Raw genomic sequence first — 57,346 nt, 5'->3', positions numbered from 1 at the left:
TGCTTGCGTCGCTTTTCGGTTTGCAGGCCGGCCTCAATCAGCACGATGGCGATCGCAAACAGGATGCAGACCGTGATGATCGTGGCGATGAGGGTCGGGGCCAATGCGTCGCGGCCAAGCGCCACCAGCGCCAGCGGAAAACCGACAAAGCCAACATTCGCGTAGCCTGCATTCAGGCCGTCGATCGCGGCGTCGGCCAGGTGCCGCGGGCGGCGCAGACGAACGGCAATTGTCAGGCAGAAAACCAGCGCCGCGCCGATGCCGAATGCCGCGATGAAGCCCGGCTGCCAGACGTCGGTCCATTGCGCGTGCGCGATGACGTCAAAGAGCAGGGCCGGGAGCGCAAGAGACACCACGAAGCGGTTCAGTTCCGCCGACGCGTGGGAGCCGAGGACGCCGAGCCGGCGAGTGAGCCAGCCTGCGAAGATGAGCGCAAAAATGGGGAGGACGGTGGTGAGGGTCGAGAGCATCGGAGAGCCTGACTTCAAAATTGCCGGTTAGCTCTATCCGGCCGTTCTGATATCATCCAATACCGATTGACGCCCCCATCCATACCTTTTCGGCATCATGATCGACATCAGGCAGATGCGTTACTTCGTGGCCTTGGCCGAGACGCTCCACTTCGGGCGCGCAGCCGAGCGCCTCCACATCAGCCAACCGCCGCTGAGCCGGCAGATCGCAGCCCTGGAAAAGGAACTCGGCGTCCGCCTGTTCGAGCGTCACTCACGGCGCGCGACGCTGACCCATGCCGGCCGGCGCTTCCTGGAAGACGCACGCGCGGTGCTGATCAGCTTCGACCAGGCCTGTCGTAACGCGCGTCTGGCCGAGCGCGGCGAATTGGGCGAGCTTTCCATCGGCTTCATGATGCACGCGGCCTACACCGTCCTGCCGGGGCTGGCGCGGCGTTACATGGCCAATCACCCGGGAGTGCGCGTCGAATTGCGGGAGGTCGTTCCCGCCACTTTGGTCGATGCTGTGCTGGCCGGGCAGTTCGATGCAGCCATCATGTTCAACCCGGGCCCCATTCGCGGCCTCGAGACGCAGACGATTTATCGCGAGCGGCTGTGCTTGGCGGTGCACGTCAGCCACCCTCTCGCCGACCATGAGGTCGTCCGGGCCAAGCAACTCAATGGCGAGCCCCTGATAGCTGTCCCCACCGACGTCGCACCGAAGCTGCGCGAGGCGATCGTCGCCTATTGTCGTTCCGGCGGGTTTGAGCCCACGTTCAGGCTCGAAGTCGCACTTCAGCAGACAATCGTGAATCTCGTAGCGGAGAACCTTGGCATTGCCCTGGTGCCGCAATCCATGGGGCAGTTCGGCATTGCGAATTTGGTCCACCGCAAGCTTGAAAAAGCACCGACCATCGAGCACGTGGTCGCTTGGCGGCCAAGCAATCTCAATCCGGCACTCCAGCCATTCCTTGCGGAAGCGCGGGCCGTTGCCCCGTAACAGGTGAGTGCGTTGCTGCCGTTTCCCGCGCTTCGATTAACTACAATCCAATTTGTATTTGTCTGAAAGCGCGGCGTTCTGCCGCCCGCCAACCTGACGAAATCGCTTGCCGCGTCGGCAGCGCGTTGCATCCGGGCAACAGTTCCAGGAAAAAGTGTCAACCTGCACTTTCCGCCATTGTGCGTCCACAACTTGATCCGAAAGATCAACACCGTCGCATGCTTGGCTGTGTAACTCGGCTCAAGTGGAGCCCTTTGGAGGCTACGGGATGAACCCGCGGCAATTTGCGACAGTGGCGCCGGCGCTGTGCGGAACGATCGTTCTCGCAGGTTGGGTCGTTGCATCGCTCGGCGGCTTAGGTTCGGCCAGCATCGAGCATTCCGGCGCGCTGCCGATTGAGGACCACCCCGCACCATCTCTTTCCACCAACGTCGATCTTCCCACCAACGCCGAGCTCGCGGATGTACCACAGGAAGCCGCAGTGGGAAGCGCCACTGTCGTCGCTTCCGCCGATGTGGCCGCGGCCGTCGAGTCGGTGAAGGGGATCGTTACCGATACGACGGCGGCCTCGGTTGAGGCGGAACCGATCGTCGAAGCTGCGCCGCCCGATGCGTCGCAGATGGTGCCGCCCGAAATACCGCCCATGCAGATGGCGACAGCGAACACGCCTGACCCGGTCCTGAACGACGACGGCAGGGAGGCCGCAAACCGCATCGAAATTCTCGACGAATGCCTGGTCGTGGACATCTGCGTCGACCGATACCTGTGGGCGCTCTACCAACGTACGCCCAAGGAAGACACCAACAAGGTGTATGAGCAGAGGAAAGTGACAGTCCGGAAGAAGCGCAAAATGGTGACTGTCACCAGGACCTTTACCCGGCTCGTCGATGCAGACTTTACCTGGAAGGATCCGAAGGCGGCGGAAAGAGCCGGCATGCCGATGATGGACTACGTGATCGGAGGCATGGACCGGGGCTTCAAGCTGAAACTGTTCCATGCGCTTTACGCAGCCGAGCAAGCCGGGCTGTCGCCCGGCATCACCAGCGCGTTCCGCGATGACTACCGTCAATCGATCGCAAGCGGCCTGAAGGCGGCAAGCAACAGGTCGTACCATGGCGGAAGCTTGCGCGGCGGCTATGGCCACGGGCTTGCGGCCGATATCGTGAGCGTCAAAGGCGCGACACGGGCGCAGCGATGGATTTCCACTGAAACCCTCTGGAAATGGGTCGACGCCCACGGGAAGGAGTTCGGCATCGGGCGACCGTATCTCGATCGAGATCCGCCGCATGTGGCGCCGATCGACGGCAAAGAATATGCTTCTCACCACGGCGGAACGAAAGTTCGCCACGCGCAAGCGGATGTGAAAAAGCGCACCCGGCTGGTTATGCGGTACGATCGCGGCGCAGCGAAACGCACAAAAAACGCAAGAGCGTCGAAGGGGAGAACGACCTAACCATATTTCAAGCATGCGCTCCCACGACGCGGGCAAGCTCTGCCAAATTCCTTAATTGCGCCGCTCGAATGTCCCAAGAACCATACGGGTTCGGATCGGGCCGGCTGGTGCTGCAGATGGAATGCGCATGATTCCCTGTTTTGTGAAACGGAAGCGCAACCAGACACGGCGGCAGCCAGCGTATCTTGTCATCGCCGTTCTCGCCGCGCTGATCGCGGCCGGAGACCCTGCGGACGCCAGGGGCGGCCGGAGTGAGCGCTCGGTCGAATCCATCCAGTCGCGCATCGCCGGCGAACCGATCATGGCCATCGTTGCGCTCCAGGACCAGCGGATCACCGTTTACGACGCCAATGGCTGGATCCTGCGCGCGCCAGTGTCGAGCGGCCAGAGAGGACGCGAAACGCCCGCCGGGATCTTCAGCGTTATCCAGAAGGAAGCGGAGCACTACTCCAACCTGTATGACGACGCCTACATGCCGCACATGCAACGCATCACCTGGTCGGGCATCGCACTCCATGGCGGCCCGTTGCCCGGCTATGCTGCATCCCATGGCTGCGTGCGGATGCCTTTCGATTTCGCAGCGCGTCTGTTCGACGACACGCGGATCGGCTTGCGCGTGATCGTGGCACCCACGGATGTGGCGCCGATCGAGATTGCCCATCCGGCTCTGCTCCAGCCGAAGCCGGGCGTCGTTGCTTTGGCCGCCACCCGTCGCGCAGAAGCCGATGAGGCGGCCAGAAAGGCGGATCAGGCGAGGCTCGCCTCCGCGAAGGCTTACCGGGAATCAACACAGGCATCGATGCCGGTGCGCGTTGCGGACAATCTGAAGCGCAGGGCCGAGATGCAATTGGCCAGCGCCGAGGCTGCGCTTGGCTCCGCCACTTCGCCTGAGGCAAAAGAACAGGCCGAGCGCACCAAGGCGCAGGCGGTCACCCGCATTGCCGAGTTGCAGGAACAATGGACTGCGGCAAAGGCGGAGTTGCAACCGAAGCTCGATGCCGTCACGGCGGCGCGCGAAGCCGCCGTCGCCGCGGAGAATGCGCGGATTGCGGCAGCCGAGGCCGCACGCCAGGCGGCGCGCGAGCTCGAGCCGGTATCGGTGCTGATCAGCCGCAAGACCCAGCGGCTTTACGTCCGGCGAGCATTTGAGCCCGTCCTGGACAGCCCGGTCACCATCCAGGACCCCGATCGTTCGATCGGCACACATGTCTTCACTGCCATGGAGCCGACCGACGGCGGCAACGGCGTGCGATGGAGTGTTGTTTCACTGGAGAGCAGCCGTCCGCACGACGGCACAGCTGAACCTCACGATCCGGCACGCGGCCGCAAAGCTCGCGAGGTTGAGCCAAAGAAGACGGAACCAGCCGGCGCAACGGCCGCGCTCGACCGGATTGTCATTCCGCAGGACGTACTGGATCGCATCGCCGGGATAACGCCGCGTTCGTCTTTGATCATCACCGACGAGGGGCCGAGCTCCGAAACCAGCAAAGGAACGGAATTCGTGGTCCTCATGAGCGGCGAGCCGCAGGGAGGAATCAAGATGCGACGACGCGCTCCGGCGAGCGAGTATCCCTCCGCGCGCGTACGCGATCGCCAGCTTTTCTGGGGCCGGCCGTTCGCGGGACCGTTTTCCACGTGGTGAGGCGGTGCTTCTCGCACTGGTAACGACACACATGCGCAGTGCCAAACCGGACGTATCGCGGCGAAATCTGATGATGCGACAGCAGGCCGCGCCGCGCTGGCGTTCTTGATATCCGGAGCGTATAGTTGAGGGTCACTTGGCGGTAGTGCGGAATGTCAGTTTTCTCAGGCAGATTAGGTCTCGCGGTCACTTTAGCAACGCTCTGTCTGGGCGGACAAACGGCCCACGGCCAAGTTGCCCCCATGACATATTGGACTCCAGGCTGGCCCCTCGGCTTTGACAATGTGACGGTCGACCAGAGTGCGAACGCATACGGCAACTTTCCGAGCTTTGACGCCAGTGACGCTCGCGGCGGCCGCTTTTCCTATGCACGCTACAATTTCCCGAACGGGTGGTTCGTCGGCAGCGAACGCGGCGCCCTGGGCTTGAGCGGCATCAGCCAGTATGCATCCTTTGGCAATTTCGGCTCGCTCTATACGGAGGGCGTGCAGTTCGGCTACAGCTTCAAGAATGCGGGCGGGCTGCCGCTCACGGTCTATGCCGGTTTCGATACATTGAAATACAATACCGGCATCGGCAGCCCCTTCGCTCCCTTCGACTCCGTGTCCGGCACGTTGCCCGGCTATAGCGCGCATGCGGGCATCGAAATCCAGCCGGCGTCGAATCTCAGCCTGTCATTTGGCGTGGGCTACACCCAACAGTCGGGGCGCATCGACAGCGACATCAATTCGTCCTTGCTGCCCGGCGCTTCTCCGTTTGCCTTCGGCGCTCGTCGCTAACGCGCACGCTTCAAGGGCGTCGGGACAACCGGGACGCAGTCTCACAGCGTCGGCTCGAGCGAGATCATGCTTGAGCTGGCCGCTCAAATCGCGCATCAATGCTTTTTATTGCGCACCATAAAAAACAAAGGGGAGGCAATCATGAGGACGCTCACAGCCGCGCTGTGCGCCCTGGCGCTGTTCGCAACCGGCGCGCAGGCGCAAACCGTCAAGGATTTCCTGGCGCAGGTCACCAAGAAATGGACCACGCCGTTCGAGCCGTTTCAACTGATCGGCAACATCTACTACGTCGGCACCGACGGCATCGCCGTCTACATTATCAAGACGTCGCAGGGCCTGATCCTCATGGACACCGCACTTCCGCAGTCCACCGGCATGATCAAGGACAACATCGCCAAACTCGGCTTCAAGCTCGGCAACATCAAATACATCCTGAACACGCACGCGCATTTCGATCACACCGGCGGCTTTGCCGAGATCAAGAAGGAGACTGGCGCGCAGCTCATTGCGGGCGAACGCGACAAGCCCTTGCTGGAAGGTGGATACTATCCCGGTGATGAGAAGAACACCGACATCGGCTTCCCGCCTGTGAAGGTGGACCGCGCCGTCAAGGAAGGCGACAAGGTCACGCTCGGCGACACCACGCTGACGGCGCACGCGACGCCCGGCCATTCACCCGGCTGCACGAGCTGGGAGATGACCGTCAAGGACGGCAATCAGGACCGCGATGTGCTGTTCTTCTGCAGCGGGACCGTCGCGCTCAACAGGCTGGTCGGCAACCCGACGCATCCCGGTATCATCGACGACTACCGGTCGACATTCGCCAGGGCCAAGGCGATGAAGATCGACGTGCTGCTCGGCCCGCATCCGGAAGTCTACGGCATGCAACAGAAGCGCGCGCAAATGAAGGACGGCGCGCCGAACCCATTCGTCAAGCCCGGCGAGCTCGCAACCTACGCGGCGGGCCTCGAACAGGATTTCGACAAACAGCTCGCCAAGCAGACGGCCGCGCTCCAGAAGAGCAACTAGACGCCGTGAACCAGTGGCTATTTATAGCGCCGTGCCGCCGCCAAACTTGGACGGATCGTTGTAGCTCGGCGTGTCGTCGTAGTAGTGCACTGGCGGCCGAGGCGCTTCATAAGCCCAACCCGGAACGGCGTAGAACGGGCCAGGCGGAACCATGATATGTCGCGGTTCGAAGTGGTGATGCATCGTCGCCGCACTCGCCGATGCAGACAGGATGATCAACAGGCCCAAGGCCAAGAAAGCACGCATCGCGTTTACTCCAATTAACCTGTCGCCCTCTTTCATCTGATGAAGTGCGTTCGAGCCGCCATCGTCCCAAGGCGTGGCGGCTTCACGATCTGTCACATCGGCGGGATTATCGGGCACGCCGGCCGGTGCGCGGCGCCGGCCCAGCCTCCGACGGCTCACGCATCGGCCATCTTCTTGAAGGCCTCCCGGTCAACGACCTTGACATGGTGTCGGCCTCGCGTGGTTATGATCTTCTTTACGACGAGCGCCCGGAATGCGCGGCTAAGCGCCGGAAGGGTAATGCCGAGATAGTCGGCGATGCTCGAACGATCCATCGGCAGATATATTTCCGAGATCGGCTCGTTCCGCGCAATCTGCAGGTGCTCCTGGAGCTCCAGGAACATGGCGAGCCTCCTCACCGCTCTTTTCTGGACAAGGAGAACCGCATGATGCTGCGCCTGACGCAATTCGTCGCAGAGCTTCACAATGACCTGCACGTCGAGATTGGCGCTGCTGCTCAGAATCCGCTGCACCGACTGCAGCGGCATCTTGTAGGCGATGACCGGGGTCGTGGCCCTGGCCGTGTTGGTGTACCGTGCCTCCTCGGTCAAACCGAAGAGGTCGCCGGGATAGAGAAAGGACATGACGGGCGGTCCGTCCGCAAGCATCCGATATGCGGTGACGACCCCGCTTATGATGTTGAACACCGCATCGGCGCGGTCGCCTTGATTGTAGATCCGCTCACCTTTCTCGAGGCGAACGATCGCAGCGATCTTTGCAAGCTGTGCGCGCTCGTCGTTGCTCAACAATTGATGCCGGACACGCTTCTTCGGATTACCCGGCGTCCAGGGATCGGTCGCACGAATCGCGGGTCCCGCCATGCGAGTTGCGTTAGTCGGCATATGTCGTCCACCTCTTTCCATTGCTGATGATTAACCGATCTGCCGGGTTTCTTTTTTGATCGCCGTCAAAGAATACCTACGTTCGCCGGCGTTGGCGCAACCGGAACTGGCCGCGAACACGCGCCGCGCAAATTTGATCCTGATCAAACTTTCGCCCACCAAGGAGGCTGCCTTTTTTCAGTTGGTACGCGATAATTTTGGCGGTGATGGCGGAATGGGGAAAGCGGTCGATGTCGTCGGATTCAAGCGATCCCCGCCTGACCTATACGCAGAATATCGAACGATACCGCCGGCTCCTGAAGACCCAGTTGAGCGATGCCGAGCGAGAATTCATCGAGCGACGGATTTCCGAGGCGCATCGCGCTTACGAGACACCGACCGACAGATTCGTGGTCCGCGCCAATATCGATCACTTCCTGAAGGCTTTGTGGGACGACGACCTGACGCCGGAGAAGCGGTCCACCATCACCAAATTGCTGATCGAGGAGGCGAACAAGCTGAGCCACGACCTGGAGCAGCTTCAGTTCGCGGAGGATCGAGTACTGGCCGGCCGGAAACGTCTCGAGCAGCTCAGAAGCAAATTGAACGACCCACGATTCGATCCGGCCAATCGATCGCAGGCGAGCCGGCTGCTTGCGACAATGGAAGAAACCCAGCGGTTGCTGGAAGAGTTTTGCGAACAATTGCGCCGCAAGGTCATTGGCAGGGATGGCATCTAGAGCATGATGAGATGAGGTCGGATCGTATCCGCGATGAACGCTGTGCTCCCTCTCCCACTTGCGGGAGACGGCCGCGGTGAGGGTGTCTCCGCGATGGGACTATCCGTGGGGAGAGAGCCCTCACCCGCTGCGCCAAGAGCGCAGCGACCTCTCCCGCAAGCGGGAGAGGTGAAACCAAATCGCATCACGCCATAGCCCGCGATGGCTCGCGGGTCGGCGACCTCGCGCCTCAATAGGGCTGATCGCGTATGTGCAGCATGTACAGCACGCGGGAGATCATCAGCTCCCCTACCAGAAAAATGCCGGCACAAATGATGATGTCGACCCATGTCAGCGATAGCGCGGTCTGACAGACCACCAACGGCAGAAGCGATTCCGGAATCTGGTCGAGCCCAATCGCCTGGGCGCTGGACGGCAATTTGAGACGACGTTTGATGAAGCTGGAGATGATGTCGCCGAGCATGGCAAGGCATCCCACCAGAGCACCCGTGGCAACGCTCACGCCAAGCGCCGGCGCAGCCGCCGCAGTGACAGCGACGGAAAGGACGACACCCCTGATCGTCTTCGACTGGCCCAGCAAGGGGCGGCCATCAACGAAATGCACCCCGGCATCCAAAGGGAATGCCAAACGAGACCCGAATATTTTCTTTGCGATGACCGGCGTGCCGTTCGCGAAGGTCAAGAGCGCGAGCGATTGCAGGATTGGCCAAAGGTCCATCTGAGTATCCTGCGCCGGCGCACGGCAGGTCGGGTACAAAGGATAGACGCGCCGCCCCTGCCAATTCAACCTTCAGCGCCTCCACGATAGGACGCGACCGCCTTGCGAACAAGCACCGCGACGTCGAAGCGGCGGTCGACATACTGACGGCCTCTCGCGACATTGCGCCGCGCTTCGTCGCCGAGTTTGACCCGCATCAATGGAGTACCATCACAGAACGGCTAGGTTGGCGGTCTCAGCGAGGAGGTCTGCCATGAACGAAATTCCCCAAATTACCATTTCCTCCGCGAAGGTCGCGGCGATCCTCGCGAAGGCACGGCAGTTCGACGTCAAGGACGCGGTGACCGACCCGGAGCCCGCCTCCAACGCGAGCGACGATGCCATGCTTTCGGTGCTCGAGGATCATCGCGACGATCCCGTCAGCGGCGAACTGACGGCGATCATCCGCGGCCTGAACGAGGACGAACAGGTCGACCTGGTGACGCTTACGTGGCTCGGTCGCGGCGACGGCGAACTCGACGAGTGGGACGACCTTCGCGCGGAGGCCGCCCACGCGCACAACAGGCGCACGGCGGAATATCTTCTGGGAATGCCGTTACTCGGCGACTATCTGGAAGAAGCCTTGTCGCAGTTCGGGCATTCCGTGGAGGAGTTTGAGCAGCCGCTCTAGAGCGTGATGACTTTTCTTCGAATCGTCATCCCACTCTAGCTCTTTGTTTGAGCATGATCTTTTTCGGAAAACCGGTCTCCACTTTTCCGGATCATGCTCTAGTGGCGTCCAGCGGCGGTGGCCTTGCGCGGCGTTGCGGGCTTGCCGTGTGGGTTGTGATTGGGGCCGTGCCGGCCGTTCGCCGCCGTCGGCAACTCGACAGGCGTGTGGCGCTGCTCCTTGGCGTCGAACACGGTTACATGAAGCTTCGGATGTCGCTTCTTGATCTCGATCGCGGCTTTCTCGGCGGCCTCGTAGCTTTCGTGCTCGGACTTCAATTGCCGATCGACGGCGACATGAAAAGGCTTCGTGAGCGATGGCTTGACTGACTTTCGAGCCGAACCCGCGACGTTATTGGCCATCGACGTTCTTACCGGCCCGATTCGGGTCGAGAAACCTGCTTTCCGTGAGGGACCGCGTTGCTTGCTCCTGGGCATTGGTCGACCCTTCTCAAGAACATGCCGGCATCTACGGACGGACACCTTCGTTCAGCCCATTTTCCGCTGCCGGAGCGTTGAGCTTGGTCAATAACAACGCAAATCAGCTCCGGCGGTGCCTATCGGTCTGTCGGCATCAGGCGGACGGAACGTTTCGTTCCAGATCCTCCAACCATGCCGCAGCGCTGGCGTCGGAGGGAGCGCGCCAATCGCCGCGGGGCGACAGGGACCCTCCCGACGAAACCTTGGGGCCGTTTGGCATCGCGGAACGCTTGAACTGGCTGAACGCGAAAAACCGCCGCAGGAAGACCTCGAGCCAGCGCCTGATATCGGCAAGCTGATAGGCCTTGCGCCGGTCGGTTGGAAACGCAGCCGGCCATTCGCCCTTGGCGACGTCGTTCCAGGCATGCCAGGCGAGGAACGCGATCTTCGACGGCCGGAAGCCGAATCGAAGCGTATAGAACAGATTGAAGTCCTGCAGCTCATAGGGTCCGACGGCCGCTTCCGTGCTCTGCGGGGTCTCGCCGGCCTGAACAGGCACCAGTTCAGGCGAAATCTCCGAGGCTAGAATGGCGCGCAACGTCTTTGCGACTTCATCGTCGAATTGTCCTGTCGCGATGACCCAGCGGATCAAATGCTGGATCAACGTCTTCGGCACGCCGGCGTTGACGTTATAGTGCGCCATCTGGTCGCCGACACCATAGGTGCACCATCCGAGCGCCAGTTCGGAGAGGTCGCCGGTGCCGATGACGATCCCTCCGCAATAATTGGCGAGGCGGAAGAGATAGTCGGTGCGGAGCCCCGCCTGCACATTCTCGAAGGTGATGTCATAGACCGGCTCGCCGCGCCCCGCGGGATGATCGATATCGCGGAGCATCTGCGTGGCGGCCGGGCGAATATCGAGCTCACCGGCGCTCACCTGCAGCGCCTGCATCAAGGCCAGGGCATTGGCCTTGCTTTCGCTGCCGGTCGCAAAGCCCGGCAGCGTGTAGGCGAGAATGTTCGATCGCGGCAATCCGAGAAGATCGATCGCCTTGGCGGCAAGGATCAAAGCGTGCGTGGAATCGAGCCCGCCCGACACGCCGATTACCACGCGCTTCGTGCCGATGGCCCGCAGCCGCTGCACCAGGCCCGCGACCTGAATGTTGTAGGCCTCGTAGCAATCCTGATTCAGGCGGCTCTGGTCGCTGGGCACGAATGGGAAGCGTTCGACCTTCCTCGCAAATCCGATGTCCGTCATCGGAGGCCGTAGCGAGTAGCCGATCTTCCGATAGGCGCCGGCACTCTTCTGCCTTCGATTGTCGTCGAAGGTGCTCATCAGGGAGCGTTCCTGACGCAGCAGATCCAGATCGATGTCGGCGATCGTGATCTGTCCGTCCTGCCGGAAGCGCTCACCCTCCGCCAAAAGCACGCCGTTCTCGAAAATGGAGGTCTGGCCATCCCAGGCCAGATCGGTGGTCGATTCCCCGATTCCCGCCGCAGCATAGACATAGGCGGCAAGGCAGCGCGCGGAGCAGGATCGCGACAGAAGATCACGCGACAGCGCCCGGCCGATCGTGATCGGACTGCCCGAGAGATTTGCAAGCACGGTCGCCCCGGCCAACGCGAGTTCCGATCCCGGCGTCACCGGGATCCACATGTCCTCGCAGATCTCCACGCCGATGGTCAGTCCCGGAACATCGTCCGCCGCAAAGAGCAGGTCGACGCCGAAGGGTGCGCGAACGTCGCCAATCGTGATCTCCAACCCGGTCAGTCCCGCACCGGAGGCAAAGTGACGGGTTTCGTAAAACTCCCGGTAGGTCGGCAGGTACGTCTTGGGAACGACGCCGAGAATGCGGCCACGATGAATGACAACAGCGCAATTGTAGATCCGTGCCCCATGACGCAGCGGCGCGCCGACGATCAGGACCGTCATCAGCTCGGTCGATGCGGCCCGAATCCGCTCCAGCCCCCGCTCCACCGCATCCAGGAGCGGATCCTGCATGACCAGATCTTCGATCGCATAGCCGCACAGACACAGTTCGGGAAATACCGCTGTTGCCACCGACTGCCTGTGGCAGGCGTCGGCGGCCTCGATGATCGCGGTCGCGTTGGCAGCCGGATCGGCCACGCGGGACACCGTGACGCAGGCGGCGGCCCGGGCGAAGCCGTGGCGGTAGATCGAATGGAAACTCATGTGGCTCGGCTCCGTCCGGCAAGATCCGGTTGCAAGACAACTCCCCGGTCGATGCCGCGCCGTCAAGTCATCTCAATTGGGTCCAGTCTATTCGAACACGGGGCGGTGCCAAGCAGGTCTACCGATCGCCGCGAAACGTCGATTTGCCGTTTGGGTCAAGCCTCCCGGTAATCGAGCAGGATCAGCCCGACGAGGATGAATGCCACGGGCCAGATCCAGGAGGCGATCCGGCTTGCCCTGCCGTCGAGACGCAGCTCCAGCCAGCGGGCCCATCCGGCAAGGATGCCGCATAGCGCCAGCGGCGTGTGGCTCATCTCGATCAGGAGTTGGTCCTTGATATTGGCGATGGCATGGGAATGGGTGAGCAGCAGTGCGCCGCCGATCGCGGTGGTCAGCGGAAACACCAGCGCCGCTTTGCTCTTCCTGAGCCCGCCGACCTGCACGCGCCACTCGAACAGACCAAACACGACGATCAGCAGCACGAAGATGCGATGCTGTGCGATCTCCGGATCGCGCAGCGATTCGAAAAAGCCGAACTGTCCGAGCGGCCACGCCGCTTCGTCGGCACGGAAGAACAGAAACATGGCCATGGCAAGAAACAGCAGCGGCCAGTGCCTCGCCCACCGGCCCCAGCGAAAATGCTGGATCAGGGCGAGAAGGCCGATGAGGATGACGAAGATCCCCGCCCAATGGTGGTTGAATTCCGACCAGGCGACATCCGCCGCGTTGCGGGGCAGGATCGTGCCCTCGCCTGGGACATAGGCCAGCGGTGCCGTTGTCCGCTGCGCATCGGCCGCAGCAATTTTTCTCTGCAATTCCGCGACGGTGAGCTTGTCATAATCAGGGCTTGATAGGCGGATCGGGAATTGCGGCGTGAACCGCTCGACGATTTCGGACCAGCTCACCCGGTCCTGGGCCAGATCGACGCCCGGCGGCAGCGACGTCAGGGAGGCGGCGGCAAAGATCACAGCCGCACCGATCCCGATCTCCACTTCGGCGAACCGCTTCAGCCGGATGATCGGCGTTGAAGCGTCGCGGCGCAACCGGTCGACGGTGAAGAAGTTGAAGGCGCCGAGGGCGAGCAGCATCAGCAGCAGGCAGACCTTCGCGCTTGTCATGACGCCGTAGGCAGTGCCGTAGATCGCTTCGAAGGAGCCGATATAGCCGATCGACATCACGATGCCGCCAACGAGGATGACGCCCACCGAAGCCATAGACATCAGAGAATAGCGCCGCCCGATCAGCTTCCAGTCAACCGGATCTTGACAGAGGTTGAGCGCAATCAGGAAGCACGGCAGGCCTCCGATCCAGACCGCGGCACCGAGCATGTGCAGCCCCCCTGAGACGAGGTAGGGCCATCGCAGGTCGAGACGACTGGCTGCGTGAGTGACCGAAAGCTGCGCGATCAAGATCACGGCGGCGAGGCCGACAAGAAAGAGAAGCCGTGATGTTTTCCACGACGCTCTTGCGAGAAGAGCAATGAGGAAGGCGCAAGCGGCGATCACGAGGTCCGCTCGTACGAAACCGGCCCCGGCGGCCTCCGCCCACGAAAGCTCGAGCGTGCCGACAAGCGCGAGCGCGTTAAGTACGAGCGAGCAAAGCGTGAAGATGCCCAAGAGGAACGAGCTGATAAGAAGAAATGTCCGGCAACGGCTGCCAGTCTTGGCGCTCTCGACGGAAAGCCAGGGCTCGAGCGGTTGCAGCAGCACAAGCAGGAACGCAAGCGTGCCGAGCGTGAAAGTCTGGCTAGTGAGAATCAGCCCCCGCAGAACGACGGACAGGAAGCCGAAAATGTCGAGAAAGAGCGACACGGCTATCGCACGGTGAACGGAATATCGCCGCGCGTGATGTGCCCGTCGACGCTCAGCACCTGCCAGCGCAGACGCCAAGCACCAGGGCTGAGACCTTTTGCCTCGGCATCCAGGGCATCGGGCGGCGAGTCGGCCGCCGGTGTGAGCCGCTGCTCTGTCCCACCAGCGCCGATCAGCGTCACTTTTGAACGATCGTGATCGATCCGACTATTGAACTGCAGATGGATCGGCACATTGCCGGCAGGCATGACCGCGTCGGCCGCGGGCGACGACTTGATCACGATGGCGTGCGCCGTAGCCTCTTGGAAAGAAAGCAAGAGTAGGAGCAGTGCCGAAAACGGTAATGGAATTCTGGGTCTCATGCGCGGCGGACTATTCGTGTGGAGAAGGCATGTAGTCTTTTCGGCGGTTCTCATGACCAAGCTTACTGACGTGGCTGTACGAACCAGTCCCATATCGCGATTGACATGCGTTCGTTGAATTCGGCGTCAACTATCCACTGAATATCAGGTAAAGACCGCGTGAACTCAGCGAAAGAGCGCCGAGCCGATTGGACGCGAGATTGCGCTCATCACATCGAAATTCCAAAAAATGATACGGCATCGTTTTGTTATGTCAAGCGCATTCCGCCCGCTGCCTTGAAGCCGCCAGCGTGACGCTGCCGGCACGGGATACATGGCGCACCGTTTGACGGCTCAAACAACGGCACGCCAAACCACACTTCGGTTACGTATGTAGTCGCTCAGTCCGCGCGCGTCATGATGCGGTAGCAGAGCTAGCCAACATTTGAGGGCACAGGGATCGACGAGCGGCGCACCGCAAAGCTGACGGAGCGCCTCATGAAGAGCTCTATCTGAGATCGGACGAAAGCCGGGTGCACGGATGATGTTTTCGGATCTAGCGTACTACCTGTTCACGGTCTTCAACGCTCTGCGGGTCATTTCCTATCTGCCGCAGATCTACAGGATCGCGCACGATACCAATGGTGCCTCAGCCATTTCCTATTCGACCTGGTTTCTCTGGACTGCCGCGAACGGATCAACGGCCGTCTACTCGTTCTCCAATCTCGGGGACATCACGCTGGGCTTGACCAACGGGTTCAACGCGCTGTGCTGTGTGATCGTCGTCGCGCTGACGGCGTTCAAGCACCGCCAGTTTCAATCGCAGGTCAGGTAAGGCTGCGAGAGTTGACCACACTTGGCGTCCGCGAGTCCCAATGCGCGGTTCGATGTCGGACAGCTTGAGCGCCGAGCGGCAATCCATTCCGACAAGCGAGCCATTGAACCTGCATCACTCCGATCGCGTTTGTCTTTGTCGGGAGCTGGTTCCGTCGACCGCTGCAGCTAGCGAGGCAACAGACCCTATGGCGCGCCGCGACGAAAGCATTCGGTACATATTTTCTTTGAATCCCATCTCCCTACGTTACCATCCATAAGTTGTGCAGCCCGATTGTCCGCACGACTACCCGAAAGGGTAGTGGTCTTGAATCCGATATGATCTAAGGTTGTTCGCTGAATAGCGCCAACCGAAGCACTCAAGCGCAAAGACCTTACAAAGTTTTCCGGCTACCGGCGACGCAAGTCGCCGAACAGAAGGATTGTGCCGATGGCCTTCCGGTTTCTCGCAACTGGCGTCACGGCGTCGGAAGCCCTCGCGGCGACGGCGTTTTCCTAAATTGCAACAGATACGTCGCCTCGGCGTCTGAGGCTGGCACGCGACTGGAGACTGCGATGCAGAACGCGAACGGAATCAGCACAATAGTCGATCACCTCTTTTCACCTCTTGTCGCACCTCTCGGGATCCCCGAGCCGAAGAAGTCCGTCGGAATCCTGGTCGGCGCGACGGTCGCCGGCCAGCGCTATTATTTCCGGTTCGGACAAGTCGACCTGCATGAGGGCGGCACCGGTTCGATTGAGGACACCGTGGTCTTCATCGGCTCGAACACCAAGGTGTTCACGGCAACGCTTCTGGCGCTCGCGGCATCGCAGACCTCCACGAAGCAGGACACCCGCGTCACCGATCTGCTGCCGTCCGACATCATCCTGAAACAGCCCCACGGCGACATCCTGCTCTGGCACCTCGCCACCCACAGCGCCGGATTCCCGACCCCGGTATGCGGGCAGCGGCCGGCGTTCGGCGACTATCCGCTCTCGTCGCTGGGCGCATTCCTGAACGACTTCACGCCGCCTTATGCGCCCGGCAGACACTGGGTCTACAGCAATCCGGGCTTCGCGCTTCTCGGCGTGCTGCTGTCGCATGCCTATGCTGGCGGCAATAGCGCGTTCAACTGGGACGCGACGTACCAGAACTGGCCGGCGCTTGTGGTCGACCGCGTGACGGTGCCGCTCGGGATGACGTCGACGCAAGTCAATTACAGCGCCGTGAAGGCGAAGGTCGCGCAAGGCTACAATTACGTCCCGCCCACGAGCCTGCCGCCGTCCTACAAGACGGTCGAGCCGCCGGACTGGGTGCTGACTTCAGCGGGGCTCGGCGCCGGCGCGCTGTCGTCGACGCTCGCCGACATGCTGACGTTCCTGGAGGCCGAAATCAGTCCGCCGGAGGGACATCTTGGCCTGGCGATGAGACAGACCCAGAAGGTCCACCCGCCGTCCAACGTGCTGTCTATGGGGCTCGGCTGGCAACTGTCCAACGACTACTTCGACAAGAACGGCGGCTTTGACGGCTACGAGACCTACATGGCCTTCGATGCCACGCACAAGGTCGGCGTACTCGTGTTCGGCAACACCAGCGGCGGCGCGGGCGACACGATCACGACCAGCGGGCGCATCCTGCTCGGCGAGCTGCGCAGCATCCCGGCGATGCCGTCGACATTTCCGACTCCGCACACAGTCCCGCAATGCCCGTGAGGCCGGAGATCGCACCATCGCGATCCCGACACGGTTTCTCATCGAAACGGAGCCTGACACATGACGGATCATCGAGACCTATCGCTTCTTCAAGACAGCGCGTTGCCGAAGCATCTGCTGCAGGCCCGCGAAGCTGCAGCCGATCCCAATCAGGTGCAGCGCGCCACGCTGCGGCTCGTGCCGCGCTGCGGCGACGAGGCTCTACTGGCGCGAGCGAGCGCGGCGACGAGCCAAAGCCGGTCCCGGCGCAAGACAGCGGAAGCCGTATCACCATGACCGGTTCGCCGGCTGCAAGACCCCGCCGGGCGGCATGACCGCCCGGTCTCGTCCCGATCATTCCACATCACACAACGGAGGCTCTCATGTCGACGCAGGAAGCTGCTCTCAACGTCATCTTCAATCCAGGGTACGATCCGACAACCGCCGAGACCGGGCGCTCGATCCGGCCAGTGTTCGCCGGAGCGCTCCCCACATCTGCGACCGTCAATCCCGACTATCTGCCGCCACCGCAGGCGCAGGGCACGGCGCAGCACCAGGGCAGTCCGGGCAGTTGCGCCGCGTGGGCCTCGACCTATGGTCTTGCCACCTTCACCGCCGCTGCCGTGTCGAAGCAATCGCCGTCGACCGCATCGCTGCAGGCGAGCCCGGCCCACATTTATATCCAAGTCATGAAGAGCTACGGCGTCAGCACCTGCAACGGCTCGCGGCTCAACTCCTATCTCGACCTTCTGACCCAGGCAGGAACGCCAAACTGGGCAACGGCGCCGTATTATCCGAACTGCCCCGAGCTCTGGTCGAGCTATGATGCGAACGCGACCGTCGACGCGAGTTTCCAGATTCCCGGCTGGGCGATGGTGGACACGTCCGATCTCGATTCGATCAAGGCGGTGATCGCCAATGGCGGCGCGCTCTGCTACGGCACCGCGCTGAACGAGGGCTTCGGGAGCTACAACAGCACCTCGCCGAGTCCGATGACCGGCCCTTTCAACAAGGACAAGAGTCCGGACGGCAAGCTCGTCGGCCACTGCATGCTCATCATCGGCTACGACGACGACCAGCAAGCCATCCTGATCCAGAACAGCTTCGGCCCGGATTGGGGGCACCAGTGGAACGGCAGCGGCGGCTATATCTGGATGAGCTACAAGCTCTTCCAGTATCTGGCGCAAGGGAAGGCAATGTACGTCACGCCCTGATCGCCGGACGGGCGCTGGATCGCGACGGAGGAAGTGCTGGCACAGTGCCCGCCGGGCCTCCAAGCAGTAGCTCGACGCCGCCGTAGCCGCAGCGAAGGCCGCCTACCCGGCTTGGGCGGCCAACGGCGCGCACGCCCCCGCGTTCTATCCACGAACATCAAGGTACAACGGTGTCCTTCGCAGGCCTTGACGTATTGGAAATCCTCCTCGCACACAAGCTGCGCCATCGCTTGCGCGATTGGAAGCAGCAAGGCATCAGGCGATCGCCAGCGGCGCTGACGGCTCCATGCCAACCCCGAAACTGGCGCTTGATCCCCATCCCCCTTCGTCGGCCTCTTCCGAACGGTCTCACGAGCAACGATCCGGCCAAATTGCTCGTCCCTGATGAGTACGCGGTTTAGCGGCTCCAGTTCCTGGAGGACTCTCGGCTTGAGCGGCTTGCCCTTATACGCCTTGACGAATCTGCGAAACCACTCGCGCAGTTTGCGCGCTTGAGTCGCAACCGCATCAAACTCCCCCGCTACCGCCCTTTTGCGCAGATCAGCGACGACCTCGGGCGGCACCAAATCGGCTTGTAGAAGCCATAAAATCAGGTCTTCGCCCGATCCGATCCACTCAACCTCAATATCCAAAGGAGTTGCGAGCGTGTTCAGAAAATCCAAACCCACGGAATCCGCAACGAAGATCCGAGCGGGACGTTGATCAGCCATGAGAGTCACCCTGGACTGCAACCAACAGAGTAACCATTGAAGTCAGGTGTCGACAAGTTACCAATATGACTGGCTGTCCAGACGAGTAGCAGCTTCCAGGAATCGAAAGAGTGGCCGATGTGCAGGCCTCAAAGGGGCTAGCGGACACAGCCAGATCTGCGGCCTAGTGCCCGCAGCCGATTAGCAAGAACCAGCCTGCCGAGCCGCCGCCGATGATCACACCGTCAAAATGCAGTTCGTCGATCGCTAGACAGTGCCGCAGTTCTGATAGATGTGCTTGATCTCAAGGAAGTCGATCAGCGCATCGTAACCGTGCAGCCGGCCCAGTCCGCTGCGGCGGTATCCACCGGTTTCCGCTTCGGCGAACAGCCTGTTATGGTCGTTAATCCACACCGTGCCATTGCGCAAAGCGCGTGCGACGCGCATCGCGCGCGCGCCATCGTGGGTCCAGACGCTGGCAGAGAGGCCGTACTCGCTGTGATTGGCGCGGACAACCGCCTCCTGCTCGTCATCAAATTTCTCGATAACGACGAAGGGACCGAATATTTCTTCCTGCACGAAGAACGCCGACGTGTCGCGGTGAGCGACCAGCGTCGGAGCCAGAAAGAATCCTTTGGCCAAATCGCCGTTCGGCCGTGCGCCGCGCAGCACAACCTCGTCGGCTGCAGCCGTCGCATCGGCTATGCTACGCGAAACCGCGGCAAGTGCACCGGCATCGATCAAGGGACCCATGTTCGTTTCCGCCGCCAGGCCGGAGCCCAGCTTCAGCCTCGCGAGCGCGGATCCCAACGCCGCTTTCATCGCGTCATATCGCGACGCGTGAACGAGAATACGTCGCGCCGCCGTGCATTGCTGTCCGGCAATAATGGTTGCAGCGGCAGCGAGCTTTGGGGCGACTGCTTCGACGTCTGCATCTTCGAAGACGAGGCAGGCCGACTTCCCGCCCAGTTCGAGCGACAGCTTTTTCATGGTGGGCGCAGCCGCAGCCATGATGCGCTGCCCAGTCGCATTCGAGCCGGTAAAGCTGAGCACGTCGACCTCGGGCGAAGTGACGAGATATTCCGCCACGTCGTGACCCTGCTCGTTGACGAGATTAACGACGCCGGCAGGAAGCTGCTCGACTTCGCTAAGGCACTTGATGATCTCGGCAGTAACGAGAGCTGTCTGCGGCGCTGGCTTGATCACCGCCGTGCACCCGGCGGCAAGGGCCGGCGTCAACGCGCGGATAAGCAACACCGCGGGCGCGTTCCACGGAATGATCAGGCCGGCGACGCCTGCGGGCTCTCTCAGCATCGTCGAGAACGTCCCCGGCTCGACCTCGAGAACGTGGCCCGGGATGTGACGTGTCAATCCCGCGTAGTAACGAATCTCAGAGACGCTGCCCTCGATCTCGCCGCGGGATTGCGCGAGTGGCTTCCCGTTCTCCAGCGTGAGAAGGCGCGCCAGTTCGGCACCGCGCCGCTCCATCCGGTCCGCCCATCTCAGCATGACCAGCTGGCGAAGCCGCGGATTCTGCGACCAATCCGCGCGCCCGAAAGCGCGGCGTGCGGCCGATACCGCCGCTTCCGCATCTTGCTTTCCGCCGGCCTCGACGCGGCCGATCACGGCCTGATTGGAGGGATCGATGCTCGGCATCGTTTCACCGGAGGATGCCGGTTGCCAGACGCCGTCGATCAGATTGAGAGCATGAAAAGACATGATATCCGAACCTAACTTTCGATCGTGGCGGCGCGGCCCGACCGCGCCGCCACTAGTCCTCACTTGAAGTCGCCCTTGGTCTCTGGGATCACGATTGCTCCGATCAGGTAGATCGCGAACACCGCAACCGAGAAGATGGCGAGCGATGTCGGAATCTGCGCGGTGCCGGCACTCACCAGCGAAACGAAGGTCGGCATCATACCGCCGAGCGCAAAGCCAATGTTCCAGGACAGCCCTGTACCGCTTGCACGCACCGCCGTCGGAAAGCGCTCGTTCAGGAAGATCAGCACCGGTGCATAGCCGGCATTGCCGATGAAGGCGATCGCCACCGCAAAGAGCGTGATCTCCGTGATGTCCTTCGTCCCGGCAAGGCCGAGATAGCACAGCGGAAGCAGCACGATGGCACCTGCTCCGACCAGGAGAAAGGTTTTCTTCCGCCCTATCTTGTCGCTCAGCGATCCGATCAGAACCGCCGAGAAGAACGACGAGACGCTGGCGCCCATCAGAATCAGCGACGAGGTCTGGTTCGGGACCGCGTTGATGATCTTCAGGAAGCTCGGAAGATATCCGGAAGTCAGATAGTAGCCCGCTCCGCCGCCGAACGTGATCAGGAGATTGAGCAGCAAGATCCTGCGGTACTCCCCTGAAAAAATTTCCTTAACCGGAGCCTTGGACGCCTCTGCCTTACGGGTCTTCTGTTGCCTCTTCATCTCTTTGAAGTAGGGCGATTCCTCAAGGTTCTTGAAGATGAACCAGCCGAGCAAAGAGCTCAGGAGGCCGGAGAAGAACATGACGCGCCAGCCCCATTGCGCGAAGGCTTCACCGGGAAAGATTGAGGACGTGATCAGGAACACGAATGACGCCAGCAGCGCGCCGATCCCGGCGCCACCGCCCCCCACCAAACCGGACATCGCCCCGCGCCAATTAGCCGGCACAGATTCCGTGCCGATCGTGTGGGTCGAGGCCACCACCCCGCCGACGAACACGCCTTGCACCAGACGCAGGATCAGGAAGACGATTGGCGCGACCACGCCGACCTGGGCGATCGTCGGCAGCAGGCCGAACGCGGCCGTGCTGATACCGACGCCGAAAATTGCGACCAGCATGGCGCGCTTGCGTCCGTGCACGTCGGCATAGTGGCCGAATACGGCCGAGCCAAGCGGCCGCATCAAGAGCGTGACGGCGAACGATCCATACACCGCAGCGAGCGACAGCGCCGTATTGCTCGATGGAAAGAACAATGCGCCCATGACCGGCGCGACATAGAGCAGAATGAACAAATCGAAAAGATCGAGCGCCCAGCCGAGCACCGAGGCAATGATCGCGTTTATCATCTGTCGATTGTCTGCCGACGTCCGCACATTCGCGACCGACGCGTCCATCTCAGCCATATTACCCTCCCCGTTCAAAACTGCCGCGGCGGCCAACGGCCGTCCGCGGCGTTGTTAGCTGCGTTTTTTCGTCGTCAGCGACCGACGAACTTCGGCGGACGCTTGGCGTTGAAGGCTTCGACGCCCTCCTTGAAGTCCTCCGATTGGCGCAGCCGGCTATAGCAATGGCCCTCGAGCTCGATTGCGATCGTGAGCGTGGAGTCTTCCGTATCGTTCAGAAGCTTCTTCGCCGTGCGCTGTGCCAGCGGCGAGAAGGAGCGGAGTTCATCAACCAGCCTGTCGGTTGCCTTCTCGAGCTCGGCGTCCGGCACGCATTCGGTTGCAATCCCCCACTCGAGTGCCTGTTTCGCCGAAATGCGCTTTGACCGCATCACGATGTCCTTCGTGCGCGTAATGCCGATCATTTTCTGCAGGCGTGCCGACCCGCCCGACCCCGGGATTTGCCCAAGCTTCTGCTCAGGCAGAGCGTATTGCGTGGTTTCGGAAGCGATGCGGAAGTCGCAGGCGAGCGACAGCTCGAATCCGACGCCGAAGCAGTAGCCGCGATTGGCCACGATCACCGGCTTGGCGCAACGCGCGGGCGCCGCGATATTCCACGCCAGCTTTGATACGTGCTCCGGGGTCGCTTCCATGAAGCCGCCGATATTGCCTCCACTAGAGAAATGGTCGCCCTCACCTCGCAGCACGATGATGCGAACACGCGGATCTTCGTCGAGCATCTCGAAGGTCAGCCGTAGCTGGTCGCGCTGCGGCATCGAGACAACGTTATAGGGCGGCCGACCGAGAATGATATCAGCGCGCTCATGCGCCTCGTCGATCTCGACCTTGAACCCATCAAGCTTGGCGAGACGGGAGTCGGTAAAGTTGTACGGTGACGGCATGTGGTTGTTTCCTTTCGTTGGTGTCGTGTGATCAGGCCGCATCCGAGGGCGGCAGGCGCTCGGCTTCGTATTCTCCGGCGACGAGCAGACGCCGCAGCAGCTTGCCGACCGGCGATTTTGGAATGGCGTCAACAAACACGTAGCGCCGCGGACGCTTGAAATTGGCAAGCCCAGAGGCGCGGCAGAACTGCTCCAGCTCCGCCTCGGACACCGGTCGGTTGCGCCTGACGAAAGCGGCGACGATCTTGCCCCACTTCTCGTCGGCGAGACCGACCACCGCCACCTCGGAGACCGCCGGATGCAGCGAGAGGCAGCTTTCGATTTCCACCGGCGACACGTTCTCGCCGCCGGTGATGATCATGTCGTCGACACGGCCCGTGACGAACAGGTCGCCATCGGAATCGACGAACCCGGTGTCGCCGGTAAAGTACCAGCCCTCGCGCAGCGCCTTGGCGTCGGCCTCCGGTCGCCGCCAATAGCCCTCGAATGCCTCGTCGCCGGCGAGCAAGGCGATGATCTCACCCTCTTCGCCCGGTGCGGCAAGTTCGACTGCCGAACGGGCATTGATCCGCACCACCTTGATATGCTGGTTGATGCCGGCCTTGCCGGCCGAGCCGGGCTTGGCCGGTGCGTTCTGATCGATGGTGAACGTGTAGATCTCGGAGCTGCCGTAATGATTGACGAACAGGTCCGGCTTGAACAGCTCGCTCAACTTCTTGAGCAAACCGTCCGTCATCGAGGCGCCGGCAAAGCCGAGCTTTCGCACGGTCGATATGTCTATCGCCGGGAACGCCTCGTGGTGAACGAGGTCGTGATAAAGGGTCGGCACCAGATAGAGATTGGTGATCTGCTCGCTCTCGATCAGGGCCAGCGCCTGGCGGCTGTCGTAGCGCGGCAGGCAAATGAAGGTGCCGCCGATCAGCGACATCGCGAGCAAGGAGCGCACACCCATGGTGTGATAGAGCGGCATCACGCCGAGCGTGCGCTCGTTGCGACCATAGAGATTTTGCGCGACATGCGCGACTGCCGCCGCGCGCTCGGCGCGATGGCGGCGTGGCACGCCCTTTGGTCTCGATGTCGTGCCCGAAGTGTACAGCATGATCGACCATGCATCGGCACCGACCCGAGGCTCGGCACCGGCAGCGCCGCCTTCTACCATGTCGGCAAAGGTCAGATCTCCGTCGGCATTTATGCCGACCGCAATACGTTGCAGACCGGCGGCGCGTGCGCAGTTTTTCACGGCGTTGGCGGAGACATCCTGATAGAAGACGGCGCAAGCTTCCGCATTCTCGATGCAGAAATCGAGCTCGTCGGCCTTGGCGCGCCAGTTGATCGGCGTGATGACCAGCCCGGCAAACTGGCAGGCCCAATGCAGGGTCGCAGCCTCCCAGCGATTCTGCAGTAAGGTAACCACATGATCGCCGGGCTTCAGCCCGATGCGGTCGAACGACCCGACGAGCGCCGAGATCCTGCCGTACCACTGGCGATAGGTAAGGCGGAGCGAACCATCAACCAGCGCAAGCGCATCGGGATCACGTGCAACGCTTGCAATGAAACTGCTGCCGAGATCAAGCATCTGATGTCTCTTCGATGGAGGTGCCAAGTTCGGCGGCCGCTTCCAGTGCCGCATTGACGATCGGGGTGTAGCCGGTGCAGCGACAGAGATGGCCGCTCAGGAGATCGCGGATATCGGCTTCGCTTGGCGCCGGATGCCGGCACAGGTAATGGTCCAGCGACATCAGGATGCCGGCGGTGCAGAAGCCGCATTGCAAGGCGTGGTTGCGGCGGAACGCTTGTTGCAGGATGCCGAGCCGATCGGGCGACGGAGCAAGCCCCTCGACGGTCTGGACCTCGCAACCATCGGCCTGCACCGCCAGCGTCAGGCAGGAACGCGTGAGCATGCCGTCGACAATGACCGTGCAGGCACCGCAAACCCCGTGCTCGCAGCCCACATGGGTTCCGGTTGCACCAATCTGCTGGCGCAGGAAGTCGGACAGCAGCATGCGTGGCTCGGCTTCGGCTTCAACCGGCCTGCCGTTCAGCTTGAAGCGAACCGGATGACGGCCATCGGCGCTGAGACGGGTCATTGCAGCACCTCGCGCACCAGATCGCGACCGATGATCCGCACCAGATCGCGCCGATAGCGCGCGGTCGCGTGCACGTCGTCCCGCGCGTTGAGCTCGTAGGCAAAGCCGTTCAGCGCGTCATCGAGCGCGCTTCCGTCCAGGCGCGGCCAGTCCCGCGCCATCGGGACATCGGCGACGCCGCCGACCGCTAAGCGGACCCCCTTCGGAGTTGCAACCGCCGCACAGGCCACTATGGCGAAATCACCATGACGGCGGGCGACTTCGCGAAATGCGCATCCGCCGCCCGGACTTGGAAACGATACGGCTTCGATCAACTCGTCCTCGGCGCGGGCGGTCGCCATCATGCCAAGAAAGAACTCGCTTGCTGCAACCCGTCGGTGCCGCCGCGCATTGCGCAGATGCACCTCGCCGCCGAGGGCGATCAGCGCGAGCGGCATCTCGGCGCTCGGGTCGGCGTGTGCAAGCGAACCGCAAATAGTGCCGCGACTGCGCGTCTGGACGTGACCGACCCAGGGCAACGCCAGCGCAAGCAGGGGCAAAGTCCGCGCCAGCTCCGGCCATGCGAGCAAGGCGGCCTGGCGCACGCCGGCGCCGATCGTCACCACTCCCGCCTGCTCTTCGATGCGGTTGAGCTCCTTCAGCCGCATGATGTCGATCAGGAGTCTTGGCTTGGCGAGGCGCATATTGAGCATTGCCATCAGCGATTGGCCACCGGCCAATACGCGGGCATTGCCGCCCTCTTTGGAAAGTCCCTCAAGGACTTCGTTGACGGATTCGGCGCGGACATAGTCGAAGGCGGCTGGTTTCATCGTCGCCCTCCAAACAGGCTTGCGAGCTTGCTGAGCAGGGCAAACATCGAGAAGCCGCTTGCAGGCGCTCCACCGCCGGCGTGGCGCGCTAGTGCCGCAAAAAATTGTCCGATGATCACGCGCGTCGCGCCGTCGAGCAAGCGGCCGCCGATGCTGGCCACCTTACCGCCGATCGCTGCGTCATAGCTGTAGCGCAGCCGTGTACCGCCTCTGTCGTCGGGCTCGAGCGTGATCCGTCCCTCGGCGTGACCGAAGCCGAGCGCCCCCTCGGCTTTCCCGCGCAACGTCACCGCATGCGGCGGATCGAGATCAAACAATTGTACATCGGCGCGATAGCGTCCGCTGACCGGCCCGATACCGAGCGTCACGTCGGCGCGGAAATGCGTGTCGGAGACCTTGTGGACCTGCTCGCATCCGGGGATGACAGCCTGCAATGTCTGGGGATCGAGCAGCATCGTCCACACCTGCTCCGGCGCCCCGTTGACGGACGCACTGCCCTCGCCGCGCAGCCGGCGGTCTCCTTCGCGTGTGAGCGCCGCCCTCGATTGTCCCGTCGGCGGTTCGGGCTCCGGACCACGCACCAGATCGGCGAGCTTCGCTGGCACCAGCGGCAGCGTGACGTCGGCAAGGCCCAGCGCATCGGCGACGGCATTGGCCATGCAGACCGGCGTTGACATGCAATTGCCTTCACCGACGCCCTTGGCCCCGAGCGGGGTGAAAGGCGACGGCGTCTCCATATGGATGATCTGTGGCTCAGGGACTTCGGTCGTCGTCGGCAGCAGATAGTCGGCCAACGTTCCGGTCAGAAAGCTGCCGTCAGCGGCATAGGCATATTCTTCATAGAGCGCCGCCCCCAACGCTTGCGTGAAGCCGCCGCGGATCTGCCCGTCCACCATGCCCGGATGCAGGATGGTGCCGCAATCGTGCATGGTCACGTAGCGATCGATACGGGTCTCAAACGTCGTGCGGTCGATCTCGACGCCGCAGAAATCGAAGATGAAGCCGTGGCAGAGCGAGGAATTGATGCGATCCTGATCGTCCGGCGGGGTCAGCTCCGGCGGCGTCCAGAACACGGTTTCGCGGATGGTCTGGCCGGCATCATCAGGCAATGAGCCCGGCGACCAATGGCAGAGCGCCGCGACTCTGGAAAAAGCAACGCGGTTCTCCAGATTGTGCTTCGACGCGACGAAGCCGCCCGCGAACACGATATCTGCCGACTCAACATTCAGTTGGCTCGCGGCGACGCGCGCAAGACGGGCCGCGATCCGCTCAGCCGCCAGCTTGGCGGTGCCGGCCACAGCGGCGGCAAACCGGCTCGCATAGTTTCCGGAGGCGATCGACCAGGCATCCTTAGCGGTATCGATTTCGGTGTTGACGCGAACGTCCTGCGGCTTGAGGCCGAACACGTCGGCCACCACCTGCGACAGCACCGTGCGATGGCCCTGCCCCTGCGGCACGGAGGCGACATGGACCGTGACGCCCCCGACGGGATCAAGCGCGACCGTTGCGGTTGCCTGCGCGCCATTCTTCGGCCCGGCCTTGCGACGTTCCGCCGCCGTAAGCACGGTCGTGATGTAACCCATGTTGGAGACGCTGGGCTCAACGACCGCCGTAAAGCCGATGCCATAAAGGCGGCCTTGCGCTCGCGCCTCATCGCGTCGCGTCCTCAGTTCTGCGAGTTGTCCGTGCTCGACAGCCCTGGCGATCGCCTCCTGATAGTTGCCGGAGTCCAGCAGCGCGCCGGTCGCTGTGCGATAAGGGAAGGCGTCGGCCGGAACGAGATTGCGCTTGATGACATCGAGCGGATCAAGGCGCAGCCCGATCGCGATCCGCTGCACCAGGCGCTCGAGCGCGAAGTAGACTTGCGGTCCGCCAAAGCCTCGGTTGAGGCCGGTCGGCGTCTTGTTGGTGACGACGACGCGGTTGCGCACTCTCACATGGCGGATATCGTAGGCGCCGGTGAGATTGCCGTGCATGCGGTAGAGCGTTGCGGGCTCGGGCGCGCGCAGATGGGCGCCGCAATCCTCGACCTGGTCCCAATCGAGCGCGAGGATCTTGCCATCAGCGGTGACCGCAACTGAAAGCGTCGTGGCGCGGTTGGTCGCCGAGACCGAGGCCGTCAGATGCTCCAGCCGATCCTCGATCCACTTCACGGGGCGCCCGACGGCGCGAGAGGCCGCGCTGATCAAGACGATGTAGGGAAAGATGCCCTGCTTGACACCGAAGCTGCCGCCGGAATCCGGCGGGGTGCGCAGCCGCAGCCGATTGCCCGGTACCTTCAGCGCACGCGAAATCACGGTGTGAATGCTGAAAGGGCCCTGGAAATTGGCGAGGATGTCAAAGGCATTCTCAGCCGCATCATAGGTGGCAATGACACCATAGGTTTCGATCGGCGTGCAGGAGTTGCGCGGATAGCGGATGTCGATTGAAAAGCGATGCGTTGCTTCGGCAAACGCCTGCTCGGGATTGCCGTAGGAAAAACTGCGATCGCTGGCAAGATTGCCGGGAAAGCCATCGTGCAGGACAGGCGCATCGGCTGCGAGCGCCGCCAACGGATCGACCACCGCAGCGCGCGGCTGGTACTCGACATTGATCAGTTCGATCGCATCTTCCGCTCGGGCGCGATCGCTCGCGATGACCACGGCGACGGGCTCGCCGACATAGCGAACCCGCTCGATCGCGATCGGCCAGCATTCCACCGGCGCCTTCACGCCAACGACGAGGCTCGACGTCAGCGCCTTGACCTGCTCGCCGGTGAGGACAGCGGCGACGCCCGGCGCATGCCGCGCCGCCTCGGCGTCAACAGAGACAATATCGGCATGGGCATGTGGGGAGCGCAGGATGGCAGCATGCAGCGTGCCCGGCGGCGTGCCGAGATCGTCGATGAAGCGCCCGCGGCCGGTGAGCAGTGCGGCATCCTCGACGCGTTCGATCGAACGGCCGACCCAAGGCCGGTCTTCAGCCGTGTTCTGATCGACAGATGATGCGGATTGAACCGCGGCCTCCGCCATTCCGACGCTCCTCTCCACTGCGCTCTCCGACGCGGCGTGGAGCAGTTGTCAGAATGTCAGCCATGCGGGCCATACCGCCCGATCTCACGACCTACCAAATCGTCTCATTTGAAAGTGTGCACCGCAATATCAACTTGCAAGGCGCGAGACGTTGCGAAATTCGCGCGGACTGACGCCGGCATGATCGCGAAAGAAGCGGGTAAAATGCGCAGGCTCCGGAAAGCCGAAGCGCTCACTGAGATCGGTGACCGACGTGTCCTGGTGGATCACGGCCTCGAGCGCCCGCTCCATGCGCACCACGTTCAGATAGATCTTCGGCGAAACCCCGAGCGACGATTCAAACAGGCGGAAGAATTGTGCGCGTGACAGCCCTGCTCCCTTCGCGTACTGATCGACATTGGCGCGGGCTCCCTCCTGCGCGCGAATGACCTCCGTAGCTCGCCGGATCCGCCAGTCGCAGGTCATCGCATTCATGCCGCGGATTGAATTGGGAAAGCTGCGCCACGGCGTAAAGCGCTCGATCACCGCGATCATCAGGTCCGAGAGGGTCTGCTCATGGTCGCGCACGCAACCCGGGTGCGCCATCATCTCGGTGGCAAGCTGCATCGTAAGCTGGCGGATCCGCGGCGAAACCTCACCAGAAGGCTGATCGAAGAAACCTGGCGCGCCGCTTGCGGCCCAGCCGGGCCGAAACTCCTTCAACCATTGAGGTTCGATATAAAGCGCCAGAATAAGGGCCCGCGGCCGCGCGGGATCGTGAACGTAGGCGTGCGGCTTCCAGCCGTCGACGAGCACAGCGCCGGTGTCCGTCAGCGGATAAACCCGATCTCCCACCAGGAACTGTGTATCGGCGCCTTCGACCTTCAGCAGGACATGGCAATGCGGATGCGCGTGACGCACCAGCGAACGATCCATATCCAGTAGCGCGACCCTTCCGAAGGCGCCATAAGCAATGCGCAGAGCTGTCGACATCCAGGCCTCCCTTCAGACGTAGTTGTTGCTTCCTTTCCCGTCAGCATAGGCCGGATGATCTGTCAATGCGAGAGGCACCCACGGCGAGCCATCGTCGTTACAGAGCAGCATCTCGTGCGGCCAGCGCACGCTCGCGCAATTGCGTGAGCGTTGCGGTGGGCGTGATCGCTTCGGGATCGATCCTGAGCTCCAATATGGCGGGCTTACGTTTTTCATCGGCGAAGGCCCTGGCCCGCGCAAACGCCGCGGCAAAGTCATTGGTCTTGAGGACCAGCTCACCATAACCGCCAAAGGCCCGCGCGAGCGCGACGAAATCCGGATTATCCAGCGCCGTCGCATGCACCCGTCCGGGATATTCCTTCTCCTGGTGCATGCGGATCGAGCCGTACATGCCATTGTTGACGACAATCGCGATGACGCCGAGCCCATACTGCGCCGCCGTGGCGAGCTCGTTCGCGCTCATCAGAAAGCAGCCGTCGCCCGCAAAGCAGACAGCCGTGCGCGCGGGATGAGCCAGCTTGGCGGCGATTGCCGCCGGCAGGCCATAACCCATCGATCCAGAGGTCGGCGCAAGCTGGGTCCTGAAGCCGCCATAGCGATGAAATTTGTGCACCCAGATGGCATAGTTGCCGGCACCATTCGAGATGATCGCGTCCGCCGGGAGCACCTCGCGCAAGTGCAGCATCACTGCGCCCAGATCAACCGGGCCCGGCATTGATCCCGGCGTCTGGTCGGAGATGAATTCGGCACGGCCTGCCGCAACCCAGGCCTTCCGCAGCCCGCCCCTGTTTGCCTGCGATCCGCCGGGCGGCCGCAGTCGCGCGACGGTCGCGGCAAACTCCGGCATGCCAGCATTAACCAGGAGATCAGCTTGATAGATACGGCCCAGCTCGTTCGGATCGGTATGCACGTGAACGAAGCGCTGCGATGGCCGGGGCACTTCGAACAAGGTGTATCCGGACGTCGTCGTCTCGCCGAGACGTCCGCCGATCGCGATGATGAGATCAGCGCTGCGAATGCGCCGGACCAATGCCGCACTCGGACCAAGCCCGGCATGGCCGATGTAGTTTGGATGGCGGTTATCCAAAATATCCTGCCGGCGGAAGCCAGCAACAACAGGCAGATCGAAGATCTCGATGAAGGTCCTGAGGTCCTCGCAAGCTCGCGCATTCCAACCGCCACCGCCGACGATAACAACCGGCCGCTCGGCATCCGCTATCATCTCAACGAAGCGCGAGAGCTGATCAGCGCTCGGATTGGCCGCAGCCCGCCGATACGGCCTCGCATCCGCAGCCACGACCTCCTCGACCAGCATATCCTCCGGCAGCGAGACCACGACCGGCCCCGGGCGTCCCGAGACCGCGACATGAAAGGCGCGGCTGACCAATTCCGGGATGCGCTCGGCGCGGTCTATCTCCACGACCCACTTCGCCATGCCGCCGAACATCTGACGGAAATCGACTTCCTGCCATGCTTCGCGTCCCAGCATGCCGCGGGAAACCTGCCCGATGAACAGGATCATCGGCGTCGAATCCTGCGCGGCCGTATGAACGCCGATCGCGGCGTGGCTTGCGCCGGGTCCTCTTGTTACGAAGCAGATGCCGGGCTGGCCGGTCAGCTTTCCATAGGCCTCGGCCATGTGGGCCGCGCCAGCCTCATGACGCGTCACGATGGTCCGGATCGGGTTGCCGGCCCCGGCCAGCGCATCGATTGCGGCGAGAAAGCTTTCCCCCGGCAGGCAGAATACCGTGTCGACGCCGTGGATCTTCAGCGTATCGATGAGGATTTCGCCACCGCTGCGCGGGCCTGAGGTCGTCAACATCGATCGTTGCTCACCCGACGATTGCTTGATGACAGAGAGCTGGCCATCGATCATGCCCTACGCTTCCAGGGAATGAGGCGATGTTCGATCTCATCGAGCACGATCGAGAACAGGAATCCGAGCACCGCGATCACGAGCAGCCCGACATACATCGTGTCGACGGTCAGCACCTGCCAGGCATTCCAGATCATGTAGCCGATGCCGTCATTGGCGGCGACCATCTCGGAAATCGCGATCAGGATCAGCCCCATTCCGACCGCCAATTTGACACCGGCCATGATCGAAGGCAACGCTCCGGGCAAGGCGATGGTTCGAAACACCTGCCACCGACCGGCCCGGTAATTGTGTCCGACGTCGAGATAGATCTTGTCGATGTTGGCGACGCCGACCACCGTATTGATGATGATCGGGTAGAACGCGCCCAGCGCGACCATGACCACCTTCGACATTTCGCCGAGACCGAAGATCAAGAGCACCAGCGGGAGAATGGCGCTCTTCGGGATCGGATAGGTGGCGGAGATCAAAGGATCGATCGCCGCACGCAGCGGCCGCGATATGCCCATGGCAAGACCAAGGAACAACGCGGGCACGCCGCCGAGCAGCATGCCGAGCGCGAGGCGTTTGAGACTTGCGATGACATTGGCGCCAAGCTCGCCGGAAGCGACCAGCGTGGCAAACTGGTGAACGATGGCCGATGGCGGCGGAAAGAAGCGCGCATCGAGAAGCCCAAATTGGGCCGCGAGCTCCCAGAGACCCAACAGCACGATGGGCGTGACGACACCGACTACCCTGTCACGGCCTTTGACCTCGGCGCTCATGCCTTCTCTCCTTCCGCGTTCTGACGCGCGCGCTGGACCTCCTCGCGCAATTGCTCCCAGATGTGGAAGACGAGATCGCCATAGGAAGGCTTTTGCCGGAGTTCCAGCACATTCCGCGGACGCGGAAACGGTACATCGAGCACGGCCTTGGCGCGCCCGGGATTGGCAGTCATGATCATGATGCGGTCACCAAGCGTGACCGCTTCGTCCACGCTGTGGGTGATGAACACGACCGTCTTCTTGGTCGCTTCCCAGATCCGCAGCAGCTCCTCATGGAGCAGGAGCTTGTTCTGCTCGTCCAGCGCCGAGAACGGTTCGTCCATGAACAGGATTTCCGGGTCATTGGCGAAAGCTCGCACGATCGACACGCGCTGACGCATGCCACCCGACAGTTGGTTGGGATAGCGGTCGCGAAACCGCCACAGGCCGATCCGCTCGAGCCACGTGTGGACCGTGTCAGACACCTGCGCCTCAGGGACGCGCCGCATGCGCAGACCGTAGGCGGCGTTGTCGAATACCGTCATCCAGGGGAACAGCGAGTCGCCCTGGAAGATCATGGAGTTGACCGGGCGTTTCTCATCCGTCCTGTTGACGGCGACCGTGCCTGAGCTCTGAGTATCGAGCCCGGCCAGGATACGCAGCAATGTGGTCTTGCCACAGCCGCTCGGGCCAACGATCACGAAGAACTGCCCCTGCGGAATATCCATAGTGATACCGTCGAGGGCAACGAAGCCTGACGTTCCGAAATACTTGCTGACACCAGACAGCGAAAGCTGTGGTGTCGACGACACCAGCTCCGGCCGGCCTTGTCTACTTAACGTGCTCGCAATAGCCATGACGTATCCCTGCGATTTGCCGTTAGTTCTCGACCGGCTTGTAGGAGCCAAGCTTCTGCACCGCCTTCTCGGCGAATGAGGAATCCACGACGTCTTCCACTTTGGCAGGCCGCTCAAGATAGCCGTTGTCGGCAAAGAACTTCAGATCATCGGCCATGCTCTTCACATTGACCTTGCCGTCGGGATCGATGCCATTTGGCACCATCTTCTGAAACAGGTCGGGATCCTTGAGACCCGTGCTCTTCATAATGGTCTGGATCACCTTGTCCGCGCCCTTGCCCGTGAATTTTCCGCCAGCGGTGGCATCGTTATAGACGCGCGCCGCCTTGAGGTAGGCAATCATGAAGCGCTCGGCGACGGCCGGACGCTTGGCGATGAAGTCACCGCCATAGAGCAGCACGGCAACCTGCTGATCCGGATAGCCATCGGCCACGAATTTCACGGCGACGCCGCTATTGATGGCCTGCGTGACCGACGGCTCCGTCGTGATCGCCGCATCGATTGCACCGGTGGTGAAGGCTGCGATCTGCTGGGGATAGTTGATATAGTTGTGCGTTACGTCCTTGTAAGCGAGCCCTGCGCTGCCCAGGATGTGGCTGAGCTTTGCGTTGGTCGCTGCACCCGGACCAACCTCGCCGAATTTCATTCCCTTCAGGTCCGCAACAGTCTTGACGCTGCCGTTGTCGACCAGCGCCTTGCGGACGAGCAGCGGCATGTAGTCGTAAGAGCGCGGCGTGGAGCCCTTGTCGGCAACAACCTTCACATTGATGCCGCGCGCCACCGCATTGTAGAGCCCTGCGGAAGACGCTCCTGCGCCAACGTCGATCTGCCCTGCGCCCAGCGGCGCAATCATCTTCGGTCCGGAATCGAAGCTGATCAGCGTGACGTTGAGATTCTGTTCGGCAAAAAACCCACGTTCCGCGGCAAGATGAAAGACAACATCGCTGACCACGTTGTTGATCGCGACCTTGACCTCGTCGGCTTTTTCTGCCCGCGCCGGCATCATACCCGATGCCGCCGCCGCAACCACAACCAAGCTCGCGCGAATTATCCTAGAGAACATCCACCACCTCCCAATGTTTATCTGCTACCGTCCGTTCTGCGGACGCTTCGTTGTCAATGTGCTCGCGTCAACCTCTTGCCTATCGCGCCCGTGCAAGAACGCGGGAGAGCGCGGCATTGGGATCCTTTTGCAGGACCTCGGCGAGGTTGACCTCCTCCTCGCCCTTGACATGGATCCGCTTGAAATCGAACTCGGGCGCGCCGACCGGCACCGTCGCGTCGAACCCCATCTTGGCGCTGATCCCGTTGCTCGTGGTTGGATCGAGCTTGGAGCCGAGCGCACCGGAAACCACCAGAAGATCGCGGTCGGCCTGGAAACGTGTCGCCACCGCCCACTCGATCTCCTCGGGATCACCGATGTTGACGTCCCGATCGACGACGACGACCTGCTTGATGTCATAGTGGGCGCCGAAGGCAGACATGATGATGTTTTTCGGCTCGCCGTCGGTGATCTTGTCGATCTTGACGGCAAGGTGATAACGACAGGTGCCGCCGCGGGTAAGGCGTACATCGAGCACGTTCGGAAAACTGCGCCGCAGATGCTGCAGCAGCGTCGCCTCGCGCGGCACGCCGCCGAGAACGAGATGCTCGTAGCCACCGCCGACGATGGTATGGTAGATCGGCTCGGCGCGGTGAGTGACCATATCGACCTCGATCACTTCGCGATCGGCGCGCGGTCCGTAGTATTGAGGAAATTCGCCGAATGGCCCTTCCGGCTCACGAACCCCGGGGAGAATTCGACCTTCGATCACGATCTCGGCGTGGGCGGGAACCCGGACGGAGTTGGTCTTGCACTTCACAACGTCGACGGGACGACCGAGCAGCGCCCCGGCAATCCCCATCTCGTCCTCGTCCAGCGCAGCAATCGCCTGCGATGCCAGAATCAAGGCCGGATGAACCCCGATGACGATGGCGATCTCCAGCGCCTCGCCTGCTTCCTCGGCCGTGCGGAAGTAGGAAAGTGTATGCCGGGGCAACAGCAGAATGCCGATGCGGTTCGGACCGCTGATCTGGCAGCGATGAATCGATACGTTCTGAATGCCGTTGCGCGGATTGCGCGCGATCAACAGTCCCGCCGTGATATAGGGGCCGCTATCGCGCTCGTTGTGTTTCGGGATCGGCAACTGCCGGATCAGGTCGACCTCGTTATGGACGACCTCCTGCACCGGCCCGCTTGTCACTTCCAGGCTCGGAAGTGGCGCACGCGCCGCCGCAAGAAAATGCGTCAACAACTGCTCCTCGCTGACACCGATGGAATCGGCCACCCAGTCACGGCCCGCGAACAGATTGGCAACCACCGGGATGTCGTGTCCGCCGGGTTTTGGAAACAAGACGGCGCGGTCGCGCTCAAGCCGCTTCGACACGGCAGCAAGCTCATCGACTAGCCCTACTCCCTCGCGGGCGACGGCGAGCTTGCCGCGCTTGGCGAGGTGAGCGAGCCACGCGCGCAAATCGCTCGGCGCCTCCGCCGCAGCGGTTCTGGCCAGGTTCTCGGTCCGCATGTTGCGATCCTTTCCGTGGTCTTCTTCAAGCATAGGGAGCAATTTTTCGTGGCGAACGACGCTTCAATGCCTCATCCTCGCCCCAGCGGCGCACCACGCCGATGTCGATGTCGAACAGGTCGAGCACACGCCCGACCGTATGCTCGACCATGTCGTCCAGGCTGTCGGGCTTGGCATAGAACGCCGGCACCGGCGGCGCGATGATCGCTCCCATCTCTGAAAGCGCGGTCATGGTGCGCAGGTGGCCGGTGTGCAGCGGCGTCTCGCGCACCATGAGCGCCAGCCGGCGACGCTCCTTGAGCACGACGTCGGCGGCCCTGGTCAGGAGCGTCGTGGTGACGCCCGACGCAATCTCCGACATTGATCGCATCGAACACGGCGCGACGATCATGCCTGCCGTGCGAAACGAGCCGCTGGAGATCGAGGCTGCCATATCATCGATGGGGTGACTGAAATCGGCGAGCGCCCTCACCTCGGCAATCTTCAGGTCGGTTTCATAGGCGAAGGTCTGTTCCGCGGCCTTCGACATCACCAGGTGCGTTTCGATACCGGCGTTGCGGAGCAATTGCAGCAAGCGCACGCCGTAGACGACGCCGGAGGCACCGGAAATGCCGATAATCAGCCGTGAGGGCGTCCGATCCTGCATGATGCTTCGCTTCTGCTCCCTGGTGCCGCGACGCAAGTGACGCCAGGCGTCGCGGCCATCGAAATGAATGTTGTTTGCCTGGGCGGCGCGAAGCCCCGATCTCGGGCTGCAGGCGCCTCAAGCTGTTTGAACGGACAGTAGAGGCAAGCTAAGATCAGTACAAATAATGATTGATGATTAACTCGATCATCCAAAATGATGCCTAACGGCAACCGGCAACACCGGCGCGGACAGGAAGGAAACACCAATGGAACTCAGGCAGATGCAATACTTCCTTTGCCTGGCGGAAGAGAGGAACGTGACCCGCGCAGCCCGCCAGCTCAACATCGTACAGCCGGCACTCAGCATGCAGATCGCCAAACTTGAGGCCGAGCTTGGCCAAAAGCTGTTCGAGCGGAGCATCAACGGAATGACGCTGACGGTCGCCGGCGAAGCGTTCTCGCGGCTCGTGTTTCCTATCGTGCGCGACGTCGAATATGCCAAGCAGGAAATGGCGCGGCTCAACGGCCGTATTTCCGGCCGGGTGTCGGTCGGACTGATTACCTCGGTGGCACAGAGCACGATGGCGAGTTCGTCCGCAACCGTTGCTCATCTCTATCCGGAAATCACGCTCTCGGCCTGCGAGGGATACACGGAAACCTTGACCGACTGGGTGAATTCCGGACAACTCGACTTTGCGTTGATCAACGTGCCGCGCCGGCGAGTTTCGCTCGCCACGCACCATGTGATGGACGAAGAGATGGTGTTCGCCTGTCGAAAGGATGCGCCGATCAAGCCGCCGACGAATCTGCGTTTCGGGCATCTCTCCGAGTTCGACCTGGTCATGCCATCGAAACGGCACGGCCTGCGCATGATCCTGGAGGAGCATGCCACCACAGCCGGCATCGAATTGAAGCCGAGACTGGAGCTCGACACCCTGCCCGCGGTTTGCGACGTGATCGCGACCACCAATCTCGTGACCGTGCTGCCCACGATTGCACTTCAACAGTCCCTGGCGGACGGCAGGGTGAGGGCGCACCGCTTCGCCGAACCGCGCATCGTCCGATCGATCGCCTGGGTTCATCATCCGCGCCGAATGGTGTCCGCCGCCGCCAGAGCCGTGCTGGACATCATTCGCCACGACCTGCTCGAGGCCGCAACATCGGCCAGCAACTATGTGCAGCCGGCTTCCGGAGATACCGCGAGGCGCCGAGCTATACGGCGCGCCAAGTCGCGGTAGCCATCCTGCCGGCAATCATCAGAAGCTATCGCGGCCATCATCCCTAATTATTTGCGGTGATGACGAGACGCGTCCTATGAGAGGTGCGGTCACGCAACCAAGGACGCTTTCTCATGACGGGCGATCTTCGCCGCTACTCACCGCGCGCGCAAGCCTGGGGTGCCGGCAGCGGAACGAGCCCCGAGGCTCGCTTGCGTCAGCGTTTGCCCACGCTGGATGACATCGAGCGCCGCGCCCGCCGCCGTATCCCGCGCTTCGCCTTCGATTTTCTCGAGGGCGGAACGGGTGACGATCTGAACACGCGGCGCAATCGACTGGCGCTGGATGCGGTGGAGTTGGTCCCCCGCTACGGCAAGCCTGGCCCCGTCAGCACTGAGGTTGAGCTGTTCGGCGTCCGTTGCGCCGCGCCGATCGGCATCTCTCCCGTGGGAATCGACGGCATCATCTGGCCTGGCGCCACGCGGATTTTCGCAAGCGCAGCCGGCAAGGCAAGAATTCCCTATATGGCCGGCACGCTCGCCACCGCTACGATCGAAGATGTCGCCGAGCTTGCGGGTCCTTATGCCTGGTTTCAGCTCTACGGACTGCCCGCCGACGACCACGCCGTCACCTTCGATTTGATCAAGCGGGCGGACGCGGCTGGCGTGCGAGTGCTGGCTGCGACGCTGGATGCGCCGGTTCGCTCCAAGCGTCCTCGTGATCTGCGCAACGGCCTGGTGGTCCCATTTCGCCCCACGCCAAGAACCATCCTAGACGTGGCTCTGTCGCCGCCGTGGCTGCTTGCGCTCGCCAGAGCGGGCACGCCGGCCTTTCGCAACATGGAGCGTTACGTCGAGAAGCCGGCGACGCTGGCGAAAACCGCCGGCTTTGTACAGAGCCAGATCAAGGGCACGTTCTCCTGGGATGTCATGAAGCGGATGCGGGATGCCTGGTCAGGCGCGCTGGTCGTAAAAGGTGTCATGCATCCCGATGATGCCGAACAGGCGCTTGCAGTGGGAGTGGATGGCATCATGGTCTCCAATCATGGTGGTCGCCAGTTCGACGCTGCGCCTGCTGCGATCGACGTCCTGCCCGCTATCGTTGCAAGAGTCGGGACCAGAGCCACCGTCCTGTTCGACAGCGGCATACGATCGGGCCTTGACGTCGCGCGCGCTATCGCGCTCGGCGCCAGCGGCACATTTGCGGGGCGCGCATTCCTTCTCGGGCTCGGCGCACTCGGTGGAAGAGGCGCAGCCTATGTCGCTGGACTCTTGAAGGAAGAGCTGGAGACCGCGATGGGACAGTTGGGCGCGCCATCGCTCGACGCGCTCGCGCAACTCACGCGCCGCCACCGCGGCGCCTTTGACTTTACCTGACTGAAGGGGAGACAGCGTTGTGCACATCATCGCGACGGGAGACATGCTGACGAACGACCTTGGCGACCGTCTGCGCGCAATCTTGGGCCCCCAAGGCCTGGTCGAGCCGAATGCTGAGTTCGAGCGCTATTGTATTTCTTTCGACGGCGCGTTCCGGGGACCCGCGCAATATGTCGCGCGCCCCTCCTCCACTGCCCAAGTTTCTGCTGTCGTGACCGCATGCCGAAAGGCAGGCATTTCGATGGTACCTCAGGGCGGCAACACCGGCCTGGCGGGCGGTGCTCAGCCAGTCGACCCCCGCAGCGTGATCATTTCGCTGGAGCGGATGCGCGCCCTACGCGCGGTCGACCCGCAGAACGACACCATTACGGTCGAGGCAGGGATGACGCTCGCAGAGGTGCAGGCGCATGCAGTCGATGTCAACCGGTTGTTTCCGCTCAGCCTCGCCTCCGAAGGATCCTGCCAGATCGGCGGCAACCTTTCGACCAACGCGGGAGGAACGCAGGTCCTGCGCTACGGCAATATGCGCGCTCTGACGCTCGGGCTCGAAGTCGTTCTTCCCGACGGCAGCATGTGGAGCGGGCTGCGGGGCTTGCGCAAAGACTCGACCGGCTACGATCTCAAACAACTCTTTATCGGAGCCGAGGGCACGCTCGGCATCATCACGGCCGCCACGCTGCGGCTATTTCCGAGACCACGAGACATCGTCACGGCTTTCGTTGCTGTCCCAACGCCGGTGGCGGCACTTGATCTCCTCCACATCGCCCGCAGCCACGTCGGGGAGAGCCTCAGCGCGTTTGAGCTGATGCGGCGCGAATGCATGAAGTGGGTCTTGGTGGCGCTGCCGGAAGCGATCTCACCGTTTGCCGAGGAGCACCCGTGGTATGTGCTCATCGAGGCGGCGGGCCATGGCGAACCGGGTACGCTGCGCAGTCCGATCGAGCAATTGCTGTCCGAAGCATTGGAAAACGGCCTGGTGATCGACGGCGTGCTCGCGGATTCTGAGGCGAAGCGTCTCCGTCTCTGGGCGCTTCGCGAAGGTCAGGCCGAAGCACAGAAAGCGGGTGGCGCCGGCATTAAGCACGACGTCTCGGTCCCGGTGTCGCAGGTGCCTGAGTTCATCGAGCGTGCCGACGCTGCCCTGGCGCACGCAGTCCCGGGCATCCGTCCCTTTGCGTTCGGCCATCTCGGTGACGGCAACATTCATTATAATCCGATGCCGCCGCTGGGCATTAGCTCCGGTCAGTTCATTGAACGTCGGAGCGAAATCAACCGGATTGTGCACGACATCGTCGCCGATCTCGGCGGTTCGATCAGCGCAGAACACGGCGTGGGCCAACTCCGTCGATCGGAGATGCTCCGCTACAAATCACGAGCAGAGCTGAACGCGCTGAAGCTCCTGAAGCAAGCCTTCGATCCCCACAATCTCATGAACCCTGGCAAAGTCATCGCGTAAGCCTGCCGAAGCGACATTTGGCTTTGCGTTTGCTCGATCCGAGGAGGACTCCTAAGGCTTCAGATCCATATCGATGCGAATGAAGTCGCCGCGATAGGTCACTTCTCCGAGGTAGATGACGCGATCGCTAGCGGTGTTGAAGACACGCCGCACCTCCGCGACCGGAGAACCAAGCGGAATTTCAAGAAGCTTGGATGCTTCGAGATCGGCTGTACCGATCGTGAGTGTCTGGCGAGCGCGGGTTATCTTGGGACTGCGCATGGAAGCCAAAATCGGGATCACGACTTCCCGCCGGAAACGAGTCGGGTGCTTCTGAAAAACCGCCTCATCGAGAAAAATCGAGATGACGCAGTAAGGCTGCTTCTCGCGATAATGCACGCGCTTCATGTGAACGTAGCGTTCAGCCGGCGTTCCATCACTTGCGTTCAGGGCCGGCTTGATATTCGAGGGCTCCGATACATTGATGATCTTTGGCGAAGTGTCCTTATACATCTCCACGAGCTGCGAGAGGCTGGTCTCGACCGGGAGCCAGCGATCCTGCACCGGAGTTTGCGCGACGTAGGTACCGCTGCCCTGTCTTGCTTCGAGAAGATGTTCATTGACCAAGATGTCGATCGCCTGGCGAATGGTGATTCGCGACACGCCGAACTCTTCAGCCAGCGCCTCATTTGGCGGGAGGCGAGCCTGCTTAGGCCAATAATTGCGAGCGATCCGCTGTCGCAGAATGTCTGCAATCTGCGCGTATTTAGGGGCGTACGTATCCGCGGAAAGCACCATCTTGGCATCCTAGAGCTATAGTTGCATTGTCCTCCAGCGCAGCCAAAAAAACAACAGCAGACCGCAAACTATCCCGCCTGGCTCCGGGAAAGTATGTGGTGCGCCCCCTTCTCGCCGATCATGATCGAAGCAGCGTTGGTATTTGCAGAGGTCACGACCGGCATCACCGAAGCGTCCGCCACCCGCAAACGATCGATTCCTCTTACGCGCAGTTCGGGATCGACCACCGCATCCGCTCCGCCCATGCGGCAAGTCCCAACGCAGTGGAACACCGTGCCGCCATGCATCTGCGCGAACCGCCAGAGCCCCTCTTCGCCCGCGAACTCCGGCCCCGGAAGAACCTCCGATTCCACCAGCCCCCGAAACGACTTCTGGTCAAAAATTTCCCGCAGCATCTGCAAACCCGCCACGACGGTCTTGCGGTCGATGGCTTCTGCAAAATAGTTGGGAACAATGCGGGGCTGATCGAGCGGATCCGCCGACCGACACTGGACGGTTCCTCGCGACTTGGCGTGAGACTGCCAGACCGATGCCGTGAAGCCGGAATAGCGATGCAAGGGCTCTCCCGGCTTGTCGACCGAGAGAGGCATAACGTTGAACTGGACGTCCGGACGGCCGCCGATCGCGTGCTGCGTGCATGCAGCTCCCCCAACTTGCCCCGCACCGACGGTAAGGGCACCGCCCTTGTTGAGGGCCCAGCGCGCGCCCATGGCGGCGAGCTTCACGGGATTGCGTACTTCATCATTCAGAGAAATTGGCCGTCTCAGCCGGACTATGGCTCTCGCCTGATAATGATCCTGAAGATTGGCTCCAACTTCCGGCTGATCCACAACAACCGGAATCTTCAACGAACGAAGCAGATCCGCAGGGCCAATACCCGACAATTGAAGAAGATGCGGGGATTGAATTGCCCCGGCGCACAGGATGACCTCGCGGTCGGCATGGGCAACCTCGACGCGGCCGTCGCGGATATATTCGACGCCGGTTGCGACATGTCCGCGCACGATTATCCTGCTGACGTGAGCATGAGCGACCAGCGTGAGATTCTGCCGCTTCAGGGCAGGATACAGGAAGGCGCTCGCCGAACTGGTTCTCCAGTGAGAGCCAATGCTCAATTGATACCGCCCGACGCCGTAAGTCGTCGCGGCGTTGAAATCAGCATTGAAGGGCAAACCGAATTCAGATCCCGCCGCCAACCAGGAATCACAGGCGACATTCCGGTTGCGCAGATTGGAAACCTCGAACTCCCCGCCCCCTCCGCGATACTCGCTGTCGCCGCCTTCGTAGCGTTCATACCGTTTGAAGAACGGAAGCACCTCCTTGTAGCTCCATCCTGACGCGCCGAGCTTTGACCAATCGTCAAAATCCTCGTGCTGTCCCCTGATGAAGATCAGTCCGTTGATGGAGGATGAACCGCCGATGACCCGACCGCGCGGCCACACAATGGCTCGACCTCCCGTTCCCTCGCAAGGCTCCGTATCGAACTGCCGAGAAAAACGCTTGTCATAGATCGTCCTGTAATAGCCCACCGGGAGCTTCAGCCAAAAGTTCCGGTCGCTGCCGCCGGTCTCGAGGAGGAGGACGCGCCCCGCCGGATCGGCAGATAGCCTGTTTGCAAGAACGCACCCGGCCGAACCGGCACCAACGATGATATAGTCGTATCCAGAGCTCATTAGATTCGAATTTTCCTGCGCGAGAGACGAACCAACGTGGGTGAGACAGACCTAGCCGATCGCCATTGCGGGCTGCGGCTTTTCCCTGGTCTGTTCGCGATTCTCGATCGCACCGCGGATGAGCCAATCCTGGATGTGCTGGACAAACTCGTTCCGGATCTGCACGTGCTGCTTCGAGTCCCAGAGATTCTGCAGCTCGTCCGGGTCCGCTTCCAGATCATAGAGTTCACCGCAGCTCTCGCCCAAATACCAAACGGCTTTCCAGCGCGCGTCACGACGCATGACGATGCACTCCGCGCCGCTCTGGATGTGATCCCGATAGAGTTCGGAGTAGACGCTGTCGCGGACGGTTGCAGTGCCATCCTCCAGAACGGGCCGCAGCGAAACCGCTTCCCAGCCCGCAGGAATACCCACACCGGCATAGTCGAGAATGGTGGGGGCGATATCCATCAGTTGGACCAACGAATCCGTCCGGACATCGCGCGTCTTGAGATCTGAACTCCACACGACCAGCGGAACTTTCGTCGCGGTATCGTACATGTTCCATTTCTGGATATGCCCATGATCCCCGAGGTTCTCGCCGTGATCAGAAGTGAAAATCACGATGGCGTTCTTCAGATAGCCCTTCCGCTCGAGCACGCTCATGATATTGCCGACCTGCTCATCGATCAGCGTGACGTTCGCTGCGTAGTAGCGCCGCATCCGGCGGATCGCCTCGGTGCTCGGATCGTTCTTCCACGCAACGCAATCGAAATTCTTGTCGATCATGTTCTGTCGCAGTGCCCGATGCGCCGGCGGTTGGGCAGCCAACTCGGCCGCCGTCGTCCTGGGCATGGGAACGTCGACGTCGTCATACATGTCAATATAGCGCCGCGGCGGGTCGAACGGAGGATGCGGCCCCGGAAAGCCGATCTCGAGGAAGAGCGGCGCGTCCGCCTGCCGCTCCTCAAGCCACCAGCATGCGGTGCGTCCCACGAACGTGTCCGGATGCATCGACTCGTCGTATTCCCAGGGATACGCGCCCAACGCTTCCTTGAAGTAATCCGGATCGCGCTTGTATCTGGCGTAGCGAGTCGGACGGGTCATCCCCTGCGCCCGCAGCGCGATATCCCAGTGATCATAATAGGCCCGCTCCGGTTCATCGAGGAACATCGGCCGGTCCTTGTTTTCCACGACGATACGCTGGTGAAACCCTCCGGGAGCGTCGTAAGGATTCGTATGCATCTTCCCGATATTGACGCAGTGGTATCCGGCCTCGGCCAGCAACCGGACCCAGGTCGGCTCCCACTTGTAGAAATTCATCGTGACGTGATGACTGTGGGGGTACATCCCGGTGAAGAGGCTGGCGCGCGCCGGAACGCACAGCGGCGACGGCGTATAGCAATTTCTGAACGATACCCCCGAGGCGACAAGGCGATCCAGATTTGGCGTCTTCATCCAATGCGCGCCCAACCCGGCCACAGTGTCATGGCGCTGCTGGTCGGTAATGATGAGAATGATGTTCGGACGATCGACCATCGATCATGCTCCTTGCTGCGATAACGATCGTCGTTTCCGATCAGGCCGCAGGTGTACCTGGCCGGAAACGAAATATGCAGAAGCTGGCAACATCCCATTCCGTCCAGCGACGTCAGGATGCCTTGACCGCCGGCAACAATCGCGCCGGAAAGCCCACGAGCAGCACGACAACTCCGAGCGCCGCCAACGCAGCGATCCCATAGAACCCGGCGCTGAAGCTACCCGTGGCATCTTTGATCATGCCCATGAGGTTCGACGCGAAAATGCCGCCCAGAGCTCCGATGCTCGCCACGAGCGCGATGCCTCCCGGCGCCGAGCGGGCACGGAAGTAGCTTGGAGGAATCGTCCAGAAGACGGACCAAAACGCATAATGGCCGGATGCGACAAGGGCGAGCGAGACTACCGCGAGAAAGGGATCATGCACGCCGGCCGGCAGCAGCACGAGGCCGACGACTGAGAGCGCCTGTCCGAACGCCGCGTGCCATCGACGCTCCATCTTCTTGTCGGATCGCCAGGCCACAGTCGTCATCATCACCACGCCGGCCACGAACGGAACCGCGTTCAGCAGGCCAAGATACCAGACATTGGCAACCCCGGATCCCCTAAGGATCGACGGACCCCAGAACGCAAACGTATTTGCGACCGCGTACTGGGTGAAAACCGCAAAAGCGAACACGTAGATACGGGGATCGGAGAGCAGGCCACCAAACCCATGATGCGTCGCAGCTTGCTTGCCTTGCTCCTCGCGCTCGACGCTTGACGCAATCGCATCCTTCTCGGGATCGGACAACCATTTCGCCGCCTTCGGCCGATCGGCGAGGTACCATAACGCCACGACGCCGACGACGATCGAGGGCAGCCCTTCGAGAAGAAACAACCACTGCCAACTCGCGAGACCAAAGGCGCCTCCGAGATTATCCATGATCAGGCCCGAAATCGGATTACTGATGATCCCCGAGATCGGCAACGCCGCCATGAACAGCGAGGTGATGCGCGCGCGGAGCGTCGAGGGGAACCAGAAGCTGAGGTAAAGGACAACGCCTGGCACGAACCCGGCTTCCGCCGCGCCAAGCAGGAAGCGCCCCAGATAGAAATGCGTCGGCGTCTTGATAAACATCATGGCGACCGACACGATTCCCCAGAGGATCATGATGCGCGCGAGGGTCTTGCGCGCTCCGATCCGGGCGAGGAGAAGATTGCTCGGCACCTCAAACAGCAGGAAACCGGCGAAGAAGAGCGATACGCCAAAACCATATACCGCGTCGGTAAATCCAAGGTCCTTCTGAAAGTGGAGCTTGGCAAAGGCGACATTGGTTCGGTCGATATAGTTCAGGATAAAGCACAGAAAGAGAAATGGGACGATTCTCCATTTCGCCAACTCAATCCCCGACCGCACATAGTCGGCTTCCGCGTTTACCGACGCGCGCGGCGCCACTTCCACCAGCGAACTCATGAACCCTCCCCTTGTATTGAGAACCGCAGCGCCAATACATGCGCCCGTTCTTGTTATCGTTCTTCCCAGACCTGAACCTTCAATGCCCCTTCTTATTTGATATGTCAATATGTCATCATGCTTATATGATGACTTTGGACTAGTTGGTCCGCGAAACCAGTTTCGAAACGAGATAGCCTTCGAGGGCCTCGCTGCCACCCTCGCTGCCGTAGCCAGAGTCCTTGACGCCGCCGAACGGATTTTCGGGGAGACCAAGACCGTGGTGATTGATCGATATCATTCCACATTCGACACTGGCGGCGAGCTTGTCGGCGACGCTCATCGAGCGGGTATACGCATAGGCCGCAAGGCCGAACGGGAGTCTGTTCGCCTCAGCGACCGCCTCGTCCACGTCATAGAACGGACGCATCACGGCGATCGGGCCGAACGGCTCTTCATTCATCACGCGCACGTCGAGAGAAGCGTTGGCGATGACGGTCGGCTCGAAGAAATATCCGCGATTGCCGAACCGTCCGCCACCGAGGCGAATTTCCGCGCCCTGCTCGCGAGCATCGCTCACCAATTGCTCCATGGCGAGAAGTCGCCGCTCATGCGCGAGTGGCCCCATCGTTGTCTGTGGATCAAGGCCATCGCCGACCCTCACCTGTCTGGCTGTCGCCACGAACTTCTCGATGAACTGATCCATGACGGAAGCCTGGACCAGGAAACGACTGGGGGAAATGCAAACCTGCCCTGCGTTTCGGAACTTGTTCGCCGCAAGGGTCGTCACCGCCCTGTCCAGATCGGCATCCGAGAAAAAAGCCGGCGCATGTCCGCCGAGCTCCATCGTGGCCCGTTTCATGTGCTGGCCCGCCAGCGCCGCAAGAGTCTTGCCGACCACGGTCGAACCGGTGAACGAGATCTTTCTGATCACTGGATGCGCGATCAGATAGGATGAAATCTCGGCCGGAGATCCAAGCACAAACGACAGCGCATCGGCTGGAACACCGGCATCCAGAAATGCCCTTACCATCTCGGCACAACTGGCTGGCGCCTCCTCCGGACCTTTCAGGATTACCGAGCATCCCGTGGACAGCGCGCTCGCAACCTTGCGTGCTGCCTGGACGATCGGAAAATTCCACGGCGTAAAGGCGGCGACGGGACCGACTGGCTCGCGAACGGCCAGTTGCGCCACGCCAGGCCCGCGAGCCGGTATGACACGGCCATAGACGCGCCGCCCTTCCTCCGCTGCCCAATCGATGAAGTCGGCACCGGCTGCAATCTCGAGCCGAGCCTCGGCGATGGGCTTGCCTTGCTCAATCGTCATGATGCGGGCGATGGTCTCGGCCCGCTCCCGTAACAGGCTTGCCGATTTTCGGAGGATCTGGCCCCGCTCATACGGCGACACTGCGCGCCACTGCTTGAAACCGCGATCTGCCGCCAGCAGGGCTTCGTCCAAGTCGGCCTGCGCCGCGACGGGGTGACTCCCGATTTCCTCTCCCGTGGCGGGATTGAGGATCGGATGCGCGATCCCGCCGCAGGCCTCACGCCACACGCCGGCAACTTGAAGAAGAACGCTTGGATACATCATGCCTTCCTTTGGAGTATCGGGATCGAGCCCGCCGACGAATGCCGATCAAAGATCGTAAGCGACACGAAACCCGATATGGGAGGTGCTCGTGTCGGGTGGATTTCCGGTGCGCGCAGCGATGCGATAGCGGTAGCAGTATGAGCGATGACAGAGAAACGAACCGCCTTTCAGCACGCGCCATCCGTCCCGTAGCGCTGTGGCGTTGGTCATTTGCGCCGCACGTTTGAGCGAAGAAACGCGATAGGCGTTTGCGCACCATTCCCAGACATTGCCGCTGCAATTATAGAGTCCATAGCCGTTGGGCGCGAACGACCGCGCCGGCGCCGTAGAGAAGTAACCGTCCGCAAGGGTATTTCTGGATGGGAAGTCTCCTTGCCAGATGTTGCATGGAAAGTATGACCGGTCGTCGGGCTCCCGGTTGCCCCAGGGAAACAACGCACCTTCAAGGCCGCCACGCGCCGCATGCTCCCACTCAGCCTCGCTGGGAAGACGGCCGCCACTCCACGATGCAAAGTGCTGGGCATCCACATGCGAAACATGAACGACCGGATGATCCAGCCGCTCCGAAATGTTCGAAGCCCCGCCCTCCGGCGCCGCCCAAAACGCACCGTCCGCGCGACACCACCAGTCGGCGCCCTGAACGCGCGGATATTGATCGGCTCCGCCAGCAAGATGTTGATAGAAGACGAAGGACCAACCAAGCCGTTCGGCGTCGGTGACATAGCCCGTCTCCCGAACGAACGCGGCGAAGCGTTCGTTCGTAACGGTCACGGCATCGAGGGCAAACGGCTTGAGGGTCAGGCGCCTTCGCGGGGCTTCGCCATCAGCCTCAAAGACAGGGGCGTCCGTCCCCATCTCGGCGCGACCTCCCGGGATAGAGACAGCCTCACTTCGGCGGGGCATGGATCCACTGACGCTTAGCCATCGCTCCTCCAGGGTGGCGCATCCCTGTCGGGAAGATCTTGGCGCGCAGCAGCCGTCCACGCGACCATCATTGCGCACGCTTTCCCCTTGGCCTGGTGCAATCATCGGCTTCGACTCGTCAATGGCGTGGATGGCCGCACTCGCGCGCTGTCGCAACGGGCGCCACGCGGCGCCATTTGTCATCTTGTCTACATGTCATATTACTATTAAGATGACATTCGTCAATCCAGATTTGCCGAATTTCCGGTGCGGAGTTCGAATGCCTCCAGCCCCTGCCAATTGCAGCAACCACCCAAGACCGTCGACCAGGGAGCGCGAATTGGCGCCCCCGAAAGCTCGCCATCGTGAATGTCAGCCTCTCGGCTGCGACGTCGACGCGAGTTTTCAATGACCACTTTGGCAGCACCCGAGCTCGGCGCGAAACAAAGCGCCGCAACTGGCCGTCGTCTTCCGTCAGGCTTGCGCAATTTTGTCCGCAACCGCGAGACCGGTCTGGTTGCAGTCGCCATCGTCGTCGGGCTTCTGAGCGGACTTCTCGTCGTATCCATATCGAAACTGAGCCAGGCTGCGCACGCGCTCTTGTTCGATATCCCGTTCGATGAACATCTCAGTTCGGCGCATTTCATCTTGTGGCAGCGCGCGTTGCTTGTCCCCATTATCGGCGGCGCCATCCTTGCACTCATTGCGGTTTTCTTTTCACGCAAACTCAGGGGACAGCAGCTTGCCGATGCGATAGAGGCAAATGCACTCTATGGCGGCCACCTGTCGATGCGCGGCAGTCTGCTGATTTCTATCCAGACACTGCTTTCGAACGGCTTCGGCGGATCGGTGGGGTTGGAAGCGGGATACACCCAAATATGCGCAGCCTTTGGGTCGTTGTTCGGACAGCGGCTCGCGGCACGACGGAGCGATATGCGGCTTCTGGTCGCTTGTGGGGCGGCAGGCGCAATCAGCGCCGCATTTTCCGCGCCGCTGGCCGGCGCTTTCTACGCGTTCGAAGTCATTCTCGGCGCATATACTTCGGCCAGCCTCGTGCCCGTTATCGCGAGCGCAGTTGCTTCATGGCTTGTCGCAAGGCACCTCACCCATCAATCCTTCCTGATGGTTCCCGGTTTTCCCTCTCCGGTTTCAGCCGAGATGGTCGGGCAGACGATGATGATCGGCCTGCTCTGTGCCTTTGCCAGCGTCATCACGATGTTGGCCGTCGCGTTCTCCGAGCGTTGCTTTCAACGCCTGTCCGCTTTCAATGGCTTTCTCAGGCCGATCGCCGGCGGAGCGCTGCTCGGCTCGTTGGCGCTGCTGACGCCTGCGGTGCTGGGGGCGGGACATGGTGCGATGCAGATCCAGCTCTTGAGCAATCCAACGTGGACGCTATTGGCCTCGATCATCCTGCTCAAGACGCTGGCGTCCGCAATCTCTCTCGGGTCTGGTTTCCGCGGCGGCTTGTTCTTCGCCTCGCTGTTGCTGGGCGCGCTGATTGGTCAGTTTTACAGCACGCTAATGAGCAGCCTGCTGCCGGCGTTTGCCCTGCAACCGGGAACGGCCGCTATTGCCGCGCTTGCGGCTTTCGGAACGGGAGTGCTCGGCGCACCGATCAGCATGATTTGCCTGGCGCTGGAGATCACCGGCGATTTTTCGGTGACCGTTGGTGCCGTCATTGCCTCCTCTGTCTGCGCGCTGACGGTACGCGAATTGTTCGGCTACAATTTCGCGACGTGGCGCTTTCATCTCCGAGGCGAGGTCATCCGCGGCCCTCAGGACGTTGGCTGGGTCCGGCAATTGAACGCCAGTTCCCTGATGCGAGCCGATTTCGACAGTGCGCCGAGCAGCATGTCAATCGCGGAAGCTCAAAGGATCTTCTCTCCAGTGCAAGTCAGGCAGATCGTGCTGCGCGACGCGAAGGGAACCTATGCCGGCATCGTCTCGTCGGCAGACCTGCACCTGACCGAGGCTGCAGAGGATTCGCCGCTCGGCGCAATCGCCCGGCAAAATGACGAATTCGTGCTGCCCAATACTTCGATTCGCGAGATTCTCAAGACCTTCGAACAAAGCGAGGCCGACGTGCTCGCCGTCGTCGATCGCGTCAACCATCGCGCGGCAATTGGAACGGTGAGCGAAGCGCACGTCCTGCGGACCTACGGAGAAGAGCTTGAGCGGCGCAATCAGGAGCTGTTCTCGCGCTAGACGCGCACTTCAAGGCCGCAGATCGATATCAAGCCGGACAAAGTCGCCGCGGTAGGTTACTTCGCCTAGATAGATCACACGGCGATCGGCACTCGCAAACACACGCCGAACCTCGGCCACAGGTGAGTTCAAGGGAATTCGCAACAGTTTCGCGGCGTCAAGATCGGCCATTCCGATCGTCAGGGTTTGTCGCGCTGTCTCGATCGCGGGCGATTTCAGCTCCTTGAGCAGCGGAATCACCGTCTCGGTTCGGAAGCGGTCCGGACTTCTGCGGAAGAGCTTCTCGTCGAGATATATCGAGATCACGCAGTAAGGCTGCTTGTTGTGTGAATGCACCCGTCGCATGAACACATAGCGTTCCGCCGGCCGACCGTCCTCCGGGAGCAACGGTGCATCAGTGTGGCTCTCTGAAATGTTGATGATCTCGGGGGACGTGTCGCGATAGACCTCGGCGAGATCGGCAAGACTCGTCTCGACCTTCAACCAGCGGTCCTGCTTGAGCATACCGGTTACGAAGGTGCCACGGCCTTGCCGTGCCTGGATTACGCCGTCGCGGGCAAGAAGTTCGACCGCTTGTCTGATGGTCACTCGCGAAACACCGAACTCGGCTGCAAGCATCTCGTTTGCCGGCAGGCGCGAGCTTTGCGCCCAGACTCCCCGGGCAATTCGCTGCCGGAAGATATCGGCAATCTGCGCATATTTTGGAATGTGGCTGTCGGAAATCAAATCCATCCTGCCCGCCGCTCCCTGGCTCTCATAGGAAGAACGTGTCGCCAGCCTGCCCGATCGGCGATCGCCGAAACGGTCTCACGTCCCTTCGGACGAATACGCTGCAGAACGAACCGGCCCGCCGGATCAAGCTGTCCGATACTCTTCGATCCACGAGAGGTCCGGTTCTATTCCCAGGCCCGGCTCCTCACTCAATGTTACGGCGCCGTCCTTCACATCGGCGACCGGTCCACAAAGCCGGTCGCGCAGCGGATTATCGTTGGAATCGACTTCCAGCATGCCCGCGCCACCGACCCCGGCAAGCAGATGCGCCGACGCCAAAAGGCCAATCCCGCCGCCCAGATAATGCGGACAGAAAATCTTGTCGGCCGCCAGGATGGAGCGCGCGATCTTCGAGCCCACGGTCAATCCGCCCCATTTGGCTATATCGGGCTGCACGACTCGCAGCACGCGATCGTGGAGCGCCTGATCGAACCCCGCAGAACTCGCAATGTTCTCTCCCGCGGCCAACGGCACGCCAGCTTGCTCGCTCAAGGTTTGCCACTCGTGCCACGGTCGATCGGCGCGGATCGGCTCTTCGAGCCAGGCAAGGCCAAACTCTCCGTAAGAGGGCGCCAGCTCGAGCGCGCGCGCGAGAGACCAGGCCTGATTGGCGTCCGCAGCCAATACACCTGCGCCTACAATGTCGCGAAGCGCAGCAAGGTTGGAACGATCCGTTGCCGGATCAAATCCGACCTTCAGCTTGAGGGCGAGGTGTCCGCGTCGCAACGCCGCTTCTGCCGTCTGCCGCGAGCCGATCGGATTGATCCCGCTGGCGTAGACTTTAATTCTGTTACCGGTCCCGCCGAGTAATTTCCACAGCGGGACCTTGCGGCGTCGCGCGTGAATATCCCAAAACGCAAGATCGATGCCGGCAATCGCCTGGGCAAAGGGACCTGGTTCGCCCGATTGCAGCGCCAGTACGGCGGTTCCCTCGGTCATCGCCGCAAACAGCTCCGCTGGCTCGCTGACTGCACGACCGTGGATGGCGGGCGCGAGAATCTCGTTGACGAGCCGCGTCCGGTGCTCGGCTCCAGTCGACGGGAAGTTCGACCAGACCTCGCCCCAGCCGACGTAACCGTCCTCATCTTCGGCACGAACGAACACCGCCGGCCGGTTGAGCATCCGACCGAACGACGTCACGACCGGCGTCGCCAACGGATAGCGGTAGCAGAAGGCCTGGACGTTGCGGACGGTGAATTTCGGCGATGTCATCGGCAGCATCCCGCGGAAATAGCCCTCTTGTATAGTCATCCTATTTATCGTATGATAGCACATCAATCAATCATAAACACAGTTGGAAACGCTTGATAAAGGGCAGCACCGCAATACGCTTGTTGTTGGGGTCCATCCCGTGGATCGGCGCAGTCGTGCTTTGGTACGCAGTGCGCTGGAGCGGATTGGTCAACGAAGCGCTGATACCCTCACCGCACCAGGTTGCGGCCAAGTTCGTTGATCTCCTGCTGCACGACAATCTGCTGCTCGACATTTGGTCGTCGACGCGGCGTGTCTTTCTGGGGGTGATTCTCGGCATCATGGTCGCGGTCCCCGTCGGCTTCCTGCTCGGCTGGTATCGGCCGGCGCGCATCCTCGCCGACCCAATGATCAATTTTTTTCGCGCCCTGCCGCCGATCGCCCTGATCCCGCTCGTGATCGTCTATTTCGGTGTCGACGAGCCGGCGAAGCTCGTCATTCTGTTCTACGCCGCGTTCTTCTCGGGAGTTATCGTGATGTATGAAGGCGTCTCGCAGATCACGCCTCTCTATATCCGCGTCGCGAAGACGCTGGGCGCCGGCGAGATCGAGATATTTCGCAAAGTCATCATCCCCTTGACGGTGCCACATATCCTCACCGCGTTGCGGGTCGCGCTGGGCGTGGCGTGGGCAACGCTGGTTGCATCAGAGCTTGTCGCCGCGCAGCGTGGACTTGGTGCCATGATCCAGAACGCGTCCACCTATTTCCTGCTCGACGTGATCTATGTCGGAATTATCTGCATCGGCTGCATCGCCCTGATCATGGATCTGATCCTGCGCCGGATCAGCGCCAGATTGCTAGTGTGGCAGGAGCGAGCGATCGCATGAACGGCATCGTGAAGTCCGCCAAGCGCGCACAGTTCGACCACGTCTCGCTCGCCTTCGATACGCCGAAAGGCAGGCTCTCGGTCGTCGATGACGTCACCTACGACATTCATGAAGGCGACTTCATTGCGGTGATCGGACCTTCCGGTTGCGGCAAAACCACCATGATGAGCATGCTGGCCGGCTTTCAGAAGCCGACCACAGGCCGGGTGCTGTTCGAAGGCGAGCCGGTCCGGGGCCCCGGCCCGGAACGCGGCGTGATTTTTCAGGAGTACGGCGTCTTCCCCTGGCTCACCGTCAAACAGAACATCGCCTTTGGTCTGCAGCTCAAGGCCAATCGTGTTCCGGTCGCGGAACGCGACGCCATCTGCGACCACTATATCGATCTCATGGGTCTTGGGGATTTTGCGAATTCCTACCCCAAGCATCTCTCTGGCGGCATGCGACAGCGGCTGGCTATTGCCCGCGCCTATGCGGTGAAGCCGCAATTTCTCCTGATGGACGAGCCGTTCGGGGCTCTCGACGCGCAGACCCGCGCCAACATGCAGAACCTGCTGCTCAAGGTGCTCGCGACCGAGGGCAAGACCGTCGTGCTCATCACCCACTCCGTCGAAGAGGCGATTTTCCTCGCCTCTCGGATAGTCGTGGTGACGGCGCGTCCCGCGCGGATCAAGAAGATCATCGACGTGCCCTTTGCCTATCCGCGCGACGAAACGATTCAGGAAAGGCCGGAGTTCGGCGAGCTGAGGAGTTACATCAGAGAGCTCGTGATGAGCGAATACCGGGCACAGCAGGCGCAAATGCGACCGGTTTCATTTTCGGAATAGATAACAAGATGGCGGGAGGGAAACACATGGATCGACGGCAATTCCTGACGGCGGCAGCCGGCATCGGGCTCGGCAGCTTTGCGGCGCGTGCTCCCGCGATCGCGCAGGCAAAAACCAAGATTCGGGTGGGCTATCTGCACACCGTTGCCGTTGACGGACAGATATGGACCGGCATGGATCGCGGCACCTTCGATAAGCAGGGGCTCGATCTTGAATTGCGCCAGTTCAACACCGGCCTCGAGATCTTTCAGGCGCTGATCGGCGGCAGTCTTGACCTGCTGGCAACCGGCGCCGTGCTGTCGAACTTCCCGGCGCGCGGGCAAGGCAAGGTATTCCTGATCAACGATATCGAGGTGGCTACCGCTCAACTTTGGGTGCGTTCCGACCAGGGCATCAAATCCTTCGCAGACTTGAAGGGAAAACGCATCGCGACGGCAACCGGCACGACCGCGCATGTGTTTCTCGACAAGGCGCTCCGCGCCAACAATGTCGACCCGAAAGAGATAGAACTCATGAACCAGACGATGCCCGCGGCGGTAACGGCGTTCATCTCCGGCGCCGTACCAGCCGTAGCGCTCTGGGTTCCGTTCAATGTGACCGTGCGCGACAAGGTTCCGGGCGCGGTGAAATTGGCGGACGCCTCAGCTTACTATCCGCAGGCTGCCATCATCGGCGGCTGGGCCGCCCGCAACGACTACTACGAACCCAACAAGGAAACGCTTGCCAAGCTCATCAAGGGATGGGCTGAAGCCAACGACCACATCATCGCGAACAGCAAGGAAGCGATGGAAGCACTGCAGAAGAACCACTATAGCCAGACGCCACTCGCCGATATCAACGAATCGTTCAAGGCGCAGAAGATGTTCACGTCGCACGATTGGAAGCGGCTATACTCCGACAACACGATTACAAACTGGCTGCAGCAGTCCACCGATTTCTTCATGGCGAACGCTGGCATCAAGGATTTCACCCCAGCCAACAAATATTTCGACCCGAGCCTCTATCTCAAGACGATTGCCTAGATGGCCATTAGGTTATTGGCTCAAGCCCGCTCGAGGCCGGTGGTCGCGGCGGAGCGGACGATCAATAACGACCGCCATTGCGCTTTTGTTGCGTGAGCCATTCCGACAACGTTCTTGGTGTTGATCCTGAAGTCCTGCGATCTGATTGGCTTCGCGATGCCTTGGGAACGTTCCGGATACCCTTCTCCGAAGGTTTTCGCAAAAGCTCCGCCGATTGCGTCTCCATGACGGCCTCTGAAGCAGCGGCTGATCGCGCGGCAGCCTCCTTTTCGAGGCGCAATCTTTTCAATCGCGCCATCTTGTCGCGCTCTGCTTCTGCTTCAGCGCTGTCTGACAAAAGCGTCTTTTGATGCACGATCTCAGCCGAGACCAAGACCCCGATGATAGTTCTTTCGCCAAGAGCCTTGCAGGCTTCGAACCGATGCAGTCCCTCGACCAGAACGAACCGGCCTTCGTCGGGCCGAACGAGAATGGGGGCTTGTTGTCCGATTTCTAAAATACTTTCCGCGATTTCTTGAACGAGCTCAGGCTTGACAGCCTTCTTCCTCTTCACGGGAACATAAATCTTGTCGATTGGGAAGCTTTCCGGCTTGGGCATAGCTTCTACTCCTAGTGACTGAGCTCGATTTCCGAAGCACCTGGCGGTGGTGGCTGGATTTTAGGGATGAAGCGCTCTACCGCCAAGGCAATTTCCTCGCGTCTCTCACGCGACACTGGTCAGACGACCGAGCCTTTTTGAGTCCAGTTTCCTATCGGCTGAGGAATCAAAACTGGTAATGCTACGATCGAGAAGGCCCTGCTTCCCGTTTAACTAGCCGATCGCATCCTTACGCAATGCGGAATAATTGTTGCAGCCGTCAGTAGAGTCATGGAACCGGACGACCGGGGGTCGAAGAGGCGAAAGAAAACGGATCGCACCATGGATGCGGACATAATGACGCGAGCAGGCAAGGCTAGGCGCGAGACCTCGGCACCATCGTCATCACTACGGTGTTTCCTGACGCGCAAGGAGGCGGCTGCCGAGTTGCGGATATCGCGCTTGCGAAACTCGACCGCGTGGTCGCACGCGGCGATCTCAGAGCCAAGAAACACGGCCACTCGGTGGTGGTGATGAGAAGCGAGATCGCGCGCTACATCGAGCAATAGCCCGACGCGAAACCGCGCGCCGAACGGGTACGCGGTGATTGAGGTTTCAGGCGACTTAAACAGCGAGGTCGAGCGCTTTTCGCGTTTTTGAGGTTCGATTTTCGTCAACGCAATCGATCTGCTCAACGCAATCGATCTTCGGATATTTCGAACATATAAGCCATTGATTTTACTGATCTTTTTAGGATTGGCGGGGGCGAGAGGGATCGAACCTCCGAATGGCGGAATCAAAATCCGCTTGATTATTCAACGATTTCAAAGCGCATTTGGAAAAATGCCCCAAAAAGCCCTCTAACGATTTCAATAGCTTGGCGGACGTTTCCAAATAAAGCAGCCAGCGCCCCGAGGATCAGTCCCAATCGTGGCGGGTTGTCGACGATCCGATAGCTGAAGCAATCCAACCACCCGCGATACTTGAGGTTCTCGTCTTAGAGCCCAACGACCTCGCTCAGCAGATAGAGGTCGTGGCCCACTGCCGCGGTTCGTCAGCGTGCTTAAAGGTCTCACTTCCGAGTGAGAACGGGACGACACCTGGCCATCATGCCAGATCACCTTCAGCAGATTGCCGCGACAACCACGGAAGCAAAACAGGTGGCCGCTGAGCGGGTCGCGATGCAATATCTCCTGAACCTGCAGGGTCAACGACGGAAAACCCTTCCGCATGTCGGTATAGCCAGTCGCGAGCCATACCCGCACGCACGCCGGCAGCGGTATCATCGCGGCGGTCCATCCACCAATGCCAACACTGCTGCCTTCAGCGTCGCCGCGTCAACCGCGCCTGCGATCTGCATCCGAGCCCGGCTGCGAACTCGATCTCGATCGCACCGCAGACCCCGGTGGGCGCCGTCAACGGCTGCCGGTTCGGCGTAACCGAGACCGCCACAAAGCGGACTTCATCATCCTGCCGCGACGGCGGCTCAGGCTCGCAGGCGAGGACCCCGAGCGCGCCTGCCGCCGCCAAGCTGTAAGCAGATTAGGGTGAAGATCATGTCGGCGCGCAACCCCAACAACGCTTGCCGCGG

Annotated in this window: 54 protein-coding genes (2 of these 54 only partly in view); 18 read left to right on the top strand and 36 right to left on the bottom strand. The window is 61.4% G+C overall.

Features of this window, described 5'->3' with window-relative positions:
- A protein-coding gene (locus OZ411_RS07370; protein WP_282527393.1) for an AEC family transporter crosses the window boundary here: on the bottom strand, positions 1-470 show its start. The gene continues 478 nt to the left of window position 1, outside the view; 470 of the gene's 948 nt are visible here — the first part of the coding sequence; it begins with the start codon at positions 468-470; its stop codon lies off the left edge, out of view.
- A 97-nt stretch (positions 471-567) separates the two neighbouring features.
- Between OZ411_RS07370 and OZ411_RS07365 the strand changes: the two genes are divergently transcribed.
- The 5 genes from OZ411_RS07365 to blaBJP all read left to right on the top strand — a co-directional run bounded on the left by OZ411_RS07365 (position 568) and on the right by blaBJP (position 6,352).
- Positions 568-1,449 carry a LysR substrate-binding domain-containing protein gene (locus OZ411_RS07365; RefSeq protein WP_282527392.1) on the top strand — a complete coding sequence of 294 codons (882 nt, stop codon included), beginning with the start codon at positions 568-570 and terminating at the stop codon, positions 1,447-1,449.
- Between the two features lie 268 nt (positions 1,450-1,717).
- Positions 1,718-2,902, top strand: coding sequence for a peptidase M15 (locus tag OZ411_RS07360; protein WP_282527391.1), 1,185 nt, complete (start codon positions 1,718-1,720; stop codon positions 2,900-2,902).
- Between the two features lie 121 nt (positions 2,903-3,023).
- Positions 3,024-4,544 carry a L,D-transpeptidase family protein gene (locus tag OZ411_RS07355; RefSeq protein WP_282527390.1) on the top strand — a complete coding sequence of 507 codons (1,521 nt, stop codon included), beginning with the start codon at positions 3,024-3,026 and terminating at the stop codon, positions 4,542-4,544.
- Positions 4,545-4,696: 152 nt separating this feature from the next.
- Positions 4,697-5,323 (top strand): hypothetical protein, encoded by a 627-nt coding sequence (locus tag OZ411_RS07350; protein ID WP_282527389.1) that lies wholly within the window; start codon positions 4,697-4,699, stop codon positions 5,321-5,323.
- 141 nt (positions 5,324-5,464) lie between these two features.
- Complete coding sequence (blaBJP, locus tag OZ411_RS07345) at positions 5,465-6,352, top strand: BJP family subclass B3 metallo-beta-lactamase (protein ID WP_282527388.1); 888 nt, start codon at positions 5,465-5,467, stop codon at positions 6,350-6,352.
- A 21-nt stretch (positions 6,353-6,373) separates the two neighbouring features.
- Here blaBJP and OZ411_RS07340 read toward each other — a convergent pair whose 3' ends face one another.
- Together OZ411_RS07340 and OZ411_RS07335 are read right to left on the bottom strand one after the other, a co-directional pair.
- On the bottom strand, positions 6,374-6,715 hold the full coding sequence (locus tag OZ411_RS07340) for a hypothetical protein (protein WP_282527387.1): 342 nt from the start codon (positions 6,713-6,715) through the stop codon (positions 6,374-6,376).
- Between the two features lie 38 nt (positions 6,716-6,753).
- Positions 6,754-7,458: a Crp/Fnr family transcriptional regulator gene (locus tag OZ411_RS07335; RefSeq protein ID WP_282527386.1), complete on the bottom strand. Its 705-nt coding sequence runs from the start codon at positions 7,456-7,458 to the stop codon at positions 6,754-6,756.
- 251 nt (positions 7,459-7,709) lie between these two features.
- Here OZ411_RS07335 and OZ411_RS07330 point away from each other — a divergent pair, with 251 nt between their 5' ends.
- A complete protein-coding gene (locus tag OZ411_RS07330) occupies positions 7,710-8,198 on the top strand; it encodes a hypothetical protein (protein WP_282527385.1) in 489 nt (162 codons plus the stop codon).
- Positions 8,199-8,427: 229 nt separating this feature from the next.
- On the opposite strand, the gene OZ411_RS07325 is transcribed toward OZ411_RS07330, so the two are convergent.
- Positions 8,428-8,880 carry a CDP-archaeol synthase gene (locus OZ411_RS07325; RefSeq protein ID WP_282527384.1) on the bottom strand — a complete coding sequence of 151 codons (453 nt, stop codon included), beginning with the start codon at positions 8,878-8,880 and terminating at the stop codon, positions 8,428-8,430.
- Positions 8,881-8,981: 101 nt separating this feature from the next.
- The gene (locus OZ411_RS07320; RefSeq protein ID WP_282527383.1) at positions 8,982-9,113 is read right to left on the bottom strand and encodes a hypothetical protein; all 132 of its coding nucleotides are present in this window, start codon (positions 9,111-9,113) and stop codon (positions 8,982-8,984) included.
- A gap of 56 nt (positions 9,114-9,169) precedes the next feature.
- Between OZ411_RS07320 and OZ411_RS07315 the strand changes: the two genes are divergently transcribed.
- Positions 9,170-9,586: a DUF3775 domain-containing protein gene (locus OZ411_RS07315; protein ID WP_130578008.1), complete on the top strand. Its 417-nt coding sequence runs from the start codon at positions 9,170-9,172 to the stop codon at positions 9,584-9,586.
- 98 nt (positions 9,587-9,684) lie between these two features.
- Here the strand turns inward: OZ411_RS07315 and OZ411_RS07310 are convergent, their stop codons facing one another.
- The 4 genes from OZ411_RS07310 to OZ411_RS07295 form a co-directional block, all read right to left on the bottom strand.
- Positions 9,685-9,987, bottom strand: coding sequence for a hypothetical protein (locus tag OZ411_RS07310; protein WP_130583942.1), 303 nt, complete (start codon positions 9,985-9,987; stop codon positions 9,685-9,687).
- Between the two features lie 211 nt (positions 9,988-10,198).
- Positions 10,199-12,238: an NAD(+) synthase gene (locus tag OZ411_RS07305; protein WP_282527382.1), complete on the bottom strand. Its 2,040-nt coding sequence runs from the start codon at positions 12,236-12,238 to the stop codon at positions 10,199-10,201.
- A 155-nt stretch (positions 12,239-12,393) separates the two neighbouring features.
- A complete protein-coding gene (locus OZ411_RS07300) occupies positions 12,394-14,049 on the bottom strand; it encodes a CopD family protein (protein WP_282527381.1) in 1,656 nt (551 codons plus the stop codon).
- Between the two features lie 2 nt (positions 14,050-14,051).
- Positions 14,052-14,330, bottom strand: a complete 279-nt coding sequence (locus OZ411_RS07295) for a copper resistance CopC family protein (protein WP_349016983.1) — start codon at positions 14,328-14,330, stop codon at positions 14,052-14,054.
- 604 nt (positions 14,331-14,934) lie between these two features.
- Here OZ411_RS07295 and OZ411_RS07290 point away from each other — a divergent pair.
- The 4 genes from OZ411_RS07290 to OZ411_RS07275 all read left to right on the top strand — a co-directional run bounded on the left by OZ411_RS07290 (position 14,935) and on the right by OZ411_RS07275 (position 18,109).
- Positions 14,935-15,225: a hypothetical protein gene (locus OZ411_RS07290; protein ID WP_130579905.1), complete on the top strand. Its 291-nt coding sequence runs from the start codon at positions 14,935-14,937 to the stop codon at positions 15,223-15,225.
- A 554-nt stretch (positions 15,226-15,779) separates the two neighbouring features.
- Positions 15,780-16,916, top strand: a complete 1,137-nt coding sequence (locus OZ411_RS07285) for a serine hydrolase domain-containing protein (RefSeq protein WP_282527379.1) — start codon at positions 15,780-15,782, stop codon at positions 16,914-16,916.
- Positions 16,917-16,976: 60 nt separating this feature from the next.
- Complete coding sequence (locus tag OZ411_RS07280; RefSeq protein ID WP_282527378.1) at positions 16,977-17,192, top strand: hypothetical protein; 216 nt, start codon at positions 16,977-16,979, stop codon at positions 17,190-17,192.
- 86 nt (positions 17,193-17,278) lie between these two features.
- On the top strand, positions 17,279-18,109 hold the full coding sequence (locus tag OZ411_RS07275) for a C1 family peptidase (protein WP_282527377.1): 831 nt from the start codon (positions 17,279-17,281) through the stop codon (positions 18,107-18,109).
- On the opposite strand, the gene OZ411_RS07270 is transcribed toward OZ411_RS07275, so the two are convergent.
- The 15 genes from OZ411_RS07270 to OZ411_RS07200 form a co-directional block, all read right to left on the bottom strand.
- The gene (locus tag OZ411_RS07270; protein WP_282527376.1) at positions 18,055-18,819 is read right to left on the bottom strand and encodes a CGNR zinc finger domain-containing protein; all 765 of its coding nucleotides are present in this window, start codon (positions 18,817-18,819) and stop codon (positions 18,055-18,057) included. The two genes, OZ411_RS07275 and OZ411_RS07270, sit on opposite strands and share 55 nt — an antisense overlap.
- Positions 18,820-19,065: 246 nt before the next feature.
- On the bottom strand, positions 19,066-20,517 hold the full coding sequence (locus OZ411_RS07265) for an aldehyde dehydrogenase family protein (protein ID WP_282527375.1): 1,452 nt from the start codon (positions 20,515-20,517) through the stop codon (positions 19,066-19,068).
- Positions 20,518-20,576: 59 nt separating this feature from the next.
- Positions 20,577-21,899, bottom strand: a complete 1,323-nt coding sequence (locus OZ411_RS07260) for an MFS transporter (RefSeq protein ID WP_349016985.1) — start codon at positions 21,897-21,899, stop codon at positions 20,577-20,579.
- Positions 21,900-21,982: 83 nt separating this feature from the next.
- Positions 21,983-22,789, bottom strand: a complete 807-nt coding sequence (locus tag OZ411_RS07255; protein WP_282527373.1) for an enoyl-CoA hydratase/isomerase family protein — start codon at positions 22,787-22,789, stop codon at positions 21,983-21,985.
- Between the two features lie 31 nt (positions 22,790-22,820).
- Positions 22,821-24,365, bottom strand: a complete 1,545-nt coding sequence (locus tag OZ411_RS07250) for an AMP-binding protein (protein ID WP_282527372.1) — start codon at positions 24,363-24,365, stop codon at positions 22,821-22,823.
- Positions 24,358-24,876: a (2Fe-2S)-binding protein gene (locus OZ411_RS07245; RefSeq protein WP_282527371.1), complete on the bottom strand. Its 519-nt coding sequence runs from the start codon at positions 24,874-24,876 to the stop codon at positions 24,358-24,360. The genes OZ411_RS07250 and OZ411_RS07245 overlap by 8 nt, the downstream gene beginning before the upstream one ends.
- Positions 24,873-25,685, bottom strand: a complete 813-nt coding sequence (locus OZ411_RS07240) for an FAD binding domain-containing protein (protein ID WP_282527370.1) — start codon at positions 25,683-25,685, stop codon at positions 24,873-24,875. The genes OZ411_RS07245 and OZ411_RS07240 overlap by 4 nt, the downstream gene beginning before the upstream one ends.
- A complete protein-coding gene (locus OZ411_RS07235) occupies positions 25,682-28,696 on the bottom strand; it encodes a molybdopterin cofactor-binding domain-containing protein (RefSeq protein ID WP_282527369.1) in 3,015 nt (1,004 codons plus the stop codon). The genes OZ411_RS07240 and OZ411_RS07235 overlap by 4 nt, the downstream gene beginning before the upstream one ends.
- Positions 28,697-28,825: 129 nt before the next feature.
- The gene (locus tag OZ411_RS07230) at positions 28,826-29,668 is read right to left on the bottom strand and encodes an AraC family transcriptional regulator (protein ID WP_282527368.1); all 843 of its coding nucleotides are present in this window, start codon (positions 29,666-29,668) and stop codon (positions 28,826-28,828) included.
- 97 nt (positions 29,669-29,765) lie between these two features.
- Entirely contained in the window at positions 29,766-31,490 is a 1,725-nt protein-coding gene (locus tag OZ411_RS07225) for a thiamine pyrophosphate-binding protein (RefSeq protein ID WP_282527401.1), read from the bottom strand.
- Between the two features lie 50 nt (positions 31,491-31,540).
- Positions 31,541-32,308, bottom strand: coding sequence for an ABC transporter permease (locus OZ411_RS07220; RefSeq protein ID WP_282527367.1), 768 nt, complete (start codon positions 32,306-32,308; stop codon positions 31,541-31,543).
- Positions 32,305-33,099 carry an ABC transporter ATP-binding protein gene (locus OZ411_RS07215; RefSeq protein WP_282527366.1) on the bottom strand — a complete coding sequence of 265 codons (795 nt, stop codon included), beginning with the start codon at positions 33,097-33,099 and terminating at the stop codon, positions 32,305-32,307. The genes OZ411_RS07220 and OZ411_RS07215 overlap by 4 nt, the downstream gene beginning before the upstream one ends.
- A gap of 67 nt (positions 33,100-33,166) precedes the next feature.
- Positions 33,167-34,207, bottom strand: coding sequence for an ABC transporter substrate-binding protein (locus OZ411_RS07210; protein WP_282527365.1), 1,041 nt, complete (start codon positions 34,205-34,207; stop codon positions 33,167-33,169).
- A gap of 79 nt (positions 34,208-34,286) precedes the next feature.
- Positions 34,287-35,708: a UbiD family decarboxylase gene (locus OZ411_RS07205; protein ID WP_282527364.1), complete on the bottom strand. Its 1,422-nt coding sequence runs from the start codon at positions 35,706-35,708 to the stop codon at positions 34,287-34,289.
- A gap of 25 nt (positions 35,709-35,733) precedes the next feature.
- Complete coding sequence (locus tag OZ411_RS07200) at positions 35,734-36,354, bottom strand: UbiX family flavin prenyltransferase (protein WP_282527363.1); 621 nt, start codon at positions 36,352-36,354, stop codon at positions 35,734-35,736.
- Between the two features lie 247 nt (positions 36,355-36,601).
- Between OZ411_RS07200 and OZ411_RS07195 the strand changes: the two genes are divergently transcribed.
- From OZ411_RS07195 to OZ411_RS07185, 3 genes are all read left to right on the top strand, one after another.
- The gene (locus tag OZ411_RS07195; protein ID WP_130579887.1) at positions 36,602-37,573 is read left to right on the top strand and encodes a LysR family transcriptional regulator; all 972 of its coding nucleotides are present in this window, start codon (positions 36,602-36,604) and stop codon (positions 37,571-37,573) included.
- A gap of 113 nt (positions 37,574-37,686) precedes the next feature.
- Positions 37,687-38,928 carry an alpha-hydroxy acid oxidase gene (locus OZ411_RS07190; RefSeq protein ID WP_282527362.1) on the top strand — a complete coding sequence of 414 codons (1,242 nt, stop codon included), beginning with the start codon at positions 37,687-37,689 and terminating at the stop codon, positions 38,926-38,928.
- Between the two features lie 19 nt (positions 38,929-38,947).
- On the top strand, positions 38,948-40,384 hold the full coding sequence (locus OZ411_RS07185; RefSeq protein ID WP_282527361.1) for an FAD-binding oxidoreductase: 1,437 nt from the start codon (positions 38,948-38,950) through the stop codon (positions 40,382-40,384).
- A gap of 51 nt (positions 40,385-40,435) precedes the next feature.
- Here OZ411_RS07185 and OZ411_RS07180 read toward each other — a convergent pair whose 3' ends face one another.
- The 6 genes from OZ411_RS07180 to OZ411_RS07155 form a co-directional block, all read right to left on the bottom strand.
- Positions 40,436-41,161 carry a GntR family transcriptional regulator gene (locus OZ411_RS07180; RefSeq protein WP_130579885.1) on the bottom strand — a complete coding sequence of 242 codons (726 nt, stop codon included), beginning with the start codon at positions 41,159-41,161 and terminating at the stop codon, positions 40,436-40,438.
- A gap of 68 nt (positions 41,162-41,229) precedes the next feature.
- A complete protein-coding gene (locus OZ411_RS07175) occupies positions 41,230-42,834 on the bottom strand; it encodes a GMC family oxidoreductase N-terminal domain-containing protein (protein ID WP_282527360.1) in 1,605 nt (534 codons plus the stop codon).
- A gap of 51 nt (positions 42,835-42,885) precedes the next feature.
- Complete coding sequence (locus OZ411_RS07170; RefSeq protein WP_282527359.1) at positions 42,886-44,352, bottom strand: sulfatase-like hydrolase/transferase; 1,467 nt, start codon at positions 44,350-44,352, stop codon at positions 42,886-42,888.
- Between the two features lie 112 nt (positions 44,353-44,464).
- A complete protein-coding gene (locus OZ411_RS07165) occupies positions 44,465-45,805 on the bottom strand; it encodes an MFS transporter (RefSeq protein WP_282527358.1) in 1,341 nt (446 codons plus the stop codon).
- Positions 45,806-45,944: 139 nt separating this feature from the next.
- The gene (locus tag OZ411_RS07160) at positions 45,945-47,372 is read right to left on the bottom strand and encodes an NAD-dependent succinate-semialdehyde dehydrogenase (protein ID WP_282527357.1); all 1,428 of its coding nucleotides are present in this window, start codon (positions 47,370-47,372) and stop codon (positions 45,945-45,947) included.
- Between the two features lie 48 nt (positions 47,373-47,420).
- Positions 47,421-48,278: a formylglycine-generating enzyme family protein gene (locus OZ411_RS07155; protein WP_282527400.1), complete on the bottom strand. Its 858-nt coding sequence runs from the start codon at positions 48,276-48,278 to the stop codon at positions 47,421-47,423.
- A gap of 408 nt (positions 48,279-48,686) precedes the next feature.
- On the opposite strand from OZ411_RS07155, the gene OZ411_RS07150 reads away from it, so the two are divergent.
- Positions 48,687-50,483 carry a chloride channel protein gene (locus OZ411_RS07150; protein ID WP_282527356.1) on the top strand — a complete coding sequence of 599 codons (1,797 nt, stop codon included), beginning with the start codon at positions 48,687-48,689 and terminating at the stop codon, positions 50,481-50,483.
- Positions 50,484-50,492: 9 nt separating this feature from the next.
- Here the strand turns inward: OZ411_RS07150 and OZ411_RS07145 are convergent, their stop codons facing one another.
- Positions 50,493-51,215 (bottom strand): GntR family transcriptional regulator, encoded by a 723-nt coding sequence (locus tag OZ411_RS07145; protein WP_282527355.1) that lies wholly within the window; start codon positions 51,213-51,215, stop codon positions 50,493-50,495.
- 123 nt (positions 51,216-51,338) lie between these two features.
- Entirely contained in the window at positions 51,339-52,466 is a 1,128-nt protein-coding gene (locus OZ411_RS07140) for a mandelate racemase/muconate lactonizing enzyme family protein (protein ID WP_282527399.1), read from the bottom strand.
- Positions 52,467-52,588: 122 nt separating this feature from the next.
- On the opposite strand from OZ411_RS07140, the gene OZ411_RS07135 reads away from it, so the two are divergent.
- The 3 genes from OZ411_RS07135 to OZ411_RS07125 are packed head-to-tail and all read left to right on the top strand — an operon-like array spanning position 52,589 to position 55,178.
- Positions 52,589-53,332, top strand: coding sequence for an ABC transporter permease (locus OZ411_RS07135; RefSeq protein WP_130578155.1), 744 nt, complete (start codon positions 52,589-52,591; stop codon positions 53,330-53,332).
- The gene (locus tag OZ411_RS07130; RefSeq protein ID WP_282527354.1) at positions 53,329-54,156 is read left to right on the top strand and encodes an ABC transporter ATP-binding protein; all 828 of its coding nucleotides are present in this window, start codon (positions 53,329-53,331) and stop codon (positions 54,154-54,156) included. The genes OZ411_RS07135 and OZ411_RS07130 overlap by 4 nt, the downstream gene beginning before the upstream one ends.
- 26 nt (positions 54,157-54,182) lie before the next feature.
- A complete protein-coding gene (locus OZ411_RS07125) occupies positions 54,183-55,178 on the top strand; it encodes an ABC transporter substrate-binding protein (RefSeq protein ID WP_282527353.1) in 996 nt (331 codons plus the stop codon).
- Positions 55,179-55,239: 61 nt separating this feature from the next.
- On the opposite strand, the gene OZ411_RS07120 is transcribed toward OZ411_RS07125, so the two are convergent.
- The 4 genes from OZ411_RS07120 to OZ411_RS07105 form a co-directional block, all read right to left on the bottom strand.
- Positions 55,240-55,776, bottom strand: coding sequence for a ParB N-terminal domain-containing protein (locus OZ411_RS07120; protein WP_282527352.1), 537 nt, complete (start codon positions 55,774-55,776; stop codon positions 55,240-55,242).
- A gap of 209 nt (positions 55,777-55,985) precedes the next feature.
- Positions 55,986-56,432: a hypothetical protein gene (locus OZ411_RS07115; RefSeq protein WP_282527351.1), complete on the bottom strand. Its 447-nt coding sequence runs from the start codon at positions 56,430-56,432 to the stop codon at positions 55,986-55,988.
- A 192-nt stretch (positions 56,433-56,624) separates the two neighbouring features.
- A complete protein-coding gene (gene tnpB / locus OZ411_RS07110; protein WP_282527350.1) occupies positions 56,625-57,041 on the bottom strand; it encodes an IS66 family insertion sequence element accessory protein TnpB in 417 nt (138 codons plus the stop codon).
- A gap of 129 nt (positions 57,042-57,170) precedes the next feature.
- Positions 57,171-57,346 carry the 3' portion of a transposase gene (locus OZ411_RS07105; protein ID WP_282527349.1) on the bottom strand. 19 nt of this gene lie beyond the right edge of the window, so only the last 176 of its 195 coding nucleotides appear in the window; the start codon falls outside the window, past its right edge; it ends in the stop codon at positions 57,171-57,173.

The organism is Bradyrhizobium sp. Arg237L, assembly GCF_029990105.1.
Lineage (GTDB): Bacteria > Pseudomonadota > Alphaproteobacteria > Rhizobiales > Xanthobacteraceae > Bradyrhizobium.
The sequence above is the reverse complement of the archived record's forward strand: the minus strand, read 5'-3'. Positions and strand labels throughout refer to the sequence as shown.

Excerpts from the sequence above, each read along its gene's own strand:
- OZ411_RS07365 (WP_282527392.1), top strand. The coding sequence starts at position 568 with ATGATCGACATCAGGCAGATGCGTTACTTCGTGGCCTTGGCCGAGACG.
- OZ411_RS07360 (WP_282527391.1), top strand. The coding sequence starts at position 1,718 with ATGAACCCGCGGCAATTTGCGACAGTGGCGCCGGCGCTGTGCGGAACG.
- OZ411_RS07355 (WP_282527390.1), top strand. The coding sequence starts at position 3,024 with ATGCGCATGATTCCCTGTTTTGTGAAACGGAAGCGCAACCAGACACGG.
- OZ411_RS07350 (WP_282527389.1), top strand. The coding sequence starts at position 4,697 with ATGTCAGTTTTCTCAGGCAGATTAGGTCTCGCGGTCACTTTAGCAACG.
- blaBJP (WP_282527388.1), top strand. The coding sequence starts at position 5,465 with ATGAGGACGCTCACAGCCGCGCTGTGCGCCCTGGCGCTGTTCGCAACC.
- OZ411_RS07335 (WP_282527386.1), bottom strand. The coding sequence starts at position 7,458 with ATGGCGGGACCCGCGATTCGTGCGACCGATCCCTGGACGCCGGGTAAT.
- OZ411_RS07330 (WP_282527385.1), top strand. The coding sequence starts at position 7,710 with ATGTCGTCGGATTCAAGCGATCCCCGCCTGACCTATACGCAGAATATC.
- OZ411_RS07320 (WP_282527383.1), bottom strand. The coding sequence starts at position 9,113 with ATGCGGGTCAAACTCGGCGACGAAGCGCGGCGCAATGTCGCGAGAGGC.
- OZ411_RS07315 (WP_130578008.1), top strand. The coding sequence starts at position 9,170 with ATGAACGAAATTCCCCAAATTACCATTTCCTCCGCGAAGGTCGCGGCG.
- OZ411_RS07310 (WP_130583942.1), bottom strand. The coding sequence starts at position 9,987 with ATGGCCAATAACGTCGCGGGTTCGGCTCGAAAGTCAGTCAAGCCATCG.
- OZ411_RS07305 (WP_282527382.1), bottom strand. The coding sequence starts at position 12,238 with ATGAGTTTCCATTCGATCTACCGCCACGGCTTCGCCCGGGCCGCCGCC.
- OZ411_RS07290 (WP_130579905.1), top strand. The coding sequence starts at position 14,935 with ATGTTTTCGGATCTAGCGTACTACCTGTTCACGGTCTTCAACGCTCTG.
- OZ411_RS07285 (WP_282527379.1), top strand. The coding sequence starts at position 15,780 with ATGCAGAACGCGAACGGAATCAGCACAATAGTCGATCACCTCTTTTCA.
- OZ411_RS07280 (WP_282527378.1), top strand. The coding sequence starts at position 16,977 with ATGACGGATCATCGAGACCTATCGCTTCTTCAAGACAGCGCGTTGCCG.
- OZ411_RS07275 (WP_282527377.1), top strand. The coding sequence starts at position 17,279 with ATGTCGACGCAGGAAGCTGCTCTCAACGTCATCTTCAATCCAGGGTAC.
- OZ411_RS07270 (WP_282527376.1), bottom strand. The coding sequence starts at position 18,819 with ATGGCTGATCAACGTCCCGCTCGGATCTTCGTTGCGGATTCCGTGGGT.
- OZ411_RS07265 (WP_282527375.1), bottom strand. The coding sequence starts at position 20,517 with ATGTCTTTTCATGCTCTCAATCTGATCGACGGCGTCTGGCAACCGGCA.
- OZ411_RS07260 (WP_349016985.1), bottom strand. The coding sequence starts at position 21,899 with ATGGACGCGTCGGTCGCGAATGTGCGGACGTCGGCAGACAATCGACAG.
- OZ411_RS07255 (WP_282527373.1), bottom strand. The coding sequence starts at position 22,789 with ATGCCGTCACCGTACAACTTTACCGACTCCCGTCTCGCCAAGCTTGAT.
- OZ411_RS07250 (WP_282527372.1), bottom strand. The coding sequence starts at position 24,365 with ATGCTTGATCTCGGCAGCAGTTTCATTGCAAGCGTTGCACGTGATCCC.
- OZ411_RS07245 (WP_282527371.1), bottom strand. The coding sequence starts at position 24,876 with ATGACCCGTCTCAGCGCCGATGGCCGTCATCCGGTTCGCTTCAAGCTG.
- OZ411_RS07240 (WP_282527370.1), bottom strand. The coding sequence starts at position 25,685 with ATGAAACCAGCCGCCTTCGACTATGTCCGCGCCGAATCCGTCAACGAA.
- OZ411_RS07235 (WP_282527369.1), bottom strand. The coding sequence starts at position 28,696 with ATGGCGGAGGCCGCGGTTCAATCCGCATCATCTGTCGATCAGAACACG.
- OZ411_RS07230 (WP_282527368.1), bottom strand. The coding sequence starts at position 29,668 with ATGTCGACAGCTCTGCGCATTGCTTATGGCGCCTTCGGAAGGGTCGCG.
- OZ411_RS07225 (WP_282527401.1), bottom strand. The coding sequence starts at position 31,490 with ATGTTGACGACCTCAGGCCCGCGCAGCGGTGGCGAAATCCTCATCGAT.
- OZ411_RS07220 (WP_282527367.1), bottom strand. The coding sequence starts at position 32,308 with ATGAGCGCCGAGGTCAAAGGCCGTGACAGGGTAGTCGGTGTCGTCACG.
- OZ411_RS07210 (WP_282527365.1), bottom strand. The coding sequence starts at position 34,207 with ATGTTCTCTAGGATAATTCGCGCGAGCTTGGTTGTGGTTGCGGCGGCG.
- OZ411_RS07205 (WP_282527364.1), bottom strand. The coding sequence starts at position 35,708 with ATGCGGACCGAGAACCTGGCCAGAACCGCTGCGGCGGAGGCGCCGAGC.
- OZ411_RS07200 (WP_282527363.1), bottom strand. The coding sequence starts at position 36,354 with ATGCAGGATCGGACGCCCTCACGGCTGATTATCGGCATTTCCGGTGCC.
- OZ411_RS07195 (WP_130579887.1), top strand. The coding sequence starts at position 36,602 with ATGGAACTCAGGCAGATGCAATACTTCCTTTGCCTGGCGGAAGAGAGG.
- OZ411_RS07190 (WP_282527362.1), top strand. The coding sequence starts at position 37,687 with ATGACGGGCGATCTTCGCCGCTACTCACCGCGCGCGCAAGCCTGGGGT.
- OZ411_RS07180 (WP_130579885.1), bottom strand. The coding sequence starts at position 41,161 with ATGGTGCTTTCCGCGGATACGTACGCCCCTAAATACGCGCAGATTGCA.
- OZ411_RS07175 (WP_282527360.1), bottom strand. The coding sequence starts at position 42,834 with ATGAGCTCTGGATACGACTATATCATCGTTGGTGCCGGTTCGGCCGGG.
- OZ411_RS07170 (WP_282527359.1), bottom strand. The coding sequence starts at position 44,352 with ATGGTCGATCGTCCGAACATCATTCTCATCATTACCGACCAGCAGCGC.
- OZ411_RS07165 (WP_282527358.1), bottom strand. The coding sequence starts at position 45,805 with ATGAGTTCGCTGGTGGAAGTGGCGCCGCGCGCGTCGGTAAACGCGGAA.
- OZ411_RS07160 (WP_282527357.1), bottom strand. The coding sequence starts at position 47,372 with ATGTATCCAAGCGTTCTTCTTCAAGTTGCCGGCGTGTGGCGTGAGGCC.
- OZ411_RS07155 (WP_282527400.1), bottom strand. The coding sequence starts at position 48,278 with ATGCCCCGCCGAAGTGAGGCTGTCTCTATCCCGGGAGGTCGCGCCGAG.
- OZ411_RS07150 (WP_282527356.1), top strand. The coding sequence starts at position 48,687 with ATGACCACTTTGGCAGCACCCGAGCTCGGCGCGAAACAAAGCGCCGCA.
- OZ411_RS07145 (WP_282527355.1), bottom strand. The coding sequence starts at position 51,215 with ATGGATTTGATTTCCGACAGCCACATTCCAAAATATGCGCAGATTGCC.
- OZ411_RS07140 (WP_282527399.1), bottom strand. The coding sequence starts at position 52,466 with ATGACATCGCCGAAATTCACCGTCCGCAACGTCCAGGCCTTCTGCTAC.
- OZ411_RS07130 (WP_282527354.1), top strand. The coding sequence starts at position 53,329 with ATGAACGGCATCGTGAAGTCCGCCAAGCGCGCACAGTTCGACCACGTC.
- OZ411_RS07125 (WP_282527353.1), top strand. The coding sequence starts at position 54,183 with ATGGATCGACGGCAATTCCTGACGGCGGCAGCCGGCATCGGGCTCGGC.
- OZ411_RS07120 (WP_282527352.1), bottom strand. The coding sequence starts at position 55,776 with ATGCCCAAGCCGGAAAGCTTCCCAATCGACAAGATTTATGTTCCCGTG.
- tnpB (WP_282527350.1), bottom strand. The coding sequence starts at position 57,041 with ATGATACCGCTGCCGGCGTGCGTGCGGGTATGGCTCGCGACTGGCTAT.